Raw genomic sequence first — 55,831 nt, forward strand, 5'->3', positions numbered from 1 at the left:
AGTCGCCCGGCTTGAGACCGTCGTAGATCTTCTTGCAGTCCGGGCAGACCGGCGAACCGGGCTTCGCCGACTTCGTCACCGGGAAGACCTCGCCGCACAGCGCCACCACGTGCGTGCCCATGACCGCGCTTTCGGCGATCTTGTTCTTGCGCACGTAGTGGAACATCTTCGGCGAATCGTCGTCGGTGCCGTCGGTGCCCTCGGGACGGGTATCCGGCTTCGGAAGGGTCTGTGTACTCACCCCTCCATAATGCCCCAAATCCTCCTGCGCACACCGGCGACCTGGCAGGATCTCGCCCATGTTCCAGAAGGTGCTCGCGACGTTCGGCTCGGGCGGGGCGAAGATCGACGCCCGGCTGCTCGACCGCACGGTCTCCCCCGGCCGCCCGTTGCGCGGCGAGGTCCTGCTGCTCGGCGGCGAAGTCGATCAAGAGATCAACGGCCTCTCGGTGAAGCTGCTCGCCCGGGTCACGCTTCCGGACGAACGCCGCCCCGGCGTCGAGGACCTCGAGTTCGGCGCCCAGCAGCTGGCGGGCAACGAGCGGATCGGGCCGGGCCAGCAGGTCCGCATCCCGTTCGAGGTGGCCCTGCCCTGGGAGACGCCGATCTCCAGCGTCTTCGGCAAGCCGCTGAACGGGATGGCGGTCGGCCTGCAGACCAGCCTCGACATCGCGAATTCCGTCACCGACCCGGTCGACGTCGACGGTGCCGCGATCGAGCCGCTTCCCGCGCAGAAACGGATACTGGACGCCTTCAGCCGGATCGGCTTCGTCTTCCGCGAGGCCGTCCTGGAGCGCGGCCGGATCAACGGCGCGACCCAGCAGCTCCCCTTCTTCCAGGAGATCCGCTTCACCCCCTCGCCGCGGTTCGCCCCCGTCTTCACCTCGGTGGCGGTGACCTTCCTGTCCTCGCCGTCGGAGACACAGGTCGTGCTGGAGGTGACCAAACGGGTCCGCGTGTCCAAGAGCGGCGGCTTCGGCGGGCGCGGGCAGGAGTTCCTCGGCCTGTTCAAGGTCGACCACGCCGCGCTGGAACGGGTCAAGTGGGAGCCCCAGCTCGAAGGCTGGCTGCACGAAGTGGCCAAATCACGCGGAATCTTCGACTGATGGACTGGCCGACCGCGATCACCAGGCTCGGCGGCGATCACCGGATCGCCGCCATCGCCTGGAACGACCTCCAGACCCGCTACGCCGAGCCGCATCGCCGCTACCACGATCTCCGGCACGTCACGGCCGTCGCCCGCGACAGCGGAGCCCTCGCCGTCGCCTTCGGCCTGAGCGCGCGCGAGCGGGCCCTCGTCGCCATCGCCGCCTGGACACACGACGTCGTCTACGACGCCCGCCCCGGCGAGGACGAGCAGGCCAGCGCGGCCTGGACGCGCGACGAGCTCACCAACGCCGGCGTCCCCGAGGCCGACGTCGAGCGCGCCGAGGAGCTGGTCCTGAGCACGATCCACCACGCCGCCCCGGACGCAGATCTCCTCGCCACGGCGCTGCTCGACGCCGACCTCGCCATTCTCGGCGCCTCGCGGGAGGGCTACGAGGAGTACGCGAACGGTGTCCGGGAGGAGTACTCGATCTACTCCGACGAAGACTGGCGCACGGGACGCTCGGCCGTGCTGGAGAACCTGCTGGCCCGGCCGCGGCTGTACCGCAGCGACATCGCACGGGCACGCTGGGAGAGCAAGGCGCGAGAAAACCTCGCGAACGAACTGACCCGATGGCGTGACGCGGACCCACATCACCGATGATGTTCGTTCGTGACTCCGCAACTGTCCCTTCACGAAGAGGTCGCCTCCGCCCTCGCCGGCGGTGACCCCGTCGTCGCGCTGGAGAGCACCATCCTCTCCCACGGTCTCCCGCCCGGCCGCAATCTCGACGTCGCCCGGCGGCTGGAGAAGGTCGTGCGCGACGGCGGCGCCGTCCCCGCGACCATCGCCGTACTCGACGGCGTCCCCCTGATCGGCCTCACCTCCGAGCAGTTGGAACGCGTCTGCGCGCCCGGCGCGGACCTGGACAAGCTCTCCCTGCGCGACATCGGCCCCGCCGTCGGCCTCGGCCGGTCCGGGGCGACGACGGTCGCGAGCACCGCGGCGCTGGCCGCCGCGGCCGGGATCGGCATGTTCGCCACCGGCGGGCTGGGCGGCGTGCACCAGGGCGCGGCGGAGAGCTGGGACGTCTCGGCGGATCTGGGCGTGCTCGCGAAGGTGCCGACCACGGTCGTCTGCTCCGGGGTGAAGTCGGTGCTCGACATCGCCGCGACACTCGAAGTGCTGGAGACCAACTCGGTGCCCGTGCTGGGTTACCGCACCGGCGAGTTCCCCGCCTTCTACCTCCGCTCGTCCGGATTCGAGGTGCCGTGGCGGGTCGACGACGCCGCGCAGGCCGCCGCCGTCATCGCCGCCCACCGGTCGCACGCGAATTCCGGTGTGCTGCTGGCGAATCCGATCCCGGAAGCGTCCGAAATGGACAAGGAACTGCACGACCGGCTGCTCGCCGAAGGGCTGGAGCTCCTGAAGTCGCGAGGGGTGCACGGCAAGGACGTCACGCCGGTGCTGCTGGAGCACTTCCACACCGCCAGCGACGGTGTGAGCCTCGACGCGAACGAGGCGCTGGTGCTGTCCAACGCGGAACTGGCCACCGAAGTGGCCGTCGCCCTCGCCGGGACCGCGGCATGAGCGGCGGCAGCGGCATCGTCGTCGTCGGCGACGTCGGCCTCGACGTGGTCGCGCGGCACGAAGGCCCCATCCCGCACGGGGGCGACATCCGCGCGAAGGTCCACTTCACCAGCGGCGGCGCGGGTGCGAACACCGCGCTGTGGCTGCGGGCCGAGGACACGGAGACCACGCTGGTCGCGCGGATCGGGGACGATTCCGGCGGCCGCATGGTGAAGAGCGAACTGGAAGCGGCGGGCGTGCGCTGCGAATTCGCGGTGGACCCCGAGGAACCGACGTTCTGCGTCGTGGTGCTCGTCGACGGCGCCGGTGAGCGGAGCATGCTCGCCGACCGCGCCGCGAACGCGAAGTTCAGCCCCGAGGACATCACCGAGCGGGCACTGAGCGGGGCGAGCCACCTGCACCTCTCGGGCTACGTCCTGCTGTACCCGTCGTCACGGCCCGCGGCGCTCGCGTCGCTGGCGGCGGCGAAGAAGGCCGGGCTGACGACGTCGGTCGATCCGCAGGCGGCGACGCTGATCACCGATCCCGCGGCCTTCCTCGACGACGTGCGCGGCGTCGACCTGCTGATGCCGAACACCAGCGAACTGGTCGCGCTGACCGGGTCGAGCGACCCCCAAGCGGCGAAGGAACTGCTGGACTACGTCGGCGAAGTCGTGGTCACCGCCGGTCTCGACGGCGCCAGCTGGGTGGACGCGAGCGGCACCGTCACCTCGGTGCCGTCCCAGCCGGCCGACTGCGTCGACTCCACCGGCGCCGGGGACGCCTTCGACGCCGGTGTGCTGGCGGCGTGGCTGCGCGGCGAGTCCACCGTGGAGGTCCTTCGGGCCGGGACCCGGCTTGGCGCCCGCGCCGTCTCGAAGGTCGGGCCGCAGCCCTGACGCGCGTGAAGGCCCCCTTCACGGACGTGGCGGGTTCTATTGAGGGGTAAGGCAAACGTGGCTTGGTGTCGCGAAAGCCACTTTCGCGACGTTGGATGTCCCGAAAGTGGCTTTCGCGACGTTGGCGGTGGCGGGGCACATGGTCGGCCCAGGTGGTCGGCCAGTACGTGAAGGCCCCCTTCCTTGCGCCTAGCGCAAGGAAGGGGGCCTTCACGTACTTCAGGCGACCTGAGCGGCGGACCGTGGTGGGCCTCGTGAGTGGTGAGGACGGTTCTAACCGTCCTCACCACTCACGAGACTCGCCACCACGACACGCCCACGTTTGCCTTACCCCTCGATAACGCGACTTGCCTCTCACCGGTGCCGGTTCGTGTCGATGTCCTGTGGGTCTCGCGCGTCGGCGCACCCGCTCAGCGGATGAGCTCGCGTTGATGAAGGAATTGGGACACTGGACGTCCCAATTCCTTCATCAACGGTGTCCTGCAGCTCCCCCACACCAGGTGCGGCAAACGAAGTGGGTCAGCCGCCGTCGATGACCCGATGACCGCTGCTTTCGATGCGGGTCGGTTCGGCCTGGTACCGGTTGACCTTCTCGCTCTTGCGCGGCGGCCGGTCGTTGGCGACCAGAACGGCGATCCACGGCAGCGGGATCGAGATCGCGATCAGCGCCAGCGCGAGCCACCAGGTCTGGTAGAAGATCCCGGCGAGGATGAGACACGGGATGCGGAACGACATCATGATGATGTACTTCCGCTTCCGCTTGGCCAGCTGGTCTTCGTAGGACGGGGCGGCTTCGGTGATCAGCACCGGAGCGGGTTCCCTCGGCTCGGGACCGTGGGCGGGCGCGTTCACAGCACCACCTCCGGCTTCCATGCTCCCACTCGCCGGGCTCATCCGATACCCGGGTGGGTGAGCCGATGCAGAGCGGCGACCACGAGCGTCTCGACGCCGGCCGAAAGCGTCGGATGCGGGATCGGCGCGAAGAGCGGCGAATGGTTCGACGGGATGTCCTGTTCGAAGCGCCCGGCGGTCATCGCGGCGATCACCTGGTCCGCGTCCAGGCCGCCGACCAGCCAGAACACCGAGGGGACGCCGGCGGCGCGGCCGAACTCGCTGAAGTCCTCACTGCCGGTGATCAGCGGCGCGGGCATCACCCGGCCCTCGCCGAAGTGGTCGCGGAAGGCGGCGGTGAGCCCCTCGGTGGCCGCGTCGTCGTTCTCGGTGACCGGGAACGCGCCGATCCGCTCGATCTCCGGCGGTTTCGGCGCGCCCGCGGTGGCCGCCTCGCCCTGGACGATCCGCTCGACCGCCGCGACGACCTTCTCCCGGACGGCCTGGTCGAACGACCGGATGTTGACCTCGAGGACGGCGTGGTCGGAGATGATGTTGTGCGCGGTGCCGACGTGCAGCGACCCAACGGTCACCACCGCCGACTCGGTCGCCGGGATCTCCCGCGACACGATGGTCTGCAGTTTGAGCACCACGGACGCGGCGAGCACGGCGGGATCCACCGTGGTCTCGGGGCGCGAGCCGTGCCCGCCCCGGCCGTGCAGGGTGATGCGGAGCGCGTCGGTGGCCGCCATGATCACGCCCGGCCTGGTCAGCACCCAGCCCGCCGGACCGGGGACCACGTGCTGGCCGAGCACGACGTCGGGTTCGCCGGCGGGCCCGAAGACGCCGTCGCGGACCATGCCGGCGGCGCCGTCCCCGGCCTCCTCCCCCGGCTGGAACACGACCATCAGCGTGCCCGACCAGTGCTCTCGTCCGGACGCGAGCAGCGAAGCGGCGCCGGAGAGCCAGGTGGCGTGCATGTCGTGGCCGCAGGCGTGCATGACCGGGACGTCGCGGCCGTCGGCGTCGACGCCGCGCGCGGCGCTCGCATACGGCAGGCCGGTCTTCTCCTCGACCGGCAGCGCGTCGATGTCGGCGCGCAGCATCACCTTCGGGCCGGGCCCGTTGCGCAGCACGCCCAGGACGCCGGTGCGCCCGATGCCGGTGTGCACCTCGTAACCGTCGGCCTCCAGGCGCCGCGCCAGTTCGGCCGCGGTGCGGGTTTCGGCGAACGACAGCTCCGGGTGCCGGTGGAGGTCGGTGTACAGGTCTTCCAATCCGGGCAGCGCCGCCTGCAGCGGTGCCAGGACACTTTCGAGGCTCACGACCCAATCCTGGCAGTATTACCCACCGTGAGCACACGAGCGGCCCTCCCCGACCTGTCCGACGACGTCTGCGCGAGGCTGCGGGACGCCTTCCGCCGGACGGGTTACGACGCCGACGGCGTGGTCGACGCCCTCGGCTCCGCGCACGCCGCCCTCGGCCGCGGCGAACCCGAACTCGTCTACCGCGCGACCCGCGACGCGGGTGACCTCGGCACGCTGATCCGGCTGTTCCTGCTGGGTTCGACCGAACCGGAGAAGGACGTCGAGGCCGCTTTCGCGCCGCTGTCTCTCGATGACGCGGTCGCCGCCACACTCCTGATACCCGTCGCCGACGGCTACCGGGCCGGTCTCGACGTTCGCCCGCACGGCGACGACGAAGGCTCGTGGTGGGTCGTCGCCGACCTCGACGCCGACATCCTGGGCACGACCGTGCCCGAAGACCACGTGCTCGGCGTCGGGCACGCCTCGCTCAGCCTGATCCGCGCCACCAGCCGCCGCGAGGTCGGCAGCCTGCTGGACGTCGGCACGGGCAACGGCGTCCAGGCGCTGCACGCCACCCGGCACGCGAAGAAGGTCACCGCGACCGACGTCTCGGCCCGCGCGCTGGCACTGGCCGCGGCCACGTTCCGGCTCAACGAACTGGACGTCGAACTCGTCCGGGGCGAATGGTTCGCTCCGGTCGCGCGGCGCCGGTTCGACCAGATCGTCTGCAATCCGCCGTTCGTGGTCGGCCCGCCGCGGGTCGACTACACCTATCGCGACTCCGGTCTCGCCGGTGACGACGCCAGCGCGCTCGTCGTGCGGCAACTGCCCGGGTTCCTCAACGACGGCGGCACCGGCCAGCTCCTGGCGTCCTGGCTGCACGTGAAGGGCGAGGACTGGGGCGATCGGGTGACCCGCTGGCTGCCGGCCGAGACCGACGCGTGGTTCGTCCAGCGGGACATCGCGGATCCGGGCCTGTACGTCGGCACGTGGTTGCGCGACGCGGGCATCGACCCCCGCTCCCCCGAAGGCCGCGCGAAATCCGGGGCGTGGCTCGACTGGTTCGCCGAGAACGACGTCCAGGGCATCGGGTTCGGCTTCGTCACCCTTCGCCGGGCGGACGGTGGGACGCCGACGATCGTGTGCGAGGACCTGCGCCAGGCCTACGACGACCCGCTGGGCGCCGAGGCCGCGAACTGGCTGGATCGGGTGGAATGGCTTCGCGCCAACGGGGATTCGCTTCTCGATGTCCGATTCCGGGTACCGGAAACCGTTCTCCTGGAGAGCGTCGCCGAGCCGGGCGAGGAGGGCTGGGCCACGACCGTCCAGCGGCTGCACCGCACCGACGGCCCCGGGTGGTCGCACGAAGTCGACGAACTCGCGACACGGCTGCTCGCGGGATGTCAGGGCGCGCTGCCCTTGGAGGACCTGATCGTGCTCCTGGCGGCCGCTCAGGGCCTGGAACCGGAGGAACTGGCCGAAGCCGCCCTTCCCGTCGTCCGCGAGCTGGTCCGGCACGGCATGCTCCTCCCCGCCGTCTGATGCGGGCGGTGGTGGCGAGGGTCACGGAAGCGAGCGTGACCGTCGGCGACGAGGTGACCGGTGCCATCGACGAGCCGGGATTGCTGGTACTGCTGGGAATCCATGTCGGCGACGACGTGTCGAAGGCGGCCACGATGGCGCGCAAACTTCACGAAGCTCGCATACTTCGCGACGAAGAGTCGTGCGCCACCACCGGCGCTCCCCTGCTTGTCGTAAGCCAGTTCACCCTTTACGGCGATACCCGCAAAGGCCGCCGTCCCTCGTGGACGGCGGCCGCCCGGCCGGAAGCCGCCGAGCCGCTCGTGACGGCCGTCGTCGACGCCTTGCGCGAACGCGGCGCGCGGGTCGAGACCGGCCGGTTCGGCGCCATGATGGCGGTCCGGAGCGTGAACGACGGTCCGTTCACCCTCCTGATAGAGGTCTAGACCACACTTCTTTCTCCCGGGCACGGGCATTCTCAGGAAAAGCTCAGGGTTGGTCGAGCAACGTCCCAGGTCAGCCGCCCGTCTCCTCTGTAGCGGCCGGGAACGTTTTCGGACCTCCCGGCGTTGAGCCAAGTGTCCAGCCAAGCTGGGCCGACGAGGAGTAGCGGGTTTTCCACAGGGCCTGCTACGCCGAGGCGGATCCGGCGGACACACCGCAGCACGTTCAGCCCGTGACCGGGGAGGCAGAATGTCAGTCCAGACTCTCGAACGCGAAGCGCGCGGGATTCGCGAGCGCCGTATCCCGGCGCAATCCACCCAGGAGCCGGTGAGCACGGGGGCGCTCACCGACGCCGACCTCGACGCCCAGAGCCCGGCCGCGGACCTCGTTCGCGTGTACCTCAACGGAATCGGCAAGACGGCCCTGCTGTCCGCCGCCGACGAGGTCGAGCTGGCCAAGCGCATCGAAGCCGGCGTGTTCGCCCAGCACATGCTCGACACGGCCGAGGGCCTCACGCCGAAGCGGCGTTCGGAGATGTCCGCTCTCGTGCGTGACGGCCACAGCGCGAAGAACCACCTGCTGGAGGCCAACCTCCGCCTCGTGGTCTCGCTCGCGAAGCGCTACACCGGCCGGGGGATGCCGCTGCTCGACCTGATCCAGGAGGGGAACCTGGGTCTGATCCGCGCGGTGGAGAAGTTCGACTACTCCAAGGGGTTCAAGTTCTCGACCTACGCCACCTGGTGGATCCGCCAGGCCATCACCAGGGGGATGGCCGACCAGGGGCGCACCATCCGGCTGCCGGTCCACCTGGTGGAACAGGTGAACAAGCTGGCCCGCATCAAGCGCGACCTGCACCAGCAGCTCGGGCGCGACGCCACCCACGAGGAACTGGCCGCCGAATCGGGCATTCCGGCGCACAAGATCTCCGATCTGCTCGACCACTCGCGTGACCCGGTGAGCCTCGACATGCCGGTCGGCACCGAGGAGGACGCCCCGCTCGGTGACTTCATCGAGGACTCCGAGGCGACCGACGCCGAGAGCGCCGTGATCTCGGGTCTGCTTCAGGACGACCTGCGCCGCGTGCTCGCGACGCTGGACGACCGCGAGTCCCAGGTGATCCGCCTGCGCTACGGCCTCGACGACGGCCAGCCGCGCACGCTCGACCAGATCGGCAAGCACTTCGGGCTCTCCCGTGAGCGCGTTCGGCAGATCGAGCGAGAGGTCATGTCGAAGCTGCGTCAGGGTGAGCGGGCGGACCGCCTGCGCGCCTACGCTTCGTAGTGCCACAGAGCCTTTCGGCGCGGAAAAAGCAACACCCGTTCGGCAGCGTTGACTTATGACCTGCGTCACGAGACCGTCGAGCAGGTAATGAGTCTTCGCGGTCGGGTGTTCGCGCCCGGATCGCTTTCCCCGGGAGGTCGGGTCCGTCGGGGTGGGCCCGGCCTCCCGAACTCTGCCCGGTGGCCGGGCTTGGGTACCGTGGGCGGGTTCCCGATGCCGGCAAAGGAGCCCGCGCAGTGGCGCCCACCACGTTCCAGCACACCGAAGTCCTTCCGCTCGCCAAGGACACCCGCACCGAATACCGGCTTCTCGGCACCGAAGGTGTCGAGGTCGTCGAAGCCGCGGGCCGGAAGTTCCTCAAGGTCGAGCCCGAGGCGCTGACCAAGCTCGCCAAGACCGCGATCACCGACATCCAGCACCTGTTGCGCTCGTCACATCTGGCGCAGCTGCGCGCGATCGTCGACGATCCCGAGGCCAGCGGCAACGACCGGTTCGTCGCGATGGACCTGCTGCGCAACGCGGCGATCTCCGCCGGCGGCGTCCTGCCGATGTGCCAGGACACCGGCACCGCGATCGTGATCGGCAAACGCGGTGAGGGCGTGCTCACCGGCGCGGACGACGAACGCGCGCTTTCGCGCGGCATCTTCGACGCCTACCAGGAGTTGAATCTGCGCTATTCGCAGATGGCGCCGGTGAATTTCTGGGATGAGCGCAATACGGGCACCAATTTGCCCGCGCAGATCGAGCTCTATCACAAAGATGGTCAGGGCGACCCCAGCTATGAATTCCTGTTCATGGCCAAGGGCGGCGGCAGCGCGAACAAGACTTTCCTCTATCAGGAAACGAAAGCGGTCCTGAACCCGAAGCGGCTCGCGAAGTTCCTCGACGAGAAGCTGCGCAGCCTCGGCACCGCGGCCTGCCCGCCGTACCACCTCGCGATCGTCGTCGGCGGCACGTCGGCGGAGTTCAACCTGAAGGTCGCGAAGCTGGCCTCGGCCCGTTATCTCGACGACCTGCCCACCGAGGGTTCCGAGCTGGGCCACGGTTTCCGCGACGTCGACCTCGAACAGCAGGTGCTGGAGATGACGCGCCAGTTCGGCATCGGCGCGCAGTTCGGCGGCAAGTACTTCTGCCACGACGTCCGCGTGATCCGCCTGCCGCGCCACGGCGCGTCCTGCCCGGTCGGCGTCGCCGTCTCGTGCTCGGCCGACCGCCAGGCGAAGGCGAAGATCACCGCCGACGGCGTGTTCCTCGAGCAGCTTGAGCGCGACCCGGCGCGGTTCCTGCCGGACGTCACCGAGGACGATCTGTCCGACGAGGTGGTGACCGTCGACCTCAATCGTCCGATGGCCGAGATCCGCGCGCAGCTCTCGCAGCTGCCGGTGAAGACCCGCCTGTCGCTGACCGGCCCGCTCGTCGTCGCTCGCGACATCGCGCACGCGAAGATCGCCGAGCGGCTCGACGCGGGCGAAGAGATGCCTCAGTACCTTCGCGACCACCCCGTGTACTACGCGGGACCGGCGAAGACACCCGAGGGCTACGCGTCGGGCTCCTTCGGGCCGACCACGGCGGGCCGCATGGACTCCTACGTCGAGCAGTTCCAGGCCGCGGGTGGCTCGCTGGTGATGCTGGCGAAGGGCAACCGGTCCAAGAAGGTGACCGCCGCGTGCAACGAGCACGGCGGGTTCTACCTCGGTTCGATCGGCGGCCCGGCCGCGCGGCTCGCGCAGGACTGCATCAAGAAGGTCGATGTCCTCGAGTACGCCGAGCTGGGGATGGAGGCGGTCTGGAAGATCGAGGTCGAGGACTTCCCCGCGTTCATCGTCATCGACGACAAGGGCAACGACTTCTTCGAAGCCACCTCGGAACCGGTGCTGCAGATCAGCTTCCGCTAGTACATGAAGGCCCCCTTCCTTGCGCCTGGCGCAAGGAAGGGGGCCTTCATGTACCTCTGCCGTTACCGCATCTGCTTGAGGACCACGGTCCGCTCCCCCAGCGGCGCCGAAAGCGCCACCGAGATCACCGGGTACCGGATGTCCATCGTGCACATCTGGCCGGTCTGGCCCTTCAGTTCGGTCAGGTTGACGGTGACCCGGCTTCCGTCCTGCTGCGCGGCCTCCGCCGTCGCGTGCCCGCAGCCGCCTTCCTGGCCGCGGATGTTCAGGATCGTCCCGCCGTTGCTGGTGTACACCTCACGCGGGTAGTCCGCGGGCAGCGCCGACGCGTCGAGCTGCTTGTCCGGCAGCTTGCTGCTGCCTTCCGGGACTTCCTGCCGCGGCGCGCTCGGCGTACCCGGCCTGCTCCCCGGCGCGGGCGCCGGCGACGAGGAGGGCGGCGCCGTCGGTGACGGCGGCACGGTACTCAGGGTGCCGCTCCCGGGTCCGGCCGCGGGTTCCGCCGCCTGGTTCTGCGCCCCGCAGGCGGATACCGCAACGACGATCAGGCCAAGGCCGATGACATTCGTTAAGTACCTCATGTGACTGGGACGGAACGGGACCGCCGTGGGGTTGCACATGATCTCAACCCGCTTCCAGGACGACGGTCCGCGAACCGAGCGGCTCGGCGAGTTTCACCGGCAGGACGGCGTAGCGGATGACCTGCGGGCACATCTGCCCCGGCTTCCCGTGGTCGATCTTCACCTTGACCACGACCCGCCGCGTGTTCTCCTCGGCGAGGTTCGCCGTCGCCTCGTCGCAGCCGCTCAGTTCGAGGTGCACGTTCAAGCCGCCGTTCTCCGCGCTGACCTGCGCGGGCAGTTCGGCGTCGACCTGGGACGGCGGCAGCATCTTGTCCGACGGCGGCGGGCCGACGGTCGGCCGTGACATCGGCGGTTTCGCGACCGGCGGGCTCGCCGGGAGTGAGGTGGGCAGATCCGAGGGTGTGGTGACGACCGGAGGGGTGCTCGTGTTCGCCGGTGCTCCGGGGCCGCCCGCGCCGCAGGCCGCCGTCGCGGCGAGCACGAGCCCCACGCCCAGCGTCTTCGCTGCGTTCTTCATGGTTTCAAGACGGGATGAAGCTCGCGAACGGTTGCATCACCGCCGCGCCGCGCGGCCGCGGGCCAGTCCAAGGATCACCACCCCGGCGAGCGTGACGGCCAGCAGCAGCACCGTGCTCGCCGACGCCAGGAACACCTGACCCCGGTCGGTGAGCGCGAAGATGCTCGCGGGCAGCGTGCGCCAGTCCGGTGGGTACAGCATCATCGTCGCGCCGAGTTCGCCCATCGACATAGCCAGCGCGAGACTCGCCGACGCCGAGATCGACGGCAGCAGGACCGGCAGCCGCACGCGCAGCAGCACACGGGCGGGCGAAGCGCCGAGACTCGCCGCGGCCTGTGCCGGCAGGGGGTCCATTCGCGCGATCGCGGCGGAGACCGTGCTGTAGGAAAACGGCAGCAGGATCATCACGTGTCCCAGCAGCACGATCCAGCGCGTGCCGTTGAAGGCCAGCGGCGGACGGCTGAACGCGACCAGCAGCGCCAGCCCCAGCACCACCGACGGCACCGCGATCGGCAGATGGAACAGGGTGTCGACGGCCTTCCGCAGTTTCGAGGGCGCCGACTGCGACGCGAGCGCGGCCCACGTTCCCAGCAGCACCGACACCGCCGACGCGATGACACCGGTCTGGATACTCACCGAAAGACTCGCGAACGTCTCCCCGGACAGCGCCCGCGCGAAATGCGAGCCGGTGAGCGCGCCCGGCAGCGACCCCGTCCAGTTCCCGGCGACCGAAGCCAGCACGATCATCAGCAACGGCGCCAGCACGATCGCGGTGAACAGCACCGCGAACACCGCCCACAGCAGGACACGGCTACGCCTGGTCCACAGCAGCACGACGGCCTCCCTTCGTCAGTCGCCGGTAGGTTCCGTACAGGGCGAGGGAGAACACGACGTTGACCATCGCGATGACACACGCCTGCGGGAAGTCGAAGGTGACGATCCCCTTGCCGTAGACCAGCATCGGCAGCGTCGTGACGTCCTTGGCGCCGAGGAACAGCACGATGCCGAACTCGTTCATCGCCAGCAGCATGGTCAGACAGGCACCGGAAGCCAGTGACGGCAAGGCCTCCGGCAGGATCACCTGGCGCAGCACGCGGCCGGGTTTCGCGCCGAGGCTGGCCGCGACCTCCATCTGCGCCGAGGAGACCTGGCCGAAAGCGGCGAGCGCCGGCCGCATCACGAACGGCGTGTAGAAGGTGATCTCCGCCAGCAGGATCCCGAACGGCGAGTACAGGAACCCGCCGGCACCCAGGATTCCGGCGCTGCCGTAGATGAAGGTGAAGGCGAGCGCGATGAGGAAACTCGGGAACGCGAGCACGGTGTCCACCAGCCGCGAAAGCGTCCGCGCGCCGGGGAACGGCACGAACGCGATCACCAGCGCGAGGAACGTCCCGAGCACGACACAGCCCGCGGTGGCGCCGAGCGCGAGTGCGACGGTCTTCCAGGCGGCGTCCCGGAATTCCGCCGAGCCCAGGACGTCCAGCCATACCGAAAGCCCGAACTCGCCGGACTTCGTTTCCAGGGACTGGAGGACGACCAGCACCAGCGGGTAGCCGAAGAAGCCGAGCAGGACGAGGACCGGTGGCAGCAAGAGCCAGCCCCGTCCGGGCCGCTTCTCCCGCCGCCGCGCCGGTGTCGCCGTGGCGGCGAGCGCGAGGCCGGTCATCCGACGCCCACCAGCGGGCAACCGTCCGGAATGGACACTCCGACCCGCTCCCCCACGTTCGGGAGCCCCTCGACGTCCGGTACCTCGGCCCGGACCTCGTTCCCGTTGTGCGCGAGTTCGAGGTCGAGCCGGAAGCCCGTGCCGCGCCACTGGACACCGCGCAGGACCGCGGGCAGCGCGCCGGGAGCGTCCACCGCGGTGATCCCGACCCGGTGCGGCCGGACGCCGAGCGCGACGGACTGCCCCGTCCGGAACGTGCCGGACGGGTCGGCGGCCAGCTCTCGGTCGCCGAGCCGGACCCTGGTGCCGTCGGCCTGGATCAGCTCGACCGGGATGAGGTTGGACGCGCCGAGGAAGCTCGCGGTGAACTCGGTCGAGGGGCGCTGGTAGAGCTCACGGCTCGGCCCGAGTTCGACCAGCTTCGAGTCGCGCATGACGGCGATCCGGTCGGCCAGCGCCAGCGCCTCGCCCTGGTCGTGGGTGACGTAGATCAGCGTGGTGTCGGGAAGTTCGGCTCGCAGCCGCAGCAGTTCCGCGACCATCTCCTCGCGCAGGGCGGCGTCCAAAGCGGACAGTGGTTCGTCGAGCAGCAGCACGCGCGGCCGGATCGCCAAGGCCCGTGCGAGCGCGACGCGCTGTTGCTGCCCGCCCGAAAGCTGGCGCGGGTAGCGGCGGGCGTACTCGCCCATCCCGACCAGCTCCAGCGCCTCGGCGACCCGGCTCGCCGTCTCGGCGCGAGGTGTTTTCCTCGCCTTGAGGCCGAAAGCGACGTTGGCCTCGACCCGCATGTGCGGGAACAGCGCGTAGCTCTGCACGACCACGCCGAGGCCGCGCCGGTGCGGCGGCAGGCCGGTGACGTCCTCGCCGTCGAGCAGGACGCGCCCGGTGCTCGACACGACGAAACCCGCGAGTGCCTTCAGGGCCGTCGACTTGCCGGAGCCCGACGGCCCGAGCATCGCCAGCGTCTCCCCTCTCGCCACGGTGAGGTCCAGCGGCGAGAGTGCGGTCGTCCGGCCGAAGCGGACGGACACCCCGCGGAATTCGACCGCCGGCGTCATCGGCCCACGGCCTTCTTGTACGCGGCGAGGTCGGCGTCGAGCTTCGCGAGGACGGCGTCCCAATCCGGCTGCCAGATCTCGACGCCGTCGAGGGCGGCCTTCACCTTGTCCGCGCGCGGCCCGGACGGCGTGACGTCGGTCCGCGACGGGGCGCCGAAGGCGTCGACGGCCTTGCCCTGTGCCTCGGGCGAGAGCAGGAATTCCAGGAACTTCTTGGCGTTCTCGGCGTGCGGCGCGTTCTTCACCAGGCCCGCGTAGTACGGGAGCGCGAAGGTGGACCGCTTGCCCTGCGCGTCGGCCGGGAAGAAGACCTCGAAACCTCCGCTCTTCTCGATCTCGGCGAGGTTCATCTGGACGTCGCCGTTGGCCACGAGGATCTCGGCTTTGGCCACCTTCGGCTGCAACTTGCCGGTGGACGACGACGGACCGACGTTGTTGGCTTCGAGCTTCGCGAGGTAGTCGAGCGCGCCCTGGTCACCGAGAACGTGCTGGAGTTGCAGCAGGACCGCGGTGCCGTCGCCCGCCTCGCCGGGGGTCGAGTACTGGAGCTTGCCCTTGAGCGACGGGGACAGGAGGTCGTCCCAGGTCTTGGGCGAGGCCTGCGGGTTGCGGATGAAGCTGAGGTAGTTGTTCATCACGGCGAAGTAGCGGCCCTGGCCGTCCTTCTGCCCGGCGGGGACCTGGTCGATGCCGGCCGGTGCCGTGGTGGCGAGCAGGCCCTGCGACGCCGCCCGCTGGATGAACGGCGGGAGGGTGACCAGGATGTCGGCCTGGGTGTTGGCCTTCTCCTTCTCCACCCGCGAGGCGACCTCACCCGATCCGGCGGTCACCGCCTGGACGGTGATGCCGGTCTTGGCCTTGAACTCCTCGAAACGCTGGGCGTACCAGTCTTCGAGACCGTCCACTGTGTACAGCGTGACGGTCTGTTCGCCGGACGCGCCACCGGCGGTTCCGCCGCAGGCGGCCAGGGTGAGGGCGAGCAGCCCGGCGAGGGCGGTGGCCGCGAGTTTCTTCATGTCGTCAAAGCTCCTTTTGAGACAGCAGGGCAGGGAGGTCGCGGACGGATTCGAGGACGTGGGTGGCGCCGGCGGCTTCGAGTTCCGGCTCCTTCGCCGATCCGGTGAGCACGCCGGCGACGATCGAGGCGCCGGACCGCAGCCCGGTCTGGACGTCCGAAGGGGTGTCACCGGCGACGGCGATCCGGCGGACGTCGGTGATTTCGAGCCGCAGCGCGGCGGCGAGGACGAGGTCGGGGAACGGGCGGCCACGGACGCCCTCACCCGGCGCCAGCACGGCGTCGGCGAGGCCGTGCCAGCCCAGCGCGTCCAGGATCGCGTTCTGCGTGCTCGGAGCGAAACCGGTGGTGAGCGCGACCTTCACCCCGTGGGCACGCAACTCCTGGATCGTTTCTTCGGCGCCGGGGATCGGCTCGCAGTGACCGTCGGCGACGAGTTTCCCGTAGGCGTCCTGGAAGGCGGAGTTCGCGCGCTGGGCGAGTTCCTCGTCCCCGTCGAGCAGTGCGCGGAAGACGACGATCTTCGACTGTCCCATCGTTTCGACGACGTAGTCGAGCATGCCGGGGAAGCGGCTGTCCTCTTCGGACACTCCGGCGGCGGCGATCGCCTCGGTGAAGGCGCGGATCACCAGGCCGTCGTCGGCGACGGTGGTCCCGGCCATGTCCAGGACGACGAGTTCGGTGTTCACCATGACAGCTCCTCCGCGGTGTCTTCGGCGATGGCGGGGGAACAGGTCATCCCCCGGCCACCCGGTCCGGTGACGAGCCACGCGTTGTCCGCGACGCGGGCGCGGTGCACGATCCGGGAGGTGTCGGTGGTCTGGGCGTAGACCCCGGCCCAGCGGCGGGCGATACGCGGGAGCGGCCGTCCGAGCAACGCCCCGGCGACCTCGGCCAGGTGGTCGTACGGGTCTTCGGTGGTGTCGAAGGAGAACGGCTCGTCGTATTCGTGGGTGTCGCCGATGGTCAGCGAGCCGTCGAGGCGCTGGACCATGAGCAGCTGCATCTTGTTGACCGCGGCGATCTCGCCCTGCGGCTGGCCCGCGTTGAGGCCGTCGAGCGCCTCACCGCGGTACGCCGGGTAGTAACGGAAGCTGTCCGCGTCGGCGACCGTGGTGGTGAGGATTTCACCGAGTGGCTCGGTCTGGGCCATCTGCAACCGCACCCGGCGGACCGGGGCCTGCCCGGCGAGCTCCTTGACCAGGCCGCCGGTCCAGGCGCCGGTGCACAGCACCACGACGTCGCCCTCGTGGGTCTCACCCGTGTCGTCGACGACGCCACGGCCGGTCAGGTCGCGGATCTCGCGGCCGGGCACCCAGGTGTAGCGGCCGGATTTCGCCAGTTCGGCGCGCAGGGCGGGCTGGGCGACGCGCGGTTCGACGGCGGCGTCGCGGTCGCACCAGAGCGCGCCGAGGAAGTCACCGCGCAGGGCGGGGTTCAGCTCGCGGGTCTCGGCGGCGTCGAGCAGCTTGAAGCCGCGATCCTCGGTGGTGGCGGCCGCCGCTCGCGCGACGGCGAGTTCGGCCTCGGTGCGGACGACGGTGAGGGAGCCGTTCGGCCGGAAGCCGATCCCTTCGACGCGTTCCCCGATGCGTTCCCACAGCACTCGCGCCCGCGCGGCCGTCTCCAGTTCGGGACCACTGGCGCGGCCACCGACCCAGACCAGGCCGAAGTTGCGCACGGACGCGCCCCTGGCCTCGGGTTCACGTTCGATCTGGACGACGTCATGGCCACGTTCGACGGCCTGCCAGGCGTGCTGGGTGCCGAGCACTCCGCCGCCGATGATGAGGATTCGCACACCGCAGACGCTCGCTTGCGCGCACCAACGCTCCGTGACCCCCGCCCTAACCCCAGGTGAAGTACCTCCGAAATGTGGACCAGACCTGTTATCTTTACGTTATATTACCACGGCGAGTAGTCACCTGCTTGCGTTCGTTGAAGTTGCAACCACCGCAAGAAGGTGACGACTTGCGGTGGAGACGGCTACTCCACGCGGCCCAGGCGGGTCTCGAAGGAGAGCCGGTCGCCACGGAACAGCGACCGGACGCGCTCGAACGGGATGCCGTCAGGCCCCCACGACGTCCGGTGCATCAGCAGCATCGGCAGCGCCGGGTTCGTCCCGATCAGGAGAGCCTCCCGCGGGGTGGCGAGCACGGTCTCGACCCGCTCCTCGGCGCCATCGAAGACCACCCCGAGCCTTTCCCGCAAACAGGCGTAGAGCGACTGTGTGGGATCGAACACATCCATAAGTGTCGGGAATCGCGCTGCGGTGAGATAGGTCGATTCCAGCCCGACCCGCTCGTCGTCGGCGAGCAGCACCCGTTCGATGTGGATGACGTCGTCTTCGGGATCGATTTCCAGTTCCGAAGCCAGTGACGGACCCGCCTCCCGGCGTTCCAGCGAGATCAAATTCCGGCCCGGCTGAATGCCCTGCCTCCTGAGTCCTTCGGTGTAACTCACCAAAGCGAGCGGCTGGACGAGCTTCGGGCCCGCGACATACGTGCCGCTCCCCTGCCGCCGGCTCAGCCGCCCTTCGAGCACGAGTTCACCGACGGCCTGGCGTACCGTCGCACGGGAAACCTCGAATCGTTCGGATAGTTCCCTTTCGGTGGGAAGTACCGCTCCTTGCCCTAATTCGGAGATCACATCGAGCAGATCGACTTTGACCGCGTAATAGCGGGGAATGCGACCATGCTCGGGAATTCCGTCCCGAACCGGGCCGTCGGCGGGAGGGTGCAGTCTGGGCGAACGCGCTTTCACGATCCAGATCCTAGGCCCGTTTCCCCGCACCTGTACTGACCCGAACGAAGTGTTCATGCCACGCTCACACTCGTGGACGAAAAGGGCACCTCGTTCGGCGGATCGGGCAGGTGTGACGGAGCGTTCAGCCTTCCGGCGGTTCCGGCGCTCACCGGTCCAGGAGTAGGGGCATTGGGCACTCCGGCCTAAGCCATTCGTCGGCGATCCGGCCCGGACGTCCGTTAATCACCACCATCGGCCGAAAGATCCGAAGAAAGTTGGTTGTCCGGGCGTATGCCCACCTGCTGTAGTCAGTTGGCCGCAGTCAGTCCCCCTGCCTCCACTGTGGACAGCCGGAAGGAATGAACCCTTGAACATCAAGCGTCGGTTCAGCCTGCTCAAAAAGACCCTGATCGCCGTCGCGGCGGCCGGAACCCTGGCGGGCCTCGCCACGGCCCCGCAAGCCGCGGCCGCGCAGCCGCCGTCCACCGACGTGGTCGGTGGCACCCGCGCCGCCCAGGGTGAATTCCCTTGGATGGTAAGGCTTTCCATGGGTTGCGGCGGTGCGCTCTACACCCCGCAGATCGTGCTCACGGCCGCGCACTGCGTGTCGCGGACCGGGGCCAACACGGGCATCACCGCCACCCTCGGCGTCGTGGACCTGCAGAGCACGGCGGCCAAGAAGGTCAAGTCGACCTACGTGTACCGGTCACCGACCTACCCCACCTCCACCGGCGGTGACTGGGCCCTGATCAAGCTCGCCAGCCCGGTCAGCGGCATCCCGACGCTGCCGATCACCACCACGACCGCCTACAACAGCGGCACGTTCACCGTCGCCGGCTGGGGCGCCGCGACCGAGGGCGGTGCTCAGCAGCGCTACCTGCTCAAGGCCACCGTCCCGTTCGTCTCCGACTCGACCTGCAAGGCGCAGGGCGGCAGCTACGCCGACCTGATCGACAGCGCCGAGATCTGCGCGGGCAACATCGACTCCGGCGGCGTCGACACCTGCCAGGGTGACTCGGGGGGCCCGATGTTCCGTCGCGACAGCGCCGGGGCCTGGATCCAGGTCGGCATCGTCAGCTGGGGCGAAGGCTGCGCGCGGGCGCACGCTCCCGGCGTCTACACCGAGGTGAGCACCTTCGCGACCGCGATCAAGAACGCGGCCGCCGGGTTGTAGTCCCCACCGCACGGCATGCCTGACTCGTGAGTGGTAAGGACGGTTCTAACCGTCCTTACCACTCACGAGTCTTTTCAGCGGGTCTTGTCCAAACGCGACAGTGTCTCTTCGTACCCCGACACGAGTTCCGTGATCACCTCGGCGACCGGGCGCACCCGGTCCATCCGCCCGACGATCTGCCCCACCGGCATCGAGACCACGCTCGGATCCGCCGCGTGGTGGATCCGGTTGTGCGCGTGGGAGACCAGCAGGTTCTGCAGCGGCATCGGCAGCGGTTCGGGCGCGTCGGGCGCGGCCCACGCCTCGGTCCACCGCGTCTTGAGCAGCCGCGCCGGTTTGCCGGTGTAGATCCGCGTCCGGACGGTGTCGGACGAACCCGCCGCGACCAGTGCGCGTTGCATCGCCTCGGACTCCCCCATGGTCTGGAGGTATTCCTCGGTGGCGAGCCAGAAGGAACCCATCCACACCCCGGACGCGCCCAGCGCCAGCGCCGCGGCGACCTGCCTGCCCGAGCCGATCCCGCCGGCGGCGAGCACCGGGACGCGGTCGCCGACGGCGTCCACCACCTCGGGCAGCAGGACCATCGACGCGATCTCGCCGGTGTGCCCACCCGCCTCGTAGCCTTGCGCCACAACGATGTCCACGCCGTTGTCGACATGCCGGACCGCGTGTTCGGCCTTACCCGCCAAGGCCGCGACCGGCACGCCCTTCGCGTGACACTGCTCGATGACGTCCACCGGCGGCGACCCCAAGGCGTTGGCGATCAGCCGGATCGGGTGTTTCAGCGCGACCTCGACATGGGACCGGGCGACCGAATGCAGCCAGCCCAGCACCCCGGCGCGTTCGTCGGTGTCGTCCGGCAGCGGCGGCACCGCGAGGTCACGCAGTGTCCGCTCCACGAAGTCGCGATGCCCCTGCGGGATGTGTTTCGCGAGATCGATCGACGTCCCTTCGGCGGGGATCTTGGCGGGCATCACGATGTCGACGCCGTACGGTTTTCCGCCGGTGTTCTCATCCATCCAGGACAGGACGGCGTCGAGCTCGGCGGCATCGTTGAACCGCACACAGCCGAGCACGCCCAGACCGCCCGCCCGGCTGATCGCCGCGGCCACGTGTTCGGACGGGGTGAACCCGACGATCGGCAGGTCGATCCCGAGCCGGTCGCACAGAGACGTCCGCATGAAACTCCTTCAGTGCCGGTTGGTGAACCCGCGTCCGCGATCGACGTCGGCAGAACGCAGACCGCCATACGCCTCACCGATGCGGAGAGGCGTCCTGCCACCGCGATAGCGGGGCCTACGGCCGGGCGGGTTCACGCGTTTGGTCGCCTTTCCAAGTAACTCTTCAGCTCCGCCAACAGGCTGCTACGCCGGTTGGATGGTGATGGGCTCGTGCTCGGAGGTGTAGCGCTGCGCCCAGGGATAGTCCGGTTTCCCGCTGGGCGACCGCCCGATCTCCTCGGCGAGCCAGAGACTGCGCGGCACCTTGTACCCGGCGATCTCGGTCCGCACATGCGCTTCGAGCGCGGCGACGTCGAGTTCCTTGCCGGACCTCGGCTGGATCACCGCGGCCACCCGCTGGCCGAGCCGGTCGTCGGGGATGCCGATGACGAGCGCGTCGAAGACATCCGGATGCGACTTCAGGGCACCTTCGACTTCTTCCGGGTACACCTTCTCGCCGCCGGTGTTCACGCACTGCGACCCCCGGCCGAGCAGGGTCACCGTGAGGTCTTCCTCGTAGCGCGCGTAATCACCCGGGACGACGTACCGCTTGCCGTCGATCTCGACGAAGATCTTCTCGGTCTTCGCGGGATCCTTGTAGTACCCGAGCGGGACGTGCCCGCGCCGGGCGATCAGCCCGATCGCGCCCGGTTCCGGATCGACGAGCGCGCCGTCGTCGTCCACCAGGATCGCGTCCTTGCCGAAGTTGACCCGGGGACCGGCGGAGTGATCGCTGTCCTTGCTGACCATGCCGATACCGGTGAACCCGCTTTCGGACGACCCGATCGCGTCGGTGATCACCACGTGCGGGAGCAGCGACAGGAATTCCTGCTTCACCGACTGGGAGAACAGGGCGGCGTGACTCGACACCGCCACGATCGACGACGCGTCGTAATCGCCCTCGCGATAGGCGTCGATCAGCGGCCGCGCCATCGCGTCGCCGACGATGGTGAGCACCTGGACTTTGTTGTCCTGAACGGCTTTCCAGACCTCATGCGCGTCGAATCGCGGGACGAACACGACCGGGCTGCCGGTGAACAGCGCGCCGAACGCGGCCCACTGCGCGGCGCCGTGGATCAGCGGCGCGGCCGGGAGCCGGACCAGGCTGCCCGACTTGCCCTGTTCGGCGAGCGTCCATTCGTCCGGGACGTATTCGCCGGTGACGAAGTTGATGCCGCCGCCGAGCGCGCGCCAGATGTCCTCGTGGCGCCACAGGACGCCCTTGGGGTACCCGGTGGTCCCGCCGGTGTAGAGGATGTAGATGTCGTCGGCGCTGCGCTCGGCGAAGTCCCGCTCGGGTGAGCCTTCGGCGAGCGCGGCTTCATAGTCCACGCCGCCGTAGGACGAGTAGTCGCCGTCGCTTCCGTCGTCGATAACAACAACGTGTTTCAGTTTCGGCGTCTCCGGCAGGACGGCGGCCACCTTGTCCGAATACCCGCGCTCGTGAACCAGGGCCACGAGATCGGCGTTGTCGAACAGGTACCGCAGTTCGCCGTGGACGTACCGGTAGTTGACGTTGACCGCGATCGCGCGCAGCTTGTACGCAGCGATCATCGATTCCAGGGCCTCGATCGAGTTCCGGGAATAGACACCGATGTGGGATCCGGGTCCCACGCCGTGTGCGGCGAGGTGGTGCGCCAGCCGGTTGGCGCGCTCTTCCAATTCGGCGAAGGTGACCCGCCGATCGCCGCAGACGACCGCGATGCGCTCCGGCACGGCGTCGACGGCGTGCTCGAGTAGATCCGCGATGTTGAGTGCCACTTCCTCAAAGTAGAACATGTTATTGTTCTGGGCAATGGCGGCTATTCCGACGGAGGCTCTGGTGGGCGAACCGCACGCGCTGGTGGAAAAGATCGAACACACCCTCGTGGTCACGATGAACCGGCCGGAGGCCCGCAACGCGCTCAGCGGCGAGATGCTCGGGATCATGGTCGAGGCGTGGAACCGGGTCGACGAGGACGACGACATCCGGTGCTGCGTGCTCACCGGCGCGGGCGGCGCGTTCTGCGCGGGCGCGGACCTGAAGTCGATGTCGAAGAACTCGCCGTCAGACTCGTTCGAGAAGGGCACGTTCGACCCCGGCAAGATCGAGGGCCTGCTCAAGGGACGACGGCTGACGAAGCCGTTGATCGCGGCCGTGGAAGGCCCCGCGATCGCGGGCGGGACGGAGATCCTGCAGGGAACGGACCTCCGCGTCGCGGGCGAGAGCGCGAAGTTCGGGGTGTCCGAGGCGCGGTGGAGCCTGTTCCCGATGGGCGGTTCGGCCGTGCGGCTCCCCCGCCAGATCCCGTACACCGTCGCCGCCGACCTGCTGCTGACCGGACGGCACATCACCGCGGCCGAGGCGCTGGAGATCGGCCTGATCGGCCACGTCGTACCGGACGGGAAGGCGCTGGGCAAGGCGCTGGAGCTGGCAGGCCTGATCGCCGCGAACGGGCCGCTGGCGGTCCGCGCGATCCTCAAGACGATGCGCGACACCGAGGGCATGCACGAGGAAGAGGCCTTCAAGCTCGACGCCCAGTACGGCATCGAGGTCTTCGCGAGCGAAGACGCGAAGGAAGGTCCCCGCGCCTTCGCCGAGAAGCGCAAGCCCGTCTTCCGGGGCCGCTGACCCCGCAATTCGTCACCTACTTGCGACGGAGGACCATCGCAAGTAGGTGACGGATTGCGTCAGGGGGCGCGGAGCTTGCGCTTGTAGAGCTTCCCGTTCGGGTCACGCGGGAGTTCGGGCAAGTAGTCGACGGAACGCGGGAGCTTGAACTTCGCCAGCCGGGATGCCGCGTACTCGAGGATCTCCGCGGTCAGCTCCTCGGAGGGTTCGACACCGTCCGCCGGCTGGACGACGGCTTTGATCGTCTCGCCCCAGTCCTCGTGCGGGACGCCGAACACCGCGACGTCGGCGACCTTCGGATGCATCACGAGTTCGCCCTCGATCTCCGCCGGGTAGATGTTGACCCCGCCCGAGATGATCAGATCCGCCTTGCGGTCGTGCAGGAAGAGGTAGCCGTCCTCGTCGAGATGCCCGACGTCGCCGAGGGTGAACAGGTCCCCGACCCGTGCTTTGTCCGTCTTGGCCCGGTCCTTGTGGTACTCGAACTTCGAGTCGCCCATCTTCATGTACACCGTGCCGGTCTCGCCGGCGGGCAGTTCCGTGCCCTCGTCGTCGAGGATCTTGATCGTCGAACCCGGCCACGGCAGCCCGACCGAACCCGGTTTCTTCAGCCACTCCTCGCCGGAGATCGCCGTCCCGCCGCCTTCGGTGGCCGCGTAGTACTCGGTGACGACCGGGCCCCACCAGTCGAGCATCCGGCGTTTGACCTCCAGCGGGCACGGCGCGGCACCGTGGATCATGACGCGCAGCGAACTCAGGTCGTAGGCCGCGCGGACGTCGTCCGGCAGCGCGAGCAGGCGGCGGAACTGCGTCGGGACCATGTGGCTGTGCGTGACGCGGTGCCGGTCGATCAGCCGCAGCGTGTCCTCGGCGTCCCAGTGGTCCATCAACACCGCGGTATGCCCCAGTTGCAGCGAGATGGCGACGAAGTTCAGCACCGCCGTGTGATAGAGCGGCGACCCGCACAGGTGCACGTGCCCGTCGTGCGGCGCCAGCCCGAAGATGCCGAAGAACCACGTCGACGCGCCGGGGACGGAGTCGGGGTCGGCGCCGGTCAACGGCCGCCGGACACCCTTGGGCCGCCCCGTGGTCCCCGACGTGTAGAGCATCGGCGAGCCCGCCGTGCGCCGCTCCGGACGGCCGTCGCCTTCTCCGGAGCCGAGCTCCTCGATCCGGCGGAAGCCATCGACGTCACCGACGGCGAACCGGCCGCGTTCCGGGATGCCGGCCTCGTCGGCGGCCGCGATCGCGACGTCGGCGAAGCGTTCGTGCGCGAGGAACGCCTTGGCGCCGCTGTCGGACAGGATGTAGGCGACCTCCGGCCCGACCAGATGCCAGTTGACCACCACGATGTACAGACCGGACTGGATGGCGGCGAAATAGGCGGCCACTAGTTCGTCGCCGTTGGGCTGCAGGACGACGACCACGTCCCCGGCCTCGAGCCCGAGGGCCTGCAGGCCCCGGGCGTACGCGTTCGCTTTCGCGGCGAGGTCCCCGTAGCCGATCGAGCGGCCGTCCGGATCGACGAGCGCGACCCGCTCCGGCTCCTGCGCGGCGATGTTCCAGACCCCAAGTGTCCCGGTGGCAGTCGACATACGCGCAAATCTAGAACGCGTTCCACTCAAGGGCAACCGCCAGGTAGGCCCAGACGGCCGATCTTGCCGTGAAATCGAGAACGTGTTTCACTCAGGAGGTGAGCGCACCTGAACTCCCGCTGTCGGCCCCGCTCAACGTGGGTTTCGACTACACGCGTTCGGTCGGCCCAGTGCTCGGCCGGTTCGTCAACGCCCTGCGCGAGCGCCGTGTCGAAGGCGTCCGGGGCAGCGACGGCCGCGTCCACGTGCCCCCGCTGGAATACGATCCCGTGACCGCCGAAGCCCTGACCGAATTCGTGCCGGTGGCCTCCGAGGGCGAGATCGTCTCCTGGTCCTGGATCGCCGAACCCGTCGACGGCCAGCCGTTGTCGCGGCCGTTCGCGTGGGCGCTGATCCGGCTCGACGGCGCCGACACCTCGATCCTGCACGCGGTCGACGCAGGTTCCCCCGGAGGAGTCCACACCGGACAACGGGTCCGGATCCGCTGGGCGGACGAGACCGTCGGTCACATCCGGGACATCGCCTGCTTCGTCCCCGCCGACGGGCCAGACACCGCGACCACCGAGGCGCCACCCCCGGTCGCGAAACGCGAAGAGGGCGCGCCGGTCAGCGTGGTGATCACGCCGATCCACCTGCGCTACGAGCATTCCGCGTCGCCGGAGGAGAGCCGGTACCTGCGCGGGCTCGCCGAGGGGAAGCTGATCGGCCAGCGCTGCCCGTCCTGCGAGAAGGTCTACATCCCGCCGCGCGGCGCCTGCCCGACCGACGGCGTCCCGACCACCGACGAGGTCGAACTGCCCGACACCGGCATCGTCACGACGTTCTGCATCGTGAACGTGCCGTTCCTCGGCCAGAAGATCAAACCGCCCTACGTGGCCGCGTACATCCTGCTCGACGGCGCGGACATCGCGTTCCTGCACCTGGTCCTCGGCTGCGACGCCGCCGACGTCCGGATGGGCATGCGGGTCCGGGCCGCCTGGAAACCACGGGACGAATGGTGGACGTCGCTGGAGAACATCGGCCACTTCGAACCGACCGGCGAACCCGACGCGCCGTACGAATCCTTCGCCCACCATCTGTGAGGACCACCGTGCCAGATGTAGCTGTCGTGGGCTTCGCGCAGGCCCCCAACGTCCGCAGCACCCCGGGCACCACCAATGGCGTGGAAATGCTGGTGCCGATCTTCGCCGAGGTCTTCGACCGGACCGGTCTGTCCAAAGAGGACATCGGGTTCTGGTGCTCGGGTTCCTCGGACTACCTCGCCGGCCGCGCGTTCTCGTTCATCGCCGCCGTCGACGCCATCGGCGCCTTCCCGCCGATCCACGAGTCACATGTCGAGATGGACGCAGCCTGGGCGTTGTACGAGGCATGGCTCAAGATCCGGATGGGCGAGGTCGACACCGCGCTGGTCTACGGCTTCGGCAAGTCCTCCGCCGGGCAGTTGCGGCGGGTGCTGGCGCTGCAGATGGACCCCTACGTCGTCGCGCCGCTGTGGCCGGACTCGGTGAGCGTCGCCGGGATCCAGGCGAGGCTGGGGCTCGAATCCGGGTTGTGGTCGGAAAAGGATCTCGCCGAGGTCGCCGCGCGCAGCCGCGCCGACGCCGTGGGCAATCCCGCCGCGCAGATCTCCGGACCGGTCGAGGTCGCCGACCTCCTGGACGCCCCGTACTTCGCGGATCCCTTGCGGGCCCACGACATCGCCCCCATCACCGATGGCGCCGCCGTGCTCGTGCTCGCGTCGGCCGAGCGGGCGGCGGACCTCGTCGACAGTCCCGCGGTGATCACCGGGATCGAGCACCGGGTCGACTCTCCCGCGCTCGGTGTCCGCGACCTCACCAAGTCACCGTCGACAGCGGCCGCCGGGCGGGCGCTCGACCTCGACGGCGTCGAGGTCGCGGAACTGCACGCGCCGTTCACCCATCAGGAACTGATCCTGCGTGACGCGCTGCGCCTCGGCGACCAGGTGCGGATCAACCCCTCCGGCGGCGTCCTGACCGGTAACCCGATGTTCTCGGCGGGGCTGGCGCGGATCGGCGAGGCGGCGAACCGCATCCTCGACGGCAGCGCGCGCAAGACACTCGCCCACGCGACCAGCGGCCCCGTCCTCCAGCAGAACCTGGTCGCGACCTTGGAGGTCCTCTCGTGAAGCACCTCGCGGCCGTGCTGGGAACCGGCCAGACCCACCACAAGGCCAAGCGGACCGACGTGTCCATGCCCGGACTGCTCCGGGAGGCCATCGACCGGGCCATGCTCGACGCGCGGACCGGCTGGGACGACATCGACGCCGTCGTCCTCGGCAAGGCGCCGGATCTGTTCGAGGGCGTGATGATGCCCGAACTGTTCCTCGCCGACTCGCTCGGCGCGACCGGGAAACCGTTGCTGCGCGTGCACACCGCGGGCTCGGTCGGCGGTTCGACCGCGCTCGTGGCCGCCTCGCTGGTGCAGGCCGGGATACACGAACGGGTGCTGACCGTGGCCTTCGAGAAGCAGTCCGAGTCGAACGCGATGTGGGGTCTGTCGATCCTGCCGCCGTTCCAGATGCCGGTGGGTGCGGGGGCGGGCGGTTACTTCGCACCACACGTGCGTTCCTACATCCGGCGGTCCGGCGCGCCCGACCACGTCGGCGCGATCGTCGCGGCCAAGGATCGCCGCAACGGTGCCCTCAATCCGTACGCCCACCTGCGGCAGTCCGACATCACGGTCGAGTCGGTGCGGGCATCGCAGATGCTGTGGGATCCGATCCGCTACGACGAGACGTGCCCGTCCTCGGACGGCGCGTGCGCGATGGTGATCGGGGACGAGGCGTCGGGCGACGCCGTTCCCGGTGGCGCGGCGTGGATCCACGCGACCGCGATGCGCACCGAACCGACCACGTTCGCCGGACGCGACCAGGTCAATCCCCAGGCCGGACGGGACGCCGCGGCCGCGCTGTGGCGGGACGCGGGCATCACCGACCCACTGTCCGAAGTGGACGCCGCGGAGATCTACGTGCCGTTCTCGTGGTTCGAGCCGATGTGGCTGGAGAACCTGGGGTTCACCGACGAATGCCAGGGCTGGAAGCTCACCGAAGCCGGCGAAACCGCGCTCGGCGGACGCCTGCCGGTCAACCCTTCGGGCGGCGTGCTCTCGTCGAACCCGATCGGGGCTTCCGGGATGCTCCGCTTCTCCGAAGCGGCCAAGCAGGTGATGGGCCGGGCCGGGGACTACCAGGTCGACGGAGCGCGGATCGCGCTCGGGCACGCGTACGGCGGTGGTTCGCAGTTCTTCTCGATGTGGGTAGTGGGGTCGGCCAAGCCTAGCTAGGGGCGGCGTCGCGGGCGCAGGCGTTGCGCGGTCAGTGTCGCCACCACCCCGGTCACCGCGCCCACCAGGACCGGCTTGAGACAATGCCGATCGGGGACGGCCACCACCGGCCGGACCATGACGGGAGGGGGCGGCCGGACCGGATCCGGCGGGGCGTCGCGCGCGGTCGCCGTCCAGGCCGTGACGAACACGAGCATCCGGGCCACCAGTGAGATGAAGAAGATCAGACCGATGATGGAGCCGAACGCGACCCCGGTCGGCGAGTTCCCGATCAAGCGCAGGTAGATCCCCCCGGCCTGCTTGAGCAGTTCGAAGCCCAGTGCCAGCGCGACCGCGCCGCGCATCGCGCTGCGGACCCCGACCGGTTTCCGCGGCAGCCTGGTGAGCACCCAGAGGAACACGAGCCAGTTGGCCAGCAGCGCCAAGGGAATCGAGATCGCCGACAGCACGTTGTGCCCCCAGGCGGTGTCGTCCACCCCGGCCAGTCCCAGCAGGTACCGGCCGAGCGCGGACCCGGAAATGGTGATCGCGAAGGAGACCAGCAGCGCGCTCGCGAGGCCGAGAAGCGCGAGCAGGTCCGCGGCGACCGTGCGCAGCAGCGGGAGATCCGACCGGTTCTGGCCCCACAGCGCGGTGAGCGCGTCGCGGAGTGAGTTCATCCAGTTCCAGCCGGAGTACAGCCCGATGATCAGACCGATGAGCCCGACGCTGGTGCGCTGCTCCACGAATCCGGTGAGCAACTCCCCCGCCTTGTCACCGAGCCCACCGGGCAGGGTGCCGGTGATCGCGTTCAGCATCGACTCGAGCAGCTGCGGCTGGCTCGCCAGCACGAAGCCGGCCACCGAAACCGCGACCATGAGGATGGGCACCAGCGAGAACAGGCTGAAATAGGTGATCGACGCGACGTAGTGGTAACCGCCGTACTCGATATAGCGGTTCACCGCCCGCGCCACGTGATCCAGCCAGCGGTGGCGGGCACGCAGCCGCTGCCATTTCGTCGGTGCTTGCTTCTCCCTCACACGCCCATGTCTACCTCAGCGAGGTCACGGCTCGTGGGCAACACGCATCAGGCGAGCGCGATCAGCTCCGAGCCGTCGTCCTCCGGCAGCGACGGGCCCGCGGTCGCCAGCACGGTGTTGCCGAGGAAGTCCAGCTCACAGCCGAGGGTGGAGAGGAACGCGGTGTCGGCGGCGTCCCGCCCGGTCGCGATCCGGCTCAGGCTCTGTCTCGGCGCGAGGCCGGTGGCGTCGAACACGTACCAGCGGCCGTCGATCGCGGCCTCGAACACGGCGTGGAAGTCCATTGGGGACAGTCCGGGCGCGTAGACCGCGGCGAACCGGGCGGGGATGTCGAGCACGCGGCACAGCGAGATGCAGACGTGCGCGTAGTCGCGGCAAACCCCCTCCCCGGCGAGGTAGGTGTCGACGGCGTCATCGGTCGGCGAACCCGAACCGACCACATAGGACAGGTGCTCGCCCACGTGCCGGACGATCGCCTCCACCTGGGCGCGCGCGTCGGGCAAGCCACCGAAGCGGGCCAGCGCGAGCCCGCCCATCCGGTCCGAGGGGCAGTACCGGCTGGGCCTGGTGTAGCGGATGACGTCGGCCATACGGACACGCTCGGCGTCGGCGGTGTCGAGCGCGCGTCCGGCCCGGTACCGCACGACGTGTTCTCCGGACGGCAGGTCGAGGACCTGGGCCCGGGTCCCGTGTTCGAACGCCACCTGGCGCGGTGGCGCGGGATAGGCGAACTCCTCCCGGTCGGCCCCGCCCGCGAGCGCGATCACGAACGCGGCGGGGCCGGGTTTCGTGACCCGGAAGGACATTTCGACGTCGACCTGCACGTGGGGACCCATGGCCCCATGGTGCCCCACGGCGTCGCGCCAGGCCGATCAGGCGTAGCGGACCTGGTAGTGCTTGATCCCGTTGAGCCAGCTCGACCTGAGCCGTTCGGGCGGGGAGACCTCGGCGATGTCCGGCATGACGTCGGCGATGGCGTTGAAGATCAGATCGATCTCCAGCCGGGCGAGATTGGCGCCGATGCAGTAGTGCGAACCCGTGCCGCCGAAGCCGACGTGCGGGTTGTCCTCGCGGAGGATGTCGAACTTCTCCGGCTCGTCGAAGTGGTCCGGGTCGAAGTTCGCGGAGCTGTAGAACATCCCGACCCGGTCGCCCTTGCGGATGTGCTGCCCGCCGAGTTCGGTGTCCCGGGTCGCGGTGCGCTGGAAGGCGACCACCGGGGTGGCCCAGCGGACGATCTCGTCCGGCGCGGTCTTCGGCCGCTCCTTCTTGTACAGCTCCCATTGATCGGGGTGGTCGAGGAACGCCTTCATTCCGTGGGTGATCGCGTTGCGCGTGGTCTCGTTGCCGGCGACGGCGAGCAGGATGACGAAGAAGCCGAACTCGTCCGACGCCAGCGATTCACCGTCGACATCGGCCTGCACCAGCTTCGTGACGATGTCGTCCATCGGGCACCTGCGCCGCTCTTCGGCCATGTTCCAGGCGTAGCCGACGATCTCCGCGGACGCGGCGAGCGGTTCGACCTCGTACTCGGGATCGTCGTAGGCGACCATCTGGTTGGACCAGTCGAAGACCTTGAGCCGGTCCTCCTGCGGGATGCCGATCAGTTCGGCGATGGCCTGCAAGGGAAGTTCACACGCGACGTCGACGACGAAATCGCCGGAGCCCTTCTTCTTGGCCTCGCTGACGATCCGCTCCGCGCGATCGCGCAAGGTGTCTTCGAGCTTCGCGATCGACCTCGGCGTGAAGCCCTTCGACACGATCCGCCGCAGCTTCGTGTGCTGTGGGGCGTCCATGTTGAGCAGGACCAGACGGTTGGCTTCGAGGCTGTCGTCGGTCATGTTCTCGTCGAACCGGATAATCGCGGTCTTCTCCCGGGAGGAGAACAGCTCGCTGTCCCTCGACACCGCCTTGACGTCATCGAGCCGGCTGACCACCCAGTAGCCGTCATCGCGGAAGCCCGCGGTGTTGTGCGGCTGCGGATTCCACCAGACCGGTGCCGTGCGGCGGAGTTCGGCGAACTCCGCCAGAGGCAGTCTGGTGGCGTACAGATCCGGATCGGTGAAATCGAAACCGGCGGGGATCAGGGGAGCGGCCACGGGCTACCTCCTACGCGGTTCGCCAATGAAACACGTTCTAGACCCGATTGAAGCATACGGCGTTTACCAAGTGAAGAGTTTCCGGTGAAACCCGTTAACTCAACCGGCGAGGATCAGGCCGGCCTGGCAACGAGCAGGAACGGCGACCAGTGATCGAAATCCGGCCGACCCAGGGGCGGCTTGCTCAAATTAAGAACGTGTTCTACTTTTCTGGGTAGTGAACGGTGTTCCCAGGAGGCGAACGTGGGTAGTCCGGTGATCGTCGAGGCGGTCCGCACCCCTATCGGCAAGCGCAGGGGCCAGCTGGCGGGGCTGCACGCCGCCGAGATCCTCGGCGCGGCGCAGCGCGCCCTGCTCGAACGCGCGACGCTGGATCCCGCGCTGGTCGAACAGGCGATCGGCGGCGCCGTGACCCAGGCCGGCGAGCAGGCGGGCAACATCACGCGCACGGCGTGGCTGCACGCCGGACTCCCCGAGACCACAGGCGCGACCACCATCGACGCCCAGTGCGGCTCGGCGCAGCAGGCGACACATCTGATCGCCGGGCTCATCGCGGCCGGCGCGATCGACGCCGGCGTCTCCTGCGGTGTCGAGGCGATGAGCCGGGTCCCGCTGGGCGCGAACCGCGGCGAGGGCATCGGCACGCCACGGCCTCAGACGTGGTCGATCGACATGCCGAACCAGTACGGCGCGGCCGAGCGGATCGCGGAACGCCGCGGGATCACCCGCCACGACGTCGACCGGTTCGGGACGGCGTCGCAGGCCAAGGCCGCCGCCGCGTGGGCGGCGGGACACTTCGACCGCGAGGTCGTCGCGGTGAAGGCACCCGTGCTCGGCGAGGACGGCACGCCGACCGGCGAGACACGGCTGGTGTCCCGCGACCAAGGACTCCGCGAGACGACCGTCGAAGGCCTCGCCAAGCTCAAACCCGTCCTCGAAGGCGGCGTGCACACGGCCGGGACGTCGTCGCAGATCTCCGACGGCGCGTCCGCGCTCCTCCTGATGGACTCGGACCGGGCCAAGGCACTGGGCCTCGAGCCGCGAGCGCGGATCGTCTCGCAGGCGTTGGTCGGCGCGGAGCCGTACTACCACCTCGACGGCCCCGTGCAGGCGACCGAGCGCGTCCTGGCCAAGGCGGGGATGACGATCGGCGACCTCGACCTCTTCGAAGTCAACGAGGCGTTCGCTTCGGTCGTGTTGTCGTGGCAACGGGTGCACCGGCCCGACGAGGACAAGGTCAACGTGAACGGTGGCGCGATCGCGCTCGGGCATCCCGTCGGCAGCACCGGCGCCCGGCTGCTGACCACGGCGTTGCACGAACTGGAACGCCGTGACGCGAGTACCGCGCTGGTGACGATGTGCGCCGGCGGCGCGCTTTCCACCGGCACGATCATCGAACGGATCTAGGCCGCCACGGGTACACGACCCGAGCACCACGTCCGGCCGATCCGGGCCGGCTGGTCGTGAGTCGCGCTTCGGTATTTCTTGGGATGAGGCAAGGCGTCAGGTCGACGCGGCCCGCGAGCGCGTGAGATGTCACTCAGGGTGAGAGATGTGTGGAAATAGGGACGTTCACTGTCCCTATTTCCACACAGTCGACATCATCGTCCCGGTGTCGCACAAAGTCGTCACACAAAGGCACTGACCCGACCACGACACGCCACCTACCTTTGCCTTGCCTTTCGCGCCTGGCCCTAGGCGACCTCGACCACCGGCCCGTTGTCCGGCCTGGCGAGCCGTTTGCTTCCCTGCCCCTCCTTCCAGAAGTCGAAATAGATGGTGTTGCCCTCGACCCAGGTCAGCACCGCCTCGGTGAGGTCGAGCCGGAAGACGTGAGCCTCCCCGTCGTCGCCCTGCAGGCGGGCGACCTCCGCCGGATCGGTGATCTCGACGGCCTTTCCCGACACCTTCGCGTCCGCGCCGCCCTCGTCGATCGCCGAGGCGGCGTGGATCGCGAACCTGCCGTCATGCCGCAGGTCCTTCGCCTTCATCGCGCCGATCATCGAACCGATCAGCAGGTCCTGCTCACGGAAATCGACCTCACTGCCACTGACCCGGGGCGAACCGTCCCGCCGGACGGTCGCCAGCACATGCGACTTCGCGGCGGTGAACCGCTCTTTGATCTTCTCCGCCAGCGCGGGTGCCTCTTCACTGAACTGCTGCCACGTCGCCATGCCGAACAGCGTTTCACCGGGGTACGACAGTTTCGAGCGGTCAGGGCCGCGGCGCCCCCATCGGGTTCGGCAGCGGGATCGCCCCGGTGTCGAAGATCCGGCGGCTCAACGGGACGGCTGTCCGCACCAGCTCGGCGGCCCCGTCCGCCCCCAGTGCTTCGAGCGGGCCGGCGGCGAGCCGGTCGGTCTCGTCCTCGATCCGTTGGCGCAGCGCGATTCCCGGGTCGGTGAGCTTCAGGTCGCCGTCGAGGACGCCCCGTTCGGTCAACCGCGCGACGCTCTCGTCCCACTCGCCGTCGGACCAGCCGCGGTTGATCTGGATGACCTCGCGGGTGACCGCCCCGCTGCCGATGTGGGTCAGCGTGGTGTCGAGCCCGCGCAGCCCCGCCGCGACGGCGGAGAGCACATGACCGTCCCCGCGATGCTCGCGCAGGACCGTCGCCGCGAGCCAGACCCTGCCGACCACCGTGGCTGGCCTGGTGACCGAGGACCAGGCCGCGGCGAGTGGCCTGGCCGCGTAGTCGCAGCCGGTGACGGCCTGTTCGAGCAGATCGGCGAGTCGCCCGAGGGACGGATCGGCGGGCAGGATCCGGTTCAGGACTTCCTCGACGGCGTCCATCCGGCTCTGGAGCACGACCGCCGGTTCGGCGTGTTTCCACGCGTCGGGCAGGAATCGCGCGACCATCCTCGGGGCGAATCCGAAGAGCATCGCGGTCGCGGGTGGTTCCGGCAGCGGCCCGAGCGGCGCGACCCGGCCGGCGAAATAGCCCATCCACCAGCTCGGCAGGCCTGCCGCCTTGGCCGCGGCCGCCGTTTCCGGGGCGAAGTAGACGACGGCGTGCAGCGGCTCGACCGCTTCCCAGAGACGGCGCTGAAGTGACTTCACTCCCCCATCTTGCCGCGCCGAAAACCGGATGCGACCGGTCTCGGCGTGGTGTGTGATCACGACATGGTGATCAGCTTGGAGAAGCCGGGGACCGACGGACTGGACGAGGCCGTGGACGCGCTGCGGGAGTGGCAATCCGAGGGCGTGGCGTGGCAGCTGCATCCCGGTGACCTCGGCTGGTTCCAGCGCTCGGGGACGGAGGCGACAGCCGCGGCGGTCCGGATCTGGCGCCGGGACGGGCGGATTCTCGCCATCGGGCTCTTGGACGGAGCCGATCTCCTGCGGCTCACGACCGCGCCGGACGTCCGTCACGACGAGGACCTGGCGCGGCGGCTGACCGAAGACGTGATCGCGCCGGAACGTGGTGTGCTGCCGTCGGGGAAGGTGTCCGTCGAGGCGCCGGAGGACGCTCTGATCCAGGATCTGCTGCCCGGGCACGGCTGGCGCACCGACGAACCGTGGACACCGCTGCGCCGCGATCTCACCGAACCGGTGAAGGCCCCGGACCTTCGGATCGAGACGATCGGACCGGACAAGGGACACGTGTGGGCCGGCGTGATCCGGGCGTCGTTCGACGGGTCGACGTTCACCGCCGGGAAGTGGCACGCGATGACGGCCGGAGCGCCGTACACCGATGCCCGGTGCCTGGTCGGGTACGACGGGCAGGGTGAAGCCGTCGCGGCGGTGGCCGTGTGGTCGGCCGGTCCGGGGAAGCCCGGCGTGCTGGAGCCGATGGGTGTGCACCGGGACCATCGCGGGCACGGCTACGGCAGGGCGCTCACCGTCGCCGCGGCGGCCGCGCTCCAGGAGCTCGGCTCGTCGAGCGCGGGTGTGAACACGCCGAGTTCCAATGTCGCCGCCGTCGCGACCTACGAATCAGGTGGGTTCCAGCGGCTTCCCGAGGTCCGGGACCTGACGCGGGACGCCTGAGCTGAAGGGGACTTTCCCCGCATCGCATGCGGTGAAAGCGCCCTTCAACCCCCGAAAACCTAAGCCCCGTAAACGGGTTCAGGCACCGGAGCCTCGGCCAGCAGTTCCGCCACGACGGGGCCGAGTTCGGCCGGTGACCATCGGGAACCCTTGTCCCGCACCGTGCCGTGCCGCCAGCCCTGCGCGATCGAGACGCGTCCGCCGTCGACCTCGAACACCCGGCCGGTGACCGCGGACGACTCCTCGCTGCCGAGCCATACCACCAGCGGCGACACGTTTTCCGGTGCCATGGCGTCGAAACCGGCCTCCGGCGCGGCCATGTCGTCGGCGAACGCCACTTCGGTCATCCGGGTCCGGGCGGCCGGGGCGATCGCGTTCACGGTGACGCCGTAGCGCGCGAACTCGGTGGCCGCGACCAGCGTGAGCCCCAGGATGCCGGACTTCGCGGCCGCGTAGTTCCCCTGTCCGACACTGCCGAGCAAACCTGCCCCCGAACTGGTGTTGATCACCCGCGCGGCCCGCGTCCGGCCCGCCTTCGCCTCGGCTCGCCAGTACCCGGCGGCATGCCGCGTCGGCGCGAAATGGCCCTTCAGGTGGACGCGGATGACCGCGTCCCATTCGTCCTCGCCGAGGTTGACCAGCATCCGGTCGCGCAGGAAGCCCGCGTTGTTGACCAGGACGTCGAGCCCGCCGAAGGTTTCGACGGCCGTCCGCACCAAGGCCGCGGCGCCGTCCCACGAGGCGATGTCGTCGGTGTTCGCCACCGCCTTGCCGCCGAGCGCCTCGATCTCGTCGACGACGTCCTGCGCGGGTCCCGCCGAGCCGCCGCTGCCGTCGATCCCGGCGCCGAGGTCGTTCACCACCACTCGCGCGCCCTCCGCGGCGAACGCGAGCGCGTGCGCCCGTCCGATGCCGCGACCGGCTCCGGTCACCACGACGATCCGGCCGTCGGCGATCCCGTTCACACCGGCTCCTTTCGTTCTTTCACCAGGGAATTGGAAGCGGCGAGGAAGGCGGGCACCTCTCCCCCGCCGTGCACGGTCAGACAGGCACCGCTGACATAGGAAGCCAGCGGGGACGCCAGAAACACCGCGCAGGAACCGATCTCGTCCGGATCCGCCAACCGTCCTAACGGGACGGTCGCGCCCACGGCCGCGATCCCGGCCTCGTCGCCGTAGTGCAGATGCGAGTGTTCCGTCCGCACCATGCCGACGTCGAGACCGTTGACCCGCACCTTCGGCGCCCACTCGACGGCGAGCGACGCGGTCAGGTTGTCCAGGCCCGCTTTCGCCGCACCGTAGGACGCAGTCCCCGGCGACGGTCTCGTCGCGCTGACGCTGCTGATGTTCACGATGACGCCACCGCTTTCCTGGCGTTGCATGATCGCGTTCGCCGCACGGGCGACGGTCAACGGCGCCAGCAGGTTCAGCGCGACGATCTTTTCGTGGAACCGCGGCGACGCGTTCGCCGCCTCGGCGTACGGCGCGCCGCCCGCGTTGTTGACCACGACGTCGAGCCTGCCATGACGACGGACGACCTCCTCGATGAGCGCGTCGACCTCTCCCGGGTCGCGGACGTCACAGGAAATGAACGTCGACGCCCTGCCGTCGGCGCGCACCGGCCGCTCGGGTTCGGTGCGGGCGCAGGTGACGACTTCGGCGCCGGCGCGCAGAAAAGTCCTGGTGACACCGGCGCCGACGCCGCGTACCCCACCGGTCACCAGCACCACGGCGCCGTCGAGCCGGAGTTCGAGTGCCATACCGGGCCTCCTTCACGGTCGCTGTACCCGGGCCGGACGTCCTGCTAACGTACCAAGCAAGTGCTAGGTTTGGTAGCTGCGGAGGGTGCACGATGACCGTTTCCACCCACTCACCGGAGCCCGGCATCGCCGTGGTCACGGTCGACGCGCCCCCGGTGAACGCGCTGAGCGTGAAGGGATGGTTCGCCCTCGCCTCCGCCGTCACCGACGCCGGACGCGATCGGTCGACCCACGTGGTGGTGCTGCGCGCGGAGGGCCGCGGGTTCAACGCCGGGGTCGACATCAAGGAGATCCAGCGCGATCCGGGGTACGGCGCGCTGATCGGCGCGAACGAGGGCTGCGCGGCCGCGTTCTCCGCCGTGTACGACTGCGCGGTCCCGGTGATCGCCGAGGTGCGGGGCTTCTGTCTCGGCGGCGGGGTCGGCCTGGTCGGCAACGCGGACGTGGTGGTCGCCAGTGACGACGCGACCTTCGGGCTTCCCGAGGTCGATCGCGGCGCGCTGGGCGCGGCGACCCATCTCGCGCGGCTGGTCCCCCAGCATCTGATGCGGGCCTTGTACTACACGGCTTCGACGATCACGGCGGAGCAGTTGCACCACCACGGTTCGGTCTACGCCGTCGTCCCGCGAGAGGAACTCCACGAGACCGCGCTCGGCGTCGCGCGGCAGATCGCGGCGAAGGACACCCGCGTGATCCGCGCCGCGAAACAGGCCATCAACGGCATCGACGTCCAGCCCGTGCACCGCAGCTACCGCTTCGAACAGGGATTCACCTTCGAACTCAACCTGGCGGGCGTCTCGGACGGCGCACGTCAGGAATTCTTGGACGGTAAGGGGAACTGATGGCCGACAAGCGGATGACCCCGGACGAGATCGTCGCCGAGCTGAAGGACGGCATGACGATCGGGATCGGCGGCTGGGGCTCGCGGCGCAAACCCATGGCGCTGGTGCGCGCGATCCTGCGCTCGCCGGTCAAGGACCTCACCGTGGTCTCCTACGGTGGTCCGGACGTCGGGCTGCTGGCGTCGGCGGGCAAGATCAAGCATCTCGTCTTCGGCTTCGTCACGCTGGACTCGATCCCCTACGACCCGTGGTTCTCCCGGGCGCGGGAATCCGGGTCGATCACCGTCACGGAGTACGACGAAGGCGTGTTCGGCACCGGGCTTTCCGCTGCCGCGCAACGACTTCCGTTCCTGCCGACGCGGGCGGGGCTCGGCTCCGGCGTCATGGACCTGAACCCGTCGTTGCGCACCGTCCGCTCGCCGTACGACGACGCCGAAGAGCTGCTGGCCGTGCCCGCTCTCAAGCTCGACGCGGCCTTCGTCCACCTCAACCGCGCGGACGCCCGGGGCAACGCGCAGTATCTCGGACCGGATCCTTACTTCGACGAATTGTTCGCGCTCGCCGCCGACAAGTGCTACGTGTCCACGGAAAAGATCGTGGAGACGGCCGAGCTCACCGAAACGGCGCCGGTGCAGAGCCTGCTGCTGAGCCGGATGCTCGTCACCGGCGTGGCCGAAACGCCGAACGGCGCGCACTTCACCACCGCCGTCCCGGACTACGGACGCGACGAACGATTCCAGCGCCATTACACCGAAGCGGCCAAAGATCTCGACGCGTGGCCGAAATTCGTCGACAGGTTCCTGTCCGGGGACGAAACGCGGTATCAGAAGGCCGTCGCCGAATTCGGGGAGTCCGCGTGAGTGACATCAGCCGTGCCGAAGTGGCCGTCGTGGCCTGTGCCGAATTGTTCCGCGGCGACGGCGAGATCGTGGTGAGCCCCATGGGTTTCATCCCGTCGCTGGGCGCCCGGCTCGCCAGGCTGACCTTCGAGCCGGACATCCTGCTGTCCGACGGCGAGGCCTGTCTGATGACCCCGGACGCCGTCGTCGAAGGCTGGCAGCCGTTCCGCAAGGTCCTCGACACCGTGGTGCCGCGCGGAAAGCGGCATGTGGTGATGGGCGCCAACCAGATCGACGGCGAGGGCAATCAGAACATCTCGGCGATCGGCGAGCATTCCCGGCCCAAGAAACAGCTTCTCGGCGTGCGGGGCGGACCGGGCAACACGGCCAACCACCGCACGAGCTACTGGGTTCCCCGGCACAGCAAGCGAGTCTTCGTCGATCAGGTCGACGTCGTGTCCGGCGTCGGCTACGCCAGGGCACGCGAAGCGGGTTTGCGGCATCACGACGTCCACCGGGTCGTCACCAACCTCGGCGTCCTGGACTTCGGCGGCGAAGACCACGCGCCGAGGCTGCTTTCCGTGCATCCGGGGGTTTCCGTGGACGAGGTCGTCGAGGCGACGTCGTTCCCGCTGATCACCGACGGCGTCACGGAGACCCGGCTGCCGACCGAGTCCGAACTGCTCCTGATCCGGGCCAGCCTGGACCCGAAGTCCTTGCGAGACAAAGAAGTTCCGTCGTGAGGACCGCGCTGACCGAACTGGCCGGGATCCGGCACCCGATCGTGCAGACCGGGATGGGCTGGGTCGCCGGACCACGGCTGGTGTCCGCGACGGCGGAAGCGGGCGGTCTCGGCATCCTCGCGTCGGCGACGATGACCTACGACGAGCTGGCGGCGGCGATCAAGGAGGTCAAGAGCCGCACGTCGCGGCCGTTCGGGGTCAACCTCCGCGCGGACGCCGAGGACGCCGCGCGCCGGGTCGAGCTGCTCATCACCGAGGAAGTCCGCGTCGCGTCCTTCGCGCTCGCGCCGAAGAAGGACATGATCGCGCGGCTCAAGGACAACGGCGTCCTCGTCGTCCCTTCGGTCGGTGCGGCCAGGCACGCGGAGAAGGTCGCGGGCTGGGGTGCCGACGCCGTCATCGTGCAGGGCGGCGAGGGCGGTGGGCACACCGGCGGGGTCGCGACGACGCTGCTGCTGCCCTCGGTGCTGGACGCCGTCGACATCCCGGTGGTCGCGGCGGGCGGCTTCTTCGACGGCCGGGGGCTGGCCGCCGCGCTCGCCTACGGGGCGGCCGGGGTCGCCATGGGCACCCGGTTCCTCCTGACGAGGGAAAGCACCGTTCCCGACGAGATCAAGCAGGCTTACCTCGCCCGTGACCTCAACGGCACTGTCGTCACCCGCAAGGTGGACGGGATGCCGCATCGCGTCCTGCGGACGGAACTGGTCGATGCGCTCGAGTCCGCCGGTCCGGTGAGCGGCCTCGCCAGGGCCGCCCGCAACGCCGCGAAGTTCCGGAAGCTGACCGGGCTGTCGTGGCGCTCGCTGGCCACCGAAGGGTTGCGGATGAAACGCGGCGGCGACCGGACGTGGTCACAGGTCCTGATGGCCGCCAACACGCCGATGCTGCTGCGCGCCGGGCTGGTCGAGGGCGACCGGAGCGCCGGCGTGCTGGCGTCCGGGCAGGTCGTCGGCCTGCTCGACGACCTGCCCGCGGTCGGCGACCTCATCGAGACGATCGTCGCCGACGCCACCGGTGTCCTGCGGCGGCTGGCCTCGGAGTGAGGGGCCGGGCGCGCTGTGCTTGACTTCGGCCATGATCTCGGAGAGTCGTTGTCCGGTCGAGGACGGTGAGCTGTACGTCCGCAGCACCGGCGAAGGGCCGCTTCTGCTCCTGATCGCGGGAGGGCTGGGTTCCGCCGACACCTTCCGGGCGATGACGAAGCTGCTCGCGGACGACTACACCGTCGTCACCTACGACCGGCGCGGCCACTTCCGCAGCACGGACACCAGCACCGGCCCGGTCAGCGTGCCGAAGCAGGCCGACGACGCCCACGCGGTGCTCCAGCACGTCGGCGGCGGGCCCGCGAGCGTGTTCGGGACCAGCGCGGGCGCCATGATCGGTCTCGACCTCGTCGCCCGCTACCCGGACGCGGCGACGGTGCTGGTCGCGCACGAACCTCCCGCCATCCAGCTGCTGCCCGACGCGCTCGGCTGGCTCGACGAAGCCAACGCGCAGGTCCGGCTCGCGCAGGCGGGCGACCTGATGGGGGCGTTCAAGCGGTTCACCGACGGGATCGCCGGCGCCGCGCTGCCCGAACTGCGTGCGATCCGGCTGCCGAACGAGGAGGACTGGAAGCGGCTGTTCGGCCGCGAACTGGCCGAGATCCTCGATTACCTTCCCGATCTGCGGGCACTGCGGCGGAGCAGGACCGAGATCGTCCCCGTCGCGGGCGTCGGCAGCCGGGGGCACTACCACTACCAGCCCGCGAAGGTCCTCGCGCTGGAACTGGGGTTGCCGTTCACGGAGGTGCCCGGCGCGCATCTGGCGCCGCAGCGGAACCCCGCCCAGTTCACCGAAGCGCTGCGCGGCCTGCTCGAAGGCTGAGTCAGGGCATCAGGGACAGCTTCCCGACCAGCTTGTCGATCCGGTTGCGCGGGCCGGCGATGCCGATCGCGCGGTAGTCCGGCGAGGCGCCTCAGAGCTCCCGGATGACGCGGGCCGGGTTGCCCGCGGCGAACACCTTCGACGGCAGGTCACGCGTGACGACACTGCCCGCGCCCACCACCGTGTCGTCCCCGATGGTCACCCCGGCGCACACGATGACGCCGCCGCCGAACCAGACGTTGTTCCCGATGGTGATCGGCGCGGCCGATTCCCAGCGCTGCCGCCGCAGTTCGTGATCCTCCATGGGATGCAATGCCGTCAGCAGCTGGCAGCGCGGGCCGATCGAGCAGTCCGAGCCGATCTTGATCGGCGCGCAGTCGAGCAGGATGGCGTCGTAGTTGAGGAAACTGTTGGCGCCGATCTCGATCAGGTAGCCGTAGTCGCACTGGAACCGCGGCATGATCCAGGAACCCTCGCCGAGTTTTCCCAGCAGTTCGCGCAGAATCGTGTCCCGCTCGCCGGTCTCCTCGGCGCCCGTGCCGTTGAACCGGTCGACGAGCGCCTGAGCCCGCCTGCGGTCCGCGACCAGTTCAGGGTCGTTGTCCCGGTACAGCTCGCCGCGCAGCATGCGGTCCTTCTGCTCACCCATGCCGCCAACCTACCGAAAGAGCCCAGCCGGCGAGCCTCCCTCGGGAAGCCACCGGCAGGGCGGGGGAACGCTTGCGGAGCGTTCTTCAGTTGTGTCGATCCGTTTCCGGGTAGGGCCGGCCCGGCGGGTGGGGGAGGTGTAGGGGGCCCCGCCGGGCCGGAGTTTCTCCTTCCTGTGAACTCGTGAGTGGTAAGGATGGTTAGAACCGTCCTCACCACTCACGAGGTGGGTACGGCCGTTCAGGGATTCATTCGCGACACTTGCGGCCCTCGTTGACGCAGTCGACGAGGCGGCCCATGATCCGGCCCGGCATGACGTTCGCGAAATCGTCGTGGTCGGAAAAGGGGTTGTGGTTCTCCTCGGGGAACGAGTCCACTTTGTACTGCCCGTCGGCCTGGATCTGCCGCGGGATCTCGTAGGTCAGTGAGATGGTGAGCTCCGGGACGGCGGTCAGGCCCTTCGCGCACGCGCCGTTCTCGTCGGGGTACTTGATGTGGTCCCGGTGGTTCTCGCTGTCGATGTTGTCACCGTCGAGGCAGCTCGGGAACGTGTGCACGCGCTTGACGTCGCTGCCCTCGGGACAGATCGGGTACTGCTTGATGAGCCTGTCCTCGAAGCCGGTACAGGTCCAGCTCTCCCGCGCGTCGGCGGGGCCGTTCGTGGTGACCTTCGCGTCACCGTAAAGGATCCGGAGGAACTTCGGCATCTCCTTCACCTGCTCCCGGGCGTTGCCCTTGAAGGTGATGTCGACGACCGCGGGCCGCTGGATCTCACCGTCATTGCCGGCGAGTTCGTTTTTCGCGTTCGGTTCGTCGAGTCCGGCCTGGTCCCGGCCGCGCTTCCGGTCGCCCTGCTGTCGTCCGCCTTCTTTTCCGGTGTCGATCCGCACCACCGGCCAGAAGTACGCCGATTCGTCACCGTTCTCACAGGTGGTGCCTGCGCCCAGCAGGCTGCCGTTGTCCGAATCCGCGTTCGTGGAAAGGTTTCCTACGTAATCGTGCAGATGCTGGGCGCCGTTGCGCACACCCGGCTGCGCGATGAAGTTGTCGGGATTGAAATGCCCGTTCTCGTTCCTGCCGCAGTCGACGGTGAACGAACCCGTGGACGCGTTCCGGCCCGGTCTCGGTTTGTCGACATTCGGTCGGACCTTGGTGATGTCCACGAACTGCGACTTGTCCACCTCGTCCGCGGCGGCGCGGCCGGGGTCGCCGGTCGTGGTGGACACCACCAGTCCGCCGACCGCGATCGACAAACCCAGCAACGCGGTCGCGATCTTGGTCCTGCGGGCGATCCGATGGCGCCCTTGATTTCGTGCCATTGACTGCTCACCTCATTCGTTTCCGGGCACGCCGATCACTCGCGCCCGGGCATGAGCCACGCATTTGTCGAATTTCGCGGCGAATCTTCTGTTCGCCCGCCGATCCGGATCCGGCTAACAGGAGATACGGCTCCGACGAGGGAGCGGTTCAAAACGCGATCCGGCCGTTATCTTCCCGTTATAAAACTAGCGGCGTACGACGGCCAGCACGGTGCCGTCCTGCTTGTGGACCTCGAAGCGTTCGATGTCGGCCTTCTGCAATGCCGTCGAACCGGTGATGACGAGTGGATCCGGGGAACCGGGAACGCCGTAACCCTTGGACGGCACGCTCCAGTTGTTGACGACGTAGGCCTCTCCGCCGTGGGAGTAGGCGAAAAGCTGGCAGATCATCGGCCCGATGAGGCCGCGCAGTTCGAGTTCGACGGCACTGCCCCATTCCTTCTCCTGCACCGTGACCTCGGCGGCGACCGCGTTGCCGGCCTCGGACCAGCCGAACGGGGCGGCGCCGCCGTCCGGGCCCGCCTCGCGTTCCCGGGACGGCGTCGGAGACGGCACCACCGACGTGACGACAGTGGGCGCGGCTTGCGTGATGACCGGTTCACGGTCGGTGAGCGAAAGAACGGCGAGCGGTCCGCCGACGACGAGCACGAGGACAGCGGCGGCCGTCGCGAGCCGGATGACCTTGCGACGACGATCCGCCTTGGCGGCGTCCGCGAGCAGCATCCGCAGCACCCGCGGCCCCGGCCCCTTCACGGGCGGGTCCGGCCAGCTCTTCTTGACCATGTCCAGGATGTCGGGCAGGTGGTACATCTCCACCAGTTCGACCTGGCATTCGGGGCACTCCAGCAGATGCGCCTCGAACCTGGCGTGATCCTCCTCGCCGAGGACGCCCAGCACGTAGGCGGCGATATCCGTGTGGACAGCTCCGGACATCTCGCTCACCCCCGCTCCTGCAGCGCCCTGCGCAACGCGCGCACAGCGTGGTGGATCCGCGATTTCACCGTACCCGGCGGAACCCCGAGCGTCGCCGCGACCTCGTTCACGGTGCGGTCACGCAGGTAGGTCTGCTGGACGGCTTCACGTTGTTCCGGGGAAAGATCGCGCAGGGCCTCGTAAACGATCATGGCCGCGAGCGTCTTCTCCGATTCGTCCGGCACTCCGATCGAATCCGACTCCAGTTCCTCCACCTCTTGAGGGCGGGCGCTCCGGCTCCGCCAGCCGTCGATGACGATGCGCCTGGCCACGGTGAACAGCCAGGCGCGCAGCATTTCCGGCTGCCGGTCGAGTTTGCCGGCGTTGCGCCACGCCTTGATCAGCGTCTCCTGGACCACGTCCTCGGCCCACTGACGATCGTGACCGGTCAGCTTCAGCACGAACGCCATCAGGCTCGATCCGAACTCCTGGTACAACGCCCTGATGAGGTCGTCATGCCCGTTCGACGCGGGTTCATGATCGACCATTGGCTGCAGTATCCGAGAGTGGCGTCCCACGCGGCACATCCTTGTGGGATCAGGGGCGATAAGTCCAGTACCAAAACCGCTCCGGCCCGGTTCTCCGAGCGCGGGAAAATTTTTTGAACCGTTTCCCACTCGTGACCGTATCCCCTACCGAAGACCCCGACCCGGCGCTGTCCCCCCGCACCGCCGAATCCACTGTGGATCATGACTGTCCACAGTGGAATTAAATCTGCCCGCACACCATCTCCCCGCGGTGATGGCGTTCTCCTCTGCCCCGACAGGAGGATTTCCGTGAACCCCTTGTCACGCTCGGTCATACCTCTGACCCTCACCTTGGCCGCGGTCGCGCTGACCGCGGCCTGCACCACCGGTACCGCGGGACCGAACGGCTCTCCGGGCGCGGCTTCCACCGCCGGCGCGGCGGGGATCCCGGGAATGCCCGACCCCGCGGCCGAACCGGCCCCCGGTGTCACCGCGGCGATCCTGTTCGACCTCGGGCCGATCGTCACCGACACAGGAGGCTTCACGCTTTATCGCTACGACAAGGACACGGTCAACCCACCCAAGTCGAATTGCGCCGAAACCTGTTCGCGGACCTGGATTCCCGCCAAGGCGGGCGCCGACCTCGTGGTGACCGGGATCGATCGCGCCCTGGTCGGCACCGTGACCAGGGATGACGGCACCGAGCAGGTCACGCTCGCGGGATGGCCGCTCTACCGCAATGTGAAGGACGCGATGCCCGGCAACACCGGCGGGCAAGGCGTCGACGACGCATGGTTCCCCGCCAAACCGGACGGGACGAAAGTGCTGCTCACCGCGGACACCTGGCAGGCCGATGACCTCGGCATCTGACGCCCTCGGTGTGTTCTCCCGCGTGGTGCTCGTCCTGCTGACGACGGCCGTGGTGAGCCTTTTCGGCCCTGTCGGCGACGCGCACGCCCAAGAACTCTCCGCGGCGGACAAGAACCTGATCGTCAACGTCAAACTGGCCGGGCTGTGGGAAATGCCCGCCGGGATGTGGGCGCAGGAACGCGGGAAGAGCAAGCGGACCCGCGAAGTCGGCCGGACGTTGATGATCGATCACGGCAGGCTCGACACCGCGACGCACACCATCGCCGACCGGTTCGGCATCGCCCTGCCGTCCGAGCCGTCGGATCAGCAGTCCGCGTGGCTCGGCGAGATGAAGGCCGCCCGCGACGACAGCGAGTTCGACCGGATCTTCGCCAACCGGCTCCGGTACGCGCACGGTGTGCTGTTCCCCATCATCGCGCAGGTCAGGGCCGGTACCCGCAACGACGTCGTCCGCGACTACGCCACCACGGCGAACCAAGCGGTGCTGCGGCATATGACGCTGCTGGAGAGCACCGGCGTCGTCGACCAGTCGCTGATGCCGGAAGCCCCGGTGCCGCAGTCGAATGCGGCCAACGCCGCGATGGACGTCGGCTTCGGCGACCTCGCCCTCGGCCTGCTGCTCGCGGTGGTGCTCGGCGGCGGACTGTTCTTCGCCGTCCGGACCCTGCGCACCAAGAACACCCGGACCCGCGAACGCGCGGCCGCCGCCGAACCGGATCAGGTTCCCAGTGCCCCAGGAGAGATCAATGTATGACCAGTGGTCCGAGGCGGTGATCGTGCTGACCCAGAAATCGGACACCGACCCCGGTATCAAGGGCATGGCGCAGACCTCCGCCCGGATCTCGTACGGCTTCATGTGCCTCACCCTGTGCTGGGGCGTGTTCACCGCGACCGGCTGGATCAAGTCGCTGACCGGGCGGAAGGCACTGCGCAACTCCCATATGGTGCTCGGCATCCTGACGCTGTCGTTCGGTGTCGTGCACGCGATGTCGTTCCTGTTCCTGCCCGACGGTTTCACCCTGGCGCAGATCTCGATCCCGCTCCTGCCGGGCACACTGGCACGGCACGAACTCGGCGTGATCGGGCTCGAGGTCATGATCGCCGTCGCGCTGACCGGCGGCATCAGCCGGTTCAGCTCCTACCGGCGCTTTCTGTGGATCCACCGGCTCGCCTATCCGGCGGTCGCGATCACCGCGCTGCATTCGTTCTTCGGTGCCATGGCCAACGGGCATCTCGGCCTGCTGTGGTTCGGCGGGATCACGCTGCTGGTCCCCGTGGTGCTGCTGACCACGCTGCGGTTCACGCCGACCCGGTACCTGGAACGGCTGGGCCTGGTCGAAGAACTGGTCTGACGGCCGCCGAACGACTTGGAGAAACGAAAAATGATCTTCGGAAGCATACGGCGCGGCACTCGTGTCAGCGTCGACAACGAGCGGTGCGAGATCTTCGGCTTCTGCGAGATGGAGGCGCCGTCCACCTTCAAGATCGGACCGGACGGCAAGCTCCGCATCCGCCGGATGGTCGACCGGGACGGGTTGGACCAGGCCATCTCCGCCGCCCGGCTCTGCCCGAAACAAGCCATCAGAGTCAAGGGAGAAGGAGCGTACGACGATGAGTGACGGAGATCGGATCGTCATCGTCGGCGCGGGCGTCGCCGGGCTCCGCTCCGCGGAACGGTTGCGGGAACTCGGTTTCGACGGCGAGATCGTGCTGGTCGGCGACGAGCCGCGGAAGCCGTACCACCGGCCGATGGTGTCGAAGGAACTCATCACCGGCGGGGTGAAACCGGTGGCCGCGAGCCTGGAACCGTATCTCGACCTGGACGTCCACTGGCGGCTCGGCACCCGCGCGACCCGGCTCGACACCAAGGAGCGCACGGTGCACCTGCCGGGCGGGGAATCCCTTTGGTACGACGGGTTGATCATCGCGACCGGCGTGTACCCACGGCATCTCCCGGGATCGCCGCGCCACGACCCCCGGGTCCGTGTGCTGCGCACCGTGGAGGATTCACTGGCCGTCCGGCGGGCTTTGGGGAACAGCAACAAGTCCGTCGTGGTGATCGGCAGCGGCCTGATCGGGAACGAGTTCGCCGCGTCGATGCGGTACATGGGCCGGGACGTCACGCTCATCGGCCACGCGAAGGCGCCTTTGCACCGCTTCGGGGAGCGGATCGCGTCGGCGCTCACCAAGGAACATCAGCACCATCGCGCCAAACTGGCGATGAACACCGAGGTGCGGAACTGGATCAGCACCAAGGAGACGGTCGGGCTGCACCTGACCAACAACCAGTTCCTGGTGGCCAGCTGCGTGGTGCTCTCGATCGGCAGCGTGCCGGCCGTGGACTGGCTGCGTGGTTCGGAGCTGACCATCGACGACGGTGTCCTGTGCGAATCGACCCTGTTCGCCACCGGGGCGGAGGACGTCGTGGTCGCCGGCGACGTCGCGAAATGGCCGAACCTGCGAATCGACGAGATCCCGCGTCGGGTCGAGCACTGGATGAACGGCGTCGAATCCGGGCGCGCGGCGGCGGAAAGCCTGATGCTGGGCCGGGGCAACGCGCGGCCGTACACGCCGCTCCCCCGCGCCTGGTCGTCCCTGTACGACGCACGGTTGCAGACCGCCGGGATGCCGTCGCTGGGCAAGGACACGATCGAACTCTCCGACGGGGTCACCGGTTTCGTCCGCGACGGCAGGCTCATCGGCGCGGCGGGCTGGGACCGGCCGAAGGCGATGATCCACTGGACCGCCGAACTCGACCGGCGGCTGCCGGTGCCCGAGCCGGTGTTCCCCGCGCCCGTTCCCGTGCCCGCTCTCGCCGAGCCGTCGCTCGCGGCGACGCCGATCGGGGAGGACATCCTGGCCCCGTTCGAGCGGGACTTCCTGTCCGACACCCCGACCGAGGCCGTTCCCGCCCCGGAGAAGATGCCCTGGGCTCGCGTTCCCGCCGGGTGACCCGGGATCGCGAACGGACCGGGGCCGCGCGCGGCGGCCGCGGTCCCCTCAGGTGGCGGTGGGTCGCCGGGCCACCGCACCCACCGCCACCCCTGGGGACGCCGGAAGGTACCGGGACCGACAGTGATTCGGGCTCCGTCGGTACCGCCCTCCAGAGTCCCCGTATCCGGTCGGGGCCCTTTCAGGCTTGACTCACCTGGGAGGGCCCTGATCCATGACCTCATAAGTGACAGGGACGGTTCTGGCGTACCGGTATTCGCTTACCTACTGGACCTGACCCGATCTTGGTGCCGCCGTGTGTCGGTCGCCGGGTTTGAGTGGCACAGCCTTGATCAACGGAGGATTCGGGACGTTGAGCGTCCCGGATCTTCCGTTGATCAAGGTCCGGAACCGGGATCACCTCGCGTCGATGAAGGAATCGGGACGTTGAGTGTCCTGATTCCTTCATCGACGGTCCCGATACCCGCTGGGATCGTCGCCTTCGTGCAGGTCGGCAGCCCGCACCTCACATCAGCAGCAGGGGCACCGTGTTCACCACTCACGAGGACGGCGGCTTCACCACCACGGTGTCGTCCGGCCCGACGACACGCCCGTCCGAGGCCCGGACCTCGAGCCCGCGTAAAGGACGACCGCCCTCGCGGTCCACCAGTTCCGACCGCGGCTCCCCCTCGGGGAAGAAGTGCGTCTCGCCCCATTGCCGCAGCGCGACGATCACCGGGAACAGGTCGCGCCCCTTCGGCGTCAGGACGTACTCGCTGTAGGTGCTCCCGTCCGACGCCGGGACCATGTCGAGCACCCCGTGTCCGACGAGCGCTCGCAGCCGGGCGGACAGGATGTTCTTCGCGACGCCCAGGCTGCGCTGGAACTCCCCGAAGCGGCGGACGCCGTCGAAGGCGTCGCGCACGATCAGGAGTGACCACCAGTCGCCGATCGTGTCGACCGAGCGCGCCACCGGGCACGGAGCTTCGTCGAACGTCGTTCGCTTCACCATGGTTGCATCTTACAACCGGAGTGCTCTACCGTCCGAGTGGTAGCAAGTTGAAACCATCTGGAGGGTCTGTGCACCGCGGTGTCGTCCTGTTGTTCGCCGTGGCCGCCGGGACGGCCGTCGCCACGATCTACTTCGCCCAGCCGTTGCTCGTCACGATGGGCGCCGATCTCGGCATCGCCGCGTCGACCGTGGGCGGCATCGTCACGCTCACACAGCTCGGCTACGGCCTTGGCCTGTTCCTCCTGGTCCCGCTCGGCGACCTGCTCGACCGGCGGCGGCTCGTCGTCGGCCAGCTGACACTGCTCGCGATCGCCGAACTGGTCGCCGCGACCGCCGCGAACGGCGTGGTGCTGTTCGCCGGGATGGCGGCGATCGGCGTGCTCGCGGTGGTCACGCAACTCCTGGTCGCCTTCGCGGCGTCGCTGGCCGATCCCGCCGAGCGCGGGCGCGTGGTCGGTCTCGTGACGACCGGCGTCGTCCTCGGGATCCTGCTCGCGCGCACCGTGTCCGGCACGCTGGCCGACCTCGGCGGCTGGCGCGCGGTGTACGTCGTGTCCGCGGGCGTGACCGTGCTGATCGCGATCGTGCTGTATCGCGTCCTTCCCGCCACAGCTGGAGGAAAGGCCATGACCTACGGGCGGTTGCTGCGGTCCACGTTGTCCCTCTTTGCCGAGGAACCCGTCTTCCGGATGCGCGGCACGCTCGCGCTGCTGATCTTCGCCGCGTTCGGCACCTTGTGGAGTTCGGTCGCTTTGCCGCTCACCGAGGACGGTCTGTCACACACCGCCATCGGTGCGTTCGGCCTGGCCGGGGCCGCGGGCGCGCTGGCGGCGGCGCCCGCCGGGCGGCTCGCCGACCGCGGCCGGGCGCGGTGGACGACCGGGTTCGCGCTCGGACTGCTCCTGCTGTCGTGGGTGCCGCTGGGGTTCACCCGCGCGTCGCTGTGGGCCTTGGCGGCGGGCGCGATCCTGTTCGACCTCGCCGTCCAGGCCGTGCACGTCACGAGCCAGACCTTGATCTACCCGCTCCGGCCGGACGCCGGCAGCAGGCTGATCGGCGGGTACATGATTTTCTACTCGGTCGGCAGCGGCCTGGGCGCCATCGGCTCGACCGCCGTCTACGCCGTCGCGGGCTGGACCGGCGTCTGCCTGCTCGGCGCGACGTTCAGCGCAGTGGCACTCGCCGTGTGGAGCGTCAGAGCCGCTCGATGATCGTGACGTTCGCCGTTCCGCCGCCTTCGCACATCGTCTGCAGCCCGTAGCGCCCGCCTCGCCGCTCGAGTTCGTGCAGCAGGGTCGCGAACAGTTTCGTTCCGGTCGCCCCGATGGGATGACCGAGCGCGATCCCGCCGCCGTTGACGTTGACGCGGTCCGGATCGGCGCCCGTCTCCTCGATCCACGCCAGGACGACGCTCGCGAACGCCTCGTTGACCTCGAACAGGTCGATGTCGTCGATGCTCAGCCCGGTCTTCCGCAGCGCGTGCGCGGTCGCCGGGATGGGCCCGGTCAGCATCCACACCGGATCGGCCGCCCGCACGGAAAGGTGATGGATCCTGGCGCGCGGGGTCAGTCCGTGTTCCCCGACGAACTTCTCCGACGCGATGAGCGTCGCGCTGGCGCCGTCCGAGATCTGGCTGGCCACGGCCGCCGTGATGCGCGAACCCTCGCTCAGCGGTTTCAGCCCGGCCATCCGTTCCATGCTGGTGTCGCGCCTGGGCCCCTCGTCCAAGGCGACACCGGCGAACGGTGTGATCTCGGCGGCGAACCGGCCTTCGTCGATGGCCGCGATCGCCCGCTGATGACTGCGGAAGGCGAACTCCTCCATCGCCTCACGGGTCAGATCCCAGTGTTCGGCGATCATGTCGGCGCTGCGGAACTGCGAGACCTCGACACTGCCGTACCGCTCTTGCCAGCCCTTCGAGCCGGAGAACGGATCGTCGAAGCCGTACTCACGCCCGGCCAGCATCGCCGCGCTGATCGGGATGGCGCTCATGTTCTGCACGCCGCCGGCGAGCACGAGGTCCATCGTCCCGGACAACACCGCCTGCGCGGCGAAGTGCACGGCCTGCTGACTCGAACCGCACTGTCTGTCGACCGTCACGCCCGGCACTTGGTGACCGAACCCCGCCGCGAGCCACGCGGTGCGCGCGATGTTCCCGGACTGCGGCCCCAGCGTGTCGCAGCAGCCGAGGATGACGTCGTCGACCAGGTCGGCGTCGACGCCCGCTCGTTCGACGACGGCCTGGATGACGTGGGCGCCGAGGTCTGCGGAATGGACGCCGCTGAGCGCTCCCCCGCGTTTGCCGACAGGGGTCCGGACCGCGTCCAGTACATAAGCTTCAGCCACGGCGCTTCCTTGTCTTCGTCGCGATGCCGTCCAGCAGGATCCCGAGGTACTGCTGCGCGACGTCGTCCGCGCTCAGCCTGCCGCCGGGGTTGTACCAGCGCACCGCCACCCAGACGGTGTCACGGATGAACCGGTAGGTGAGTTCGACGTCGAGGTCCTCACGGAACACGCCCGCCGCGATGCCGTCGGTGAGAATCCCGTTCCACAGTTTGCGGAACTCGGTGTTGCGGTCGTTGAGGTAGCCGAAGCGCGGCAACAGCATCAGGTGCTTCGCCTCGGACTGGTAGATCGCCACCTCGGCGGGCCGCCGGTGAATGGATTCGAACGAAGCCACGACGACGGCTTCGAGCGTTTCCCGAGGGCCTTTCCCTTCCGCGACGATCTCGGCGTACGCGCCGAAGAGTTCGTCGAGGAAGCCGGTGAGGATCTCGTCGGCCATCGACTCCTTCGAGTCGAAATGGTGGTAAAGGCTGCCCGAAAGGATGCCCGCCGCGTCCGCGATGTCCCGCACGGTGGTGGAGACGTAACCGCGCTCGGCGAACAGCTTCGCCGCCAGGGCGAGCAGTTCGGCGCGGCGGGACCCTGGACTGGCTTTCATTGCTACCTCACGCATGCTGGGAACTCACGGACACGACCTCGCCGGTGAGGTACGACGAGTACTCACTGGCGAGGAACACCATCACATTCGCCACCTCCCAGGGTTCCGCCGCCCTCCCCGACACCTCGCGCGCGGTGAGTTCGGCGAGCAGGTCCTCGCTGGTCACCTTGGCCAGGAACGGATGCATCGCCAGGCTCGGCGCGACCGCGTTGACCCTGATGCCGTGTTCGGCGACGTCCACGGCCGAGCACCGGGTGAGCGCCATGACACCCGCCTTCGCGGCCGCGTAGTGGGCCTGCCCGGCCTGTGCGCGCCACCCGATCACGGACGCGTTGTTGACGATCGCCCCGCCGCCGCCCTGCGCGATGAACCGGTTCACCGCGGCCCTCGTCGCGCGGAACGTACCGTTGAGGGTCACGTCGACGACCCGGGCCCATTCGTCGTCCGCCATGTCCACAATGGACTTGGTGCCGCCGAGCCCGGCGTTGTTGATGAGCACGTCGATACGGCCATAGCGCGCGGCTGCTCCGTCGATGAGCGCTTGTACTTGTTCTTCCCGGGTGACGTCACAGGGAATCGCGTGGACGTCGCCGAGTTCGGCCGCCTTCTCGCCGAGGCGCCGCTCGTGCCAGTCGCTGATCACGACACGGGCGCCCTCTTCCAGCGCGCGTCGCGCCACCGCGGAACCGATCCCGGTGCCGGCCGCCGCCGTCACCACGACCACCTTGTCCCGCAGGAGGTTCGCCCCCTCGGGGTACTTCGGCACCGGGATCACGGTCGCACCTCCCTTGGCAGGCCGAGCACCCGCTCGGCGATGACGTTGCGCTGGATTTCGTTGGAGCCGCCATAGATCGTGTCGGCCCGGGTGAAGAGGAAGAGCCGTTGCCAGGCGTCGAGTCCGTCTTCCGCGAGCATGCCCCGCGCGCCGCGGACGAGCATCGCCAGTTCGCCGAGGTCGCGGTGCCAGTTCGCCCAGACCAGCTTGGACACTTCGGCCACGCCCGGTGACGAGTCGCCGAGGGTGCGGATCGCCTGCGCCCGCATGACCTCCAGGCCGACCCAGGCGCGGTCGATCCGTTCGGCGATCACCGGGTCGTCCGGCGCGATCCTGGTGAGTTCTTCGAGTTCCCGGCGGAAGCCGACCTGCTGTCCGAGCGTCGCGACGCCGCGTTCGAAGGCGAGCGTGCCCATCGCCACGCGCCAGCCGTCGCCGGGCTCACCGACGACGAGGTCTTTCGCCGTGCGGGCCCCGTCGAAGAAGACTTCGTTGAACTCCGAAGTCCCGGTGAGCTGCTGGATCGGGCGGACCTCGATCCCCGGCTGCCGCATCGGGACGAGCAAATAGGACAGTCCTTTGTGGCGTTTCGAACCGGGCTCGGTGCGGGCGAGGACGAAACACCAGTCGGCCACGTGCGCGAGAGACGTCCACACTTTCTGGCCGTTCAGCACCCATTCGTCGCCTTCGAGGGTCGCCGTGGTCGACACCGCGGCGAGGTCGGACCCGGCGCCGGGTTCGGAATAGCCCTGGCACCACAGTTCGTCGACGGCCACGATCGGGGGCAGGAAACGTTTCCGCTGTTCCGGTGTGCCGAAAGCGATCAGGGTGGGACCGAGGAGTTCCTGTGCCAGATGACTCACCCTCGCCGGCGCGCCCGCTCGCGCGTACTCCTCGTGGAAGACGACCTGCTGTTCGAGGGTCGCGCCCCGGCCGCCGTGCTCGACCGGCCAGCCGACGCAGGTCCAGCCCGCCGCGGCGAGCCGCCGCTCCCACTCCACGCGTTCGCCGAAGGCCTCGTGTTCCCGGCCGGGACCGCCCAAGCCGCGCAGTTCCGGCGGCAGGTTTTCCGCCAGCCAGGTGCGCACACGGTCACGGAAACCGTCCTGAGCCACGCCTGCCTCCTCTAGCCAAACCAGAGCCTGCTGCGTAGGCTACCCTACCAAGCACTTGCTAGGGAGGCTCGATGTCCGAGGGGACCATCCCGGCGGCCCTCGACAGGGCCGCGGAGCGCTTCGCCGGGCGGGAAGCGCTGGTCGACGGCGAAGTCCGGCTCACCTACGCCGGACTGGCGCGGCGGGTGCGGCAGGCGGCGCGGTTCTTCGAGGGCCACGAGCGGGTCGCGATCTGCTCCCCCAACACCTGGCACTGGGTCGTCGCCGGACTCGGCGCGCTGTACGCCGGAGCGACGCTGATCCCGGTCAACACCCGCTTCACCGCCCGCGAAACCATCGACATCCTCGAGCGCGCGAAGGTTTCCGCGCTGGCGATCACCGGCACGTTCCTCGGCACGGACCGGCTGGCGGATCTCGGCTCCTCCCGCCCCGGCACCGTGGTCCGCATCCCTGTCGAAGGCCCCGGCGAACCCGTCGACGGCGTCACGGAATGGGACGCGCTGGCCGGGTACGACGACTCTTTCACCAGTCCTGTCAAGGCGGACGACGTCAGCGACATCCTGTTCACCTCCGGGACCACCGGCCGCAGCAAGGGCGCGATGAGCAGTCACCGGCAGGCGCTGAGCGTCGCCGACGCCTGGGCGGACTGTGGTGGGTTGACCGAGGAAGACCGGTACCTCGTGATCAACCCGTTCTTCCACAGCTTCGGCTACAAGGCGGGAATCCTCGCCGCGGTGCTGCGAGGGGCGACCCTGTTGCCGCAGCGCACCTTCGACGTCCGCGAAACCCTGCGGATCGTCGAAACCGAGCGCGTCACGGTGCTTCCCGGCGCGCCGACGATCTACCAGGTGCTGCTGGACGCGCCCGAACGCGCGAATCACGACCTGTCCAGCCTCCGGCTCGCCGTCACGGGCGCCGCCACCGTGCCGGTCACGCTCGTCGAGCGGATGCGGACGGAACTGGACTTCGACACCGTGCTGACCGCGTACGGACTCACCGAAGCCGTGGTGGCCACGATGTCCCGCCCCGAAGACGACACCGGACTAGTGGCGAACTTCTCGGGCCGCGCGACGGCCGGCTTCGAGGTGAAACTCGGCGAGCACGACGAAGTCCTGCTGCGCGGGCCCAACGTCATGCTCGGCTATCTCGACGATCCGGACGCCACCGCGAAGGCCGTCGACGCCGACGGCTGGTTGCACACCGGCGATGTCGGTGTGCTGAACGAACGCGGTTATCTGAAGATCGTCGACCGGATCAAGGACATGTACGTCTGCGGCGGGTTCAACGTCTACCCGGCCGAGA

The 55,831-nt window shown here is 69.0% G+C and carries 58 protein-coding genes (2 of these 58 only partly in view); 27 read left to right on the forward strand and 31 right to left on the reverse strand.

Annotation, left to right across the window (positions count from 1 at the left end):
• Nucleotides 1–241, reverse strand: partial view of a DUF3039 domain-containing protein gene (locus tag H074_RS28800; protein ID WP_007033595.1) — the 5' portion only. 2 nt of this gene lie to the left of the window's left edge; the window shows 241 of its 243 coding nt (coding positions 1–241); it begins with the start codon at nt 239–241; the stop codon is cut by the window's left edge — 1 of its three bases falls inside, at nt 1.
• 58 nt (nt 242–299) lie between these two features.
• On the opposite strand from H074_RS28800, the gene H074_RS28805 reads away from it, so the two are divergent.
• Genes H074_RS28805 through H074_RS28820 form a run of 4 tightly spaced genes read left to right on the forward strand, consistent with a single transcriptional unit; the run spans nt 300 to nt 3,555 of the window.
• A complete protein-coding gene (locus H074_RS28805) occupies nt 300–1,106 on the forward strand; it encodes a sporulation protein (protein ID WP_007033596.1) in 807 nt (268 codons plus the stop codon).
• Nucleotides 1,106–1,750: an HD domain-containing protein gene (locus H074_RS28810; protein ID WP_007033597.1), complete on the forward strand. Its 645-nt coding sequence runs from the start codon at nt 1,106–1,108 to the stop codon at nt 1,748–1,750. The genes H074_RS28805 and H074_RS28810 overlap by 1 nt, the downstream gene beginning before the upstream one ends.
• 9 nt (nt 1,751–1,759) lie before the next feature.
• Nucleotides 1,760–2,677, forward strand: coding sequence for a pseudouridine-5'-phosphate glycosidase (locus tag H074_RS28815; protein WP_007033598.1), 918 nt, complete (start codon nt 1,760–1,762; stop codon nt 2,675–2,677).
• Nucleotides 2,674–3,555 (forward strand): carbohydrate kinase family protein, encoded by an 882-nt coding sequence (locus H074_RS28820; protein WP_007033599.1) that lies wholly within the window; start codon nt 2,674–2,676, stop codon nt 3,553–3,555. Before H074_RS28815 ends, H074_RS28820 begins: the two co-directional genes overlap by 4 nt.
• 519 nt (nt 3,556–4,074) lie before the next feature.
• Here the strand turns inward: H074_RS28820 and H074_RS28825 are convergent.
• Together H074_RS28825 and H074_RS28830 are read right to left on the reverse strand one after the other, a co-directional pair.
• Complete coding sequence (locus tag H074_RS28825; RefSeq protein WP_037343675.1) at nt 4,075–4,428, reverse strand: DUF3099 domain-containing protein; 354 nt, start codon at nt 4,426–4,428, stop codon at nt 4,075–4,077.
• A gap of 17 nt (nt 4,429–4,445) precedes the next feature.
• Nucleotides 4,446–5,711: an amidohydrolase gene (locus H074_RS28830; RefSeq protein WP_007033601.1), complete on the reverse strand. Its 1,266-nt coding sequence runs from the start codon at nt 5,709–5,711 to the stop codon at nt 4,446–4,448.
• Nucleotides 5,712–5,738: 27 nt separating this feature from the next.
• Between H074_RS28830 and H074_RS28835 the strand changes: the two genes are divergently transcribed.
• The 4 genes from H074_RS28835 to H074_RS28850 all read left to right on the forward strand — a co-directional run bounded on the left by H074_RS28835 (nt 5,739) and on the right by H074_RS28850 (nt 10,834).
• Nucleotides 5,739–7,235, forward strand: coding sequence for a DUF7782 domain-containing protein (locus H074_RS28835; protein ID WP_007033602.1), 1,497 nt, complete (start codon nt 5,739–5,741; stop codon nt 7,233–7,235).
• On the forward strand, nt 7,235–7,660 hold the full coding sequence (gene dtd / locus H074_RS28840) for a D-aminoacyl-tRNA deacylase (RefSeq protein ID WP_007033603.1): 426 nt from the start codon (nt 7,235–7,237) through the stop codon (nt 7,658–7,660). Before H074_RS28835 ends, dtd begins: the two co-directional genes overlap by 1 nt.
• A gap of 247 nt (nt 7,661–7,907) precedes the next feature.
• Nucleotides 7,908–8,939, forward strand: a complete 1,032-nt coding sequence (locus tag H074_RS28845; RefSeq protein WP_016332919.1) for a sigma-70 family RNA polymerase sigma factor — start codon at nt 7,908–7,910, stop codon at nt 8,937–8,939.
• Between the two features lie 236 nt (nt 8,940–9,175).
• Entirely contained in the window at nt 9,176–10,834 is a 1,659-nt protein-coding gene (locus tag H074_RS28850; protein WP_007033605.1) for a fumarate hydratase, read from the forward strand.
• Between the two features lie 62 nt (nt 10,835–10,896).
• Here H074_RS28850 and H074_RS28855 read toward each other — a convergent pair whose 3' ends face one another.
• The 9 genes from H074_RS28855 to H074_RS28895 form a co-directional block, all read right to left on the reverse strand.
• The gene (locus H074_RS28855) at nt 10,897–11,295 is read right to left on the reverse strand and encodes a hypothetical protein (protein WP_007033606.1); all 399 of its coding nucleotides are present in this window, start codon (nt 11,293–11,295) and stop codon (nt 10,897–10,899) included.
• A 163-nt stretch (nt 11,296–11,458) separates the two neighbouring features.
• Entirely contained in the window at nt 11,459–11,935 is a 477-nt protein-coding gene (locus tag H074_RS28860) for a hypothetical protein (RefSeq protein WP_007033607.1), read from the reverse strand.
• Between the two features lie 36 nt (nt 11,936–11,971).
• A complete protein-coding gene (locus H074_RS28865) occupies nt 11,972–12,769 on the reverse strand; it encodes an ABC transporter permease (RefSeq protein ID WP_007033608.1) in 798 nt (265 codons plus the stop codon).
• Entirely contained in the window at nt 12,747–13,601 is an 855-nt protein-coding gene (locus tag H074_RS28870; protein WP_007033609.1) for a 2-aminoethylphosphonate ABC transporter permease subunit, read from the reverse strand. The genes H074_RS28865 and H074_RS28870 overlap by 23 nt, the downstream gene beginning before the upstream one ends.
• Complete coding sequence (locus H074_RS28875; RefSeq protein ID WP_007033610.1) at nt 13,598–14,659, reverse strand: ABC transporter ATP-binding protein; 1,062 nt, start codon at nt 14,657–14,659, stop codon at nt 13,598–13,600. The genes H074_RS28870 and H074_RS28875 overlap by 4 nt, the downstream gene beginning before the upstream one ends.
• Complete coding sequence (locus tag H074_RS28880; protein ID WP_007033611.1) at nt 14,656–15,675, reverse strand: 2-aminoethylphosphonate ABC transporter substrate-binding protein; 1,020 nt, start codon at nt 15,673–15,675, stop codon at nt 14,656–14,658. Before H074_RS28880 ends, H074_RS28875 begins: the two co-directional genes overlap by 4 nt.
• A gap of 4 nt (nt 15,676–15,679) precedes the next feature.
• Complete coding sequence (locus tag H074_RS28885) at nt 15,680–16,366, reverse strand: phosphonatase-like hydrolase (RefSeq protein ID WP_007033612.1); 687 nt, start codon at nt 16,364–16,366, stop codon at nt 15,680–15,682.
• Nucleotides 16,360–17,472, reverse strand: coding sequence for a TIGR03364 family FAD-dependent oxidoreductase (locus tag H074_RS28890; protein WP_007033613.1), 1,113 nt, complete (start codon nt 17,470–17,472; stop codon nt 16,360–16,362). The genes H074_RS28885 and H074_RS28890 overlap by 7 nt, the downstream gene beginning before the upstream one ends.
• 185 nt (nt 17,473–17,657) lie before the next feature.
• Entirely contained in the window at nt 17,658–18,434 is a 777-nt protein-coding gene (locus H074_RS28895) for a GntR family transcriptional regulator (protein ID WP_007033614.1), read from the reverse strand.
• Between the two features lie 349 nt (nt 18,435–18,783).
• On the opposite strand from H074_RS28895, the gene H074_RS28900 reads away from it, so the two are divergent.
• Entirely contained in the window at nt 18,784–19,590 is an 807-nt protein-coding gene (locus tag H074_RS28900; RefSeq protein ID WP_007033615.1) for a S1 family peptidase, read from the forward strand.
• Nucleotides 19,591–19,664: 74 nt separating this feature from the next.
• Here H074_RS28900 and H074_RS28905 read toward each other — a convergent pair whose 3' ends face one another.
• The gene (locus H074_RS28905; protein ID WP_007033616.1) at nt 19,665–20,771 is read right to left on the reverse strand and encodes an NAD(P)H-dependent flavin oxidoreductase; all 1,107 of its coding nucleotides are present in this window, start codon (nt 20,769–20,771) and stop codon (nt 19,665–19,667) included.
• A gap of 183 nt (nt 20,772–20,954) precedes the next feature.
• Nucleotides 20,955–22,571 carry an acyl-CoA synthetase gene (locus H074_RS28910; RefSeq protein WP_200865827.1) on the reverse strand — a complete coding sequence of 539 codons (1,617 nt, stop codon included), beginning with the start codon at nt 22,569–22,571 and terminating at the stop codon, nt 20,955–20,957.
• Nucleotides 22,572–22,632: 61 nt separating this feature from the next.
• Between H074_RS28910 and H074_RS28915 the strand changes: the two genes are divergently transcribed.
• Nucleotides 22,633–23,421 carry a crotonase/enoyl-CoA hydratase family protein gene (locus tag H074_RS28915; RefSeq protein WP_007033618.1) on the forward strand — a complete coding sequence of 263 codons (789 nt, stop codon included), beginning with the start codon at nt 22,633–22,635 and terminating at the stop codon, nt 23,419–23,421.
• Nucleotides 23,422–23,480: 59 nt separating this feature from the next.
• Here H074_RS28915 and H074_RS28920 read toward each other — a convergent pair whose 3' ends face one another.
• On the reverse strand, nt 23,481–25,016 hold the full coding sequence (locus H074_RS28920; RefSeq protein WP_007033619.1) for an acyl-CoA synthetase: 1,536 nt from the start codon (nt 25,014–25,016) through the stop codon (nt 23,481–23,483).
• 98 nt (nt 25,017–25,114) lie between these two features.
• On the opposite strand from H074_RS28920, the gene H074_RS28925 reads away from it, so the two are divergent.
• Genes H074_RS28925 through H074_RS28935 form a run of 3 tightly spaced genes read left to right on the forward strand, consistent with a single transcriptional unit; the run spans nt 25,115 to nt 28,319 of the window.
• On the forward strand, nt 25,115–26,098 hold the full coding sequence (locus H074_RS28925; RefSeq protein WP_007033620.1) for a Zn-ribbon domain-containing OB-fold protein: 984 nt from the start codon (nt 25,115–25,117) through the stop codon (nt 26,096–26,098).
• An 8-nt stretch (nt 26,099–26,106) separates the two neighbouring features.
• Nucleotides 26,107–27,162, forward strand: coding sequence for a thiolase domain-containing protein (locus tag H074_RS28930; RefSeq protein ID WP_007033621.1), 1,056 nt, complete (start codon nt 26,107–26,109; stop codon nt 27,160–27,162).
• On the forward strand, nt 27,159–28,319 hold the full coding sequence (locus tag H074_RS28935; RefSeq protein ID WP_007033622.1) for a thiolase domain-containing protein: 1,161 nt from the start codon (nt 27,159–27,161) through the stop codon (nt 28,317–28,319). The genes H074_RS28930 and H074_RS28935 overlap by 4 nt, the downstream gene beginning before the upstream one ends.
• Here H074_RS28935 and H074_RS28940 read toward each other — a convergent pair.
• From H074_RS28940 to H074_RS28950, 3 genes are read right to left on the reverse strand one after another with little or no spacing between them, the layout of a single operon-like run.
• Entirely contained in the window at nt 28,316–29,338 is a 1,023-nt protein-coding gene (locus H074_RS28940) for a YhjD/YihY/BrkB family envelope integrity protein (protein ID WP_007033623.1), read from the reverse strand. The genes H074_RS28935 and H074_RS28940 overlap by 4 nt on opposite strands.
• 47 nt (nt 29,339–29,385) lie before the next feature.
• Nucleotides 29,386–30,174 (reverse strand): transglutaminase-like domain-containing protein, encoded by a 789-nt coding sequence (locus H074_RS28945; protein WP_007033624.1) that lies wholly within the window; start codon nt 30,172–30,174, stop codon nt 29,386–29,388.
• A 36-nt stretch (nt 30,175–30,210) separates the two neighbouring features.
• The gene (locus H074_RS28950; protein WP_007033625.1) at nt 30,211–31,437 is read right to left on the reverse strand and encodes a cytochrome P450; all 1,227 of its coding nucleotides are present in this window, start codon (nt 31,435–31,437) and stop codon (nt 30,211–30,213) included.
• A 243-nt stretch (nt 31,438–31,680) separates the two neighbouring features.
• Here H074_RS28950 and H074_RS28955 point away from each other — a divergent pair, with 243 nt between their 5' ends.
• On the forward strand, nt 31,681–32,844 hold the full coding sequence (locus H074_RS28955; protein WP_007033626.1) for a steroid 3-ketoacyl-CoA thiolase: 1,164 nt from the start codon (nt 31,681–31,683) through the stop codon (nt 32,842–32,844).
• Between the two features lie 287 nt (nt 32,845–33,131).
• Here H074_RS28955 and H074_RS28960 read toward each other — a convergent pair whose 3' ends face one another.
• Together H074_RS28960 and H074_RS28965 are read right to left on the reverse strand one after the other, a co-directional pair.
• A complete protein-coding gene (locus H074_RS28960; RefSeq protein ID WP_007033627.1) occupies nt 33,132–33,611 on the reverse strand; it encodes a pyridoxamine 5'-phosphate oxidase family protein in 480 nt (159 codons plus the stop codon).
• Nucleotides 33,612–33,651: 40 nt separating this feature from the next.
• Nucleotides 33,652–34,497 carry an SCO6745 family protein gene (locus H074_RS28965; protein WP_007033628.1) on the reverse strand — a complete coding sequence of 282 codons (846 nt, stop codon included), beginning with the start codon at nt 34,495–34,497 and terminating at the stop codon, nt 33,652–33,654.
• Between the two features lie 63 nt (nt 34,498–34,560).
• Between H074_RS28965 and H074_RS28970 the strand changes: the two genes are divergently transcribed.
• Nucleotides 34,561–35,427 carry a GNAT family N-acetyltransferase gene (locus H074_RS28970; RefSeq protein WP_039923601.1) on the forward strand — a complete coding sequence of 289 codons (867 nt, stop codon included), beginning with the start codon at nt 34,561–34,563 and terminating at the stop codon, nt 35,425–35,427.
• A gap of 59 nt (nt 35,428–35,486) precedes the next feature.
• Here H074_RS28970 and H074_RS28975 read toward each other — a convergent pair whose 3' ends face one another.
• Together H074_RS28975 and H074_RS28980 are read right to left on the reverse strand one after the other, a co-directional pair.
• On the reverse strand, nt 35,487–36,392 hold the full coding sequence (locus H074_RS28975) for an SDR family oxidoreductase (protein WP_007033630.1): 906 nt from the start codon (nt 36,390–36,392) through the stop codon (nt 35,487–35,489).
• Nucleotides 36,389–37,186: an SDR family oxidoreductase gene (locus H074_RS28980; RefSeq protein WP_007033631.1), complete on the reverse strand. Its 798-nt coding sequence runs from the start codon at nt 37,184–37,186 to the stop codon at nt 36,389–36,391. The genes H074_RS28975 and H074_RS28980 overlap by 4 nt, the downstream gene beginning before the upstream one ends.
• A gap of 92 nt (nt 37,187–37,278) precedes the next feature.
• Here H074_RS28980 and H074_RS28985 point away from each other — a divergent pair, with 92 nt between their 5' ends.
• The 5 genes from H074_RS28985 to H074_RS29005 are packed head-to-tail and all read left to right on the forward strand — an operon-like array spanning nt 37,279 to nt 41,476.
• Nucleotides 37,279–38,028: an enoyl-CoA hydratase family protein gene (locus H074_RS28985; RefSeq protein WP_007033632.1), complete on the forward strand. Its 750-nt coding sequence runs from the start codon at nt 37,279–37,281 to the stop codon at nt 38,026–38,028.
• Nucleotides 38,028–38,888, forward strand: a complete 861-nt coding sequence (locus H074_RS28990) for a CoA transferase subunit A (protein ID WP_007033633.1) — start codon at nt 38,028–38,030, stop codon at nt 38,886–38,888. The genes H074_RS28985 and H074_RS28990 overlap by 1 nt, the downstream gene beginning before the upstream one ends.
• On the forward strand, nt 38,885–39,610 hold the full coding sequence (locus tag H074_RS28995; RefSeq protein ID WP_007033634.1) for a CoA-transferase subunit beta: 726 nt from the start codon (nt 38,885–38,887) through the stop codon (nt 39,608–39,610). The genes H074_RS28990 and H074_RS28995 overlap by 4 nt, the downstream gene beginning before the upstream one ends.
• Nucleotides 39,607–40,653, forward strand: coding sequence for an NAD(P)H-dependent flavin oxidoreductase (locus tag H074_RS29000; RefSeq protein ID WP_007033635.1), 1,047 nt, complete (start codon nt 39,607–39,609; stop codon nt 40,651–40,653). Before H074_RS28995 ends, H074_RS29000 begins: the two co-directional genes overlap by 4 nt.
• A 31-nt stretch (nt 40,654–40,684) precedes the next feature.
• Complete coding sequence (locus H074_RS29005; protein WP_007033636.1) at nt 40,685–41,476, forward strand: alpha/beta fold hydrolase; 792 nt, start codon at nt 40,685–40,687, stop codon at nt 41,474–41,476.
• Between the two features lie 91 nt (nt 41,477–41,567).
• On the opposite strand, the gene H074_RS29010 is transcribed toward H074_RS29005, so the two are convergent.
• From H074_RS29010 to H074_RS29025, 4 genes are all read right to left on the reverse strand, one after another.
• The gene (locus H074_RS29010; RefSeq protein ID WP_007033637.1) at nt 41,568–42,125 is read right to left on the reverse strand and encodes a sugar O-acetyltransferase; all 558 of its coding nucleotides are present in this window, start codon (nt 42,123–42,125) and stop codon (nt 41,568–41,570) included.
• Between the two features lie 247 nt (nt 42,126–42,372).
• A complete protein-coding gene (locus H074_RS29015; protein ID WP_007033638.1) occupies nt 42,373–43,443 on the reverse strand; it encodes a DUF1996 domain-containing protein in 1,071 nt (356 codons plus the stop codon).
• Between the two features lie 186 nt (nt 43,444–43,629).
• Nucleotides 43,630–44,376, reverse strand: a complete 747-nt coding sequence (locus tag H074_RS29020) for an anti-sigma factor family protein (RefSeq protein WP_235096907.1) — start codon at nt 44,374–44,376, stop codon at nt 43,630–43,632.
• A 5-nt stretch (nt 44,377–44,381) separates the two neighbouring features.
• Nucleotides 44,382–44,903 carry a sigma-70 family RNA polymerase sigma factor gene (locus H074_RS29025; protein ID WP_007033640.1) on the reverse strand — a complete coding sequence of 174 codons (522 nt, stop codon included), beginning with the start codon at nt 44,901–44,903 and terminating at the stop codon, nt 44,382–44,384.
• A 288-nt stretch (nt 44,904–45,191) separates the two neighbouring features.
• Here H074_RS29025 and H074_RS29030 point away from each other — a divergent pair, with 288 nt between their 5' ends.
• The 5 genes from H074_RS29030 to H074_RS29050 are packed head-to-tail and all read left to right on the forward strand — an operon-like array spanning nt 45,192 to nt 48,704.
• Entirely contained in the window at nt 45,192–45,752 is a 561-nt protein-coding gene (locus H074_RS29030) for a hypothetical protein (protein WP_007033641.1), read from the forward strand.
• On the forward strand, nt 45,736–46,506 hold the full coding sequence (locus H074_RS29035) for a DUF4142 domain-containing protein (RefSeq protein ID WP_039923604.1): 771 nt from the start codon (nt 45,736–45,738) through the stop codon (nt 46,504–46,506). Before H074_RS29030 ends, H074_RS29035 begins: the two co-directional genes overlap by 17 nt.
• Nucleotides 46,499–47,104, forward strand: coding sequence for a ferric reductase-like transmembrane domain-containing protein (locus H074_RS29040; RefSeq protein ID WP_007033643.1), 606 nt, complete (start codon nt 46,499–46,501; stop codon nt 47,102–47,104). The genes H074_RS29035 and H074_RS29040 overlap by 8 nt, the downstream gene beginning before the upstream one ends.
• 30 nt (nt 47,105–47,134) lie before the next feature.
• Complete coding sequence (locus H074_RS29045) at nt 47,135–47,371, forward strand: ferredoxin (RefSeq protein ID WP_007033644.1); 237 nt, start codon at nt 47,135–47,137, stop codon at nt 47,369–47,371.
• Nucleotides 47,364–48,704: an NAD(P)/FAD-dependent oxidoreductase gene (locus H074_RS29050; RefSeq protein WP_007033645.1), complete on the forward strand. Its 1,341-nt coding sequence runs from the start codon at nt 47,364–47,366 to the stop codon at nt 48,702–48,704. The genes H074_RS29045 and H074_RS29050 overlap by 8 nt, the downstream gene beginning before the upstream one ends.
• 538 nt (nt 48,705–49,242) lie before the next feature.
• On the opposite strand, the gene H074_RS29055 is transcribed toward H074_RS29050, so the two are convergent.
• A complete protein-coding gene (locus H074_RS29055) occupies nt 49,243–49,695 on the reverse strand; it encodes a winged helix-turn-helix transcriptional regulator (protein WP_007033646.1) in 453 nt (150 codons plus the stop codon).
• A 68-nt stretch (nt 49,696–49,763) separates the two neighbouring features.
• On the opposite strand from H074_RS29055, the gene H074_RS29060 reads away from it, so the two are divergent.
• Nucleotides 49,764–50,906, forward strand: coding sequence for an MFS transporter (locus tag H074_RS29060; RefSeq protein ID WP_007033647.1), 1,143 nt, complete (start codon nt 49,764–49,766; stop codon nt 50,904–50,906).
• Here H074_RS29060 and H074_RS29065 read toward each other — a convergent pair.
• From H074_RS29065 to H074_RS29080, 4 genes are read right to left on the reverse strand one after another with little or no spacing between them, the layout of a single operon-like run.
• Nucleotides 50,890–52,041, reverse strand: coding sequence for an acetyl-CoA C-acetyltransferase (locus H074_RS29065; protein ID WP_007033648.1), 1,152 nt, complete (start codon nt 52,039–52,041; stop codon nt 50,890–50,892). The two genes, H074_RS29060 and H074_RS29065, sit on opposite strands and share 17 nt — an antisense overlap.
• Nucleotides 52,034–52,639 carry a TetR/AcrR family transcriptional regulator gene (locus H074_RS29070; RefSeq protein ID WP_007033649.1) on the reverse strand — a complete coding sequence of 202 codons (606 nt, stop codon included), beginning with the start codon at nt 52,637–52,639 and terminating at the stop codon, nt 52,034–52,036. Before H074_RS29070 ends, H074_RS29065 begins: the two co-directional genes overlap by 8 nt.
• A 7-nt stretch (nt 52,640–52,646) precedes the next feature.
• The gene (locus tag H074_RS29075) at nt 52,647–53,414 is read right to left on the reverse strand and encodes an SDR family oxidoreductase (protein WP_007033650.1); all 768 of its coding nucleotides are present in this window, start codon (nt 53,412–53,414) and stop codon (nt 52,647–52,649) included.
• Nucleotides 53,411–54,529 carry an acyl-CoA dehydrogenase family protein gene (locus H074_RS29080; protein WP_007033651.1) on the reverse strand — a complete coding sequence of 373 codons (1,119 nt, stop codon included), beginning with the start codon at nt 54,527–54,529 and terminating at the stop codon, nt 53,411–53,413. The genes H074_RS29075 and H074_RS29080 overlap by 4 nt, the downstream gene beginning before the upstream one ends.
• A 71-nt stretch (nt 54,530–54,600) precedes the next feature.
• Here H074_RS29080 and H074_RS29085 point away from each other — a divergent pair, with 71 nt between their 5' ends.
• On the forward strand, nt 54,601–55,831 hold the 5' portion of the coding sequence (locus tag H074_RS29085) for a FadD3 family acyl-CoA ligase (protein ID WP_007033652.1). 260 nt of this gene lie beyond the right edge of the window; only the first 1,231 of its 1,491 coding nucleotides appear in the window; the start codon lies at nt 54,601–54,603; its stop codon lies beyond the right edge, outside the window.

The organism is Amycolatopsis decaplanina DSM 44594, from assembly GCF_000342005.1.
Classification (GTDB): Bacteria; Actinomycetota; Actinomycetes; order Mycobacteriales; family Pseudonocardiaceae; genus Amycolatopsis; species Amycolatopsis decaplanina.

What these genes read in the sequence shown, in the direction of transcription:
- dtd (WP_007033603.1), top strand. Translation starts at nt 7,235, where the DNA reads ATGCGGGCGGTGGTGGCGAGGGTCACGGAAGCGAGCGTGACCGTCGGC.
- H074_RS29035 (WP_039923604.1), top strand. Translation starts at nt 45,736, where the DNA reads ATGACCTCGGCATCTGACGCCCTCGGTGTGTTCTCCCGCGTGGTGCTC.
- H074_RS29025 (WP_007033640.1), bottom strand. Translation starts at nt 44,903, where the DNA reads ATGGTCGATCATGAACCCGCGTCGAACGGGCATGACGACCTCATCAGG.
- H074_RS28875 (WP_007033610.1), bottom strand. Translation starts at nt 14,659, where the DNA reads ATGACGCCGGCGGTCGAATTCCGCGGGGTGTCCGTCCGCTTCGGCCGG.
- H074_RS28825 (WP_037343675.1), bottom strand. Translation starts at nt 4,428, where the DNA reads ATGGAAGCCGGAGGTGGTGCTGTGAACGCGCCCGCCCACGGTCCCGAG.
- H074_RS29045 (WP_007033644.1), top strand. Translation starts at nt 47,135, where the DNA reads ATGATCTTCGGAAGCATACGGCGCGGCACTCGTGTCAGCGTCGACAAC.
- H074_RS29010 (WP_007033637.1), bottom strand. Translation starts at nt 42,125, where the DNA reads ATGGGTGAGCAGAAGGACCGCATGCTGCGCGGCGAGCTGTACCGGGAC.
- H074_RS28820 (WP_007033599.1), top strand. Translation starts at nt 2,674, where the DNA reads ATGAGCGGCGGCAGCGGCATCGTCGTCGTCGGCGACGTCGGCCTCGAC.
- H074_RS28920 (WP_007033619.1), bottom strand. Translation starts at nt 25,016, where the DNA reads ATGTCGACTGCCACCGGGACACTTGGGGTCTGGAACATCGCCGCGCAG.
- H074_RS28980 (WP_007033631.1), bottom strand. Translation starts at nt 37,186, where the DNA reads ATGGCACTCGAACTCCGGCTCGACGGCGCCGTGGTGCTGGTGACCGGT.
- H074_RS28945 (WP_007033624.1), bottom strand. Translation starts at nt 30,174, where the DNA reads ATGGGTCCCCACGTGCAGGTCGACGTCGAAATGTCCTTCCGGGTCACG.
- H074_RS28805 (WP_007033596.1), top strand. Translation starts at nt 300, where the DNA reads ATGTTCCAGAAGGTGCTCGCGACGTTCGGCTCGGGCGGGGCGAAGATC.
- H074_RS28985 (WP_007033632.1), top strand. Translation starts at nt 37,279, where the DNA reads ATGACCGTTTCCACCCACTCACCGGAGCCCGGCATCGCCGTGGTCACG.
- H074_RS29020 (WP_235096907.1), bottom strand. Translation starts at nt 44,376, where the DNA reads ATGTCCGGAGCTGTCCACACGGATATCGCCGCCTACGTGCTGGGCGTC.
- H074_RS28960 (WP_007033627.1), bottom strand. Translation starts at nt 33,611, where the DNA reads ATGGCGACGTGGCAGCAGTTCAGTGAAGAGGCACCCGCGCTGGCGGAG.
- H074_RS29015 (WP_007033638.1), bottom strand. Translation starts at nt 43,443, where the DNA reads ATGGCACGAAATCAAGGGCGCCATCGGATCGCCCGCAGGACCAAGATC.
- H074_RS29070 (WP_007033649.1), bottom strand. Translation starts at nt 52,639, where the DNA reads ATGAAAGCCAGTCCAGGGTCCCGCCGCGCCGAACTGCTCGCCCTGGCG.
- H074_RS28870 (WP_007033609.1), bottom strand. Translation starts at nt 13,601, where the DNA reads ATGACCGGCCTCGCGCTCGCCGCCACGGCGACACCGGCGCGGCGGCGG.
- H074_RS28885 (WP_007033612.1), bottom strand. Translation starts at nt 16,366, where the DNA reads ATGGTGAACACCGAACTCGTCGTCCTGGACATGGCCGGGACCACCGTC.
- H074_RS28860 (WP_007033607.1), bottom strand. Translation starts at nt 11,935, where the DNA reads ATGAAGAACGCAGCGAAGACGCTGGGCGTGGGGCTCGTGCTCGCCGCG.
- H074_RS29050 (WP_007033645.1), top strand. Translation starts at nt 47,364, where the DNA reads ATGAGTGACGGAGATCGGATCGTCATCGTCGGCGCGGGCGTCGCCGGG.
- H074_RS29040 (WP_007033643.1), top strand. Translation starts at nt 46,499, where the DNA reads ATGTATGACCAGTGGTCCGAGGCGGTGATCGTGCTGACCCAGAAATCG.
- H074_RS28970 (WP_039923601.1), top strand. Translation starts at nt 34,561, where the DNA reads ATGGTGATCAGCTTGGAGAAGCCGGGGACCGACGGACTGGACGAGGCC.
- H074_RS29005 (WP_007033636.1), top strand. Translation starts at nt 40,685, where the DNA reads ATGATCTCGGAGAGTCGTTGTCCGGTCGAGGACGGTGAGCTGTACGTC.
- H074_RS28880 (WP_007033611.1), bottom strand. Translation starts at nt 15,675, where the DNA reads ATGAAGAAACTCGCGGCCACCGCCCTCGCCGGGCTGCTCGCCCTCACC.
- H074_RS29055 (WP_007033646.1), bottom strand. Translation starts at nt 49,695, where the DNA reads ATGGTGAAGCGAACGACGTTCGACGAAGCTCCGTGCCCGGTGGCGCGC.
- H074_RS28905 (WP_007033616.1), bottom strand. Translation starts at nt 20,771, where the DNA reads ATGCGGACGTCTCTGTGCGACCGGCTCGGGATCGACCTGCCGATCGTC.
- H074_RS28990 (WP_007033633.1), top strand. Translation starts at nt 38,028, where the DNA reads ATGGCCGACAAGCGGATGACCCCGGACGAGATCGTCGCCGAGCTGAAG.
- H074_RS28810 (WP_007033597.1), top strand. Translation starts at nt 1,106, where the DNA reads ATGGACTGGCCGACCGCGATCACCAGGCTCGGCGGCGATCACCGGATC.
- H074_RS28845 (WP_016332919.1), top strand. Translation starts at nt 7,908, where the DNA reads ATGTCAGTCCAGACTCTCGAACGCGAAGCGCGCGGGATTCGCGAGCGC.